This is a genomic window from Dysgonomonas sp. ZJ279 (assembly GCF_011039205.1).
GTDB lineage: Bacteria > Bacteroidota > Bacteroidia > Bacteroidales > Dysgonomonadaceae > Dysgonomonas.
Window position 1 is genome coordinate 57,672 of sequence record NZ_JAAKEL010000012.1, and the last position, 41,099, is coordinate 98,770.

At 34.2% G+C, this 41,099-nt stretch carries 37 protein-coding genes and 1 pseudogene (1 of these 38 only partly in view); 33 read left to right on the plus strand and 5 right to left on the minus strand.

Annotation, left to right across the window (positions count from 1 at the left end; translation table 11 throughout):
* The 32 genes and pseudogenes from G7Y57_RS12105 to G7Y57_RS12255 form a co-directional block, all read left to right on the plus strand.
* Positions 1–815: the 3' portion of a TssN family type VI secretion system protein gene (locus G7Y57_RS12105; RefSeq protein WP_165024375.1), read on the plus strand. The gene continues 97 nt to the left of window position 1, outside the view; 815 of the gene's 912 nt are visible here — the last part of the coding sequence; its start codon lies off the left edge, out of view; its stop codon occupies positions 813–815.
* Between the two features lie 52 nt (positions 816–867).
* Entirely contained in the window at positions 868–2,025 is a 1,158-nt protein-coding gene (locus G7Y57_RS12110; protein WP_165024376.1) for a hypothetical protein, read from the plus strand.
* Positions 2,026–2,030: 5 nt separating this feature from the next.
* On the plus strand, positions 2,031–2,963 hold the full coding sequence (locus G7Y57_RS12115) for a type VI secretion system baseplate subunit TssG (protein WP_165024378.1): 933 nt from the start codon (positions 2,031–2,033) through the stop codon (positions 2,961–2,963).
* Positions 2,964–2,989: 26 nt separating this feature from the next.
* Positions 2,990–4,858 (plus strand): type VI secretion system Vgr family protein, encoded by a 1,869-nt coding sequence (locus G7Y57_RS12120; protein ID WP_165024379.1) that lies wholly within the window; start codon positions 2,990–2,992, stop codon positions 4,856–4,858.
* 11 nt (positions 4,859–4,869) lie between these two features.
* On the plus strand, positions 4,870–5,562 hold the full coding sequence (locus G7Y57_RS12125) for a DUF4280 domain-containing protein (RefSeq protein ID WP_165024381.1): 693 nt from the start codon (positions 4,870–4,872) through the stop codon (positions 5,560–5,562).
* Between the two features lie 6 nt (positions 5,563–5,568).
* Positions 5,569–6,900 carry a hypothetical protein gene (locus tag G7Y57_RS12130; RefSeq protein ID WP_165024383.1) on the plus strand — a complete coding sequence of 444 codons (1,332 nt, stop codon included), beginning with the start codon at positions 5,569–5,571 and terminating at the stop codon, positions 6,898–6,900.
* Positions 6,901–6,911: 11 nt separating this feature from the next.
* Entirely contained in the window at positions 6,912–7,544 is a 633-nt protein-coding gene (locus G7Y57_RS12135; protein ID WP_165024384.1) for a hypothetical protein, read from the plus strand.
* Between the two features lie 122 nt (positions 7,545–7,666).
* Entirely contained in the window at positions 7,667–8,308 is a 642-nt protein-coding gene (locus G7Y57_RS12140) for a hypothetical protein (protein ID WP_165024385.1), read from the plus strand.
* 21 nt (positions 8,309–8,329) lie between these two features.
* Entirely contained in the window at positions 8,330–8,956 is a 627-nt protein-coding gene (locus G7Y57_RS12145) for a hypothetical protein (RefSeq protein WP_165024387.1), read from the plus strand.
* Positions 8,957–9,280: 324 nt separating this feature from the next.
* Positions 9,281–9,910 (plus strand): hypothetical protein, encoded by a 630-nt coding sequence (locus G7Y57_RS12150; RefSeq protein ID WP_165024388.1) that lies wholly within the window; start codon positions 9,281–9,283, stop codon positions 9,908–9,910.
* 114 nt (positions 9,911–10,024) lie between these two features.
* Positions 10,025–10,651 (plus strand): hypothetical protein, encoded by a 627-nt coding sequence (locus G7Y57_RS12155; RefSeq protein WP_165024390.1) that lies wholly within the window; start codon positions 10,025–10,027, stop codon positions 10,649–10,651.
* A 410-nt stretch (positions 10,652–11,061) separates the two neighbouring features.
* Positions 11,062–11,664, plus strand: a complete 603-nt coding sequence (locus G7Y57_RS12160) for a DUF4123 domain-containing protein (RefSeq protein ID WP_165024391.1) — start codon at positions 11,062–11,064, stop codon at positions 11,662–11,664.
* Between the two features lie 7 nt (positions 11,665–11,671).
* Positions 11,672–11,989 (plus strand): hypothetical protein, encoded by a 318-nt coding sequence (locus tag G7Y57_RS12165; RefSeq protein ID WP_165024393.1) that lies wholly within the window; start codon positions 11,672–11,674, stop codon positions 11,987–11,989.
* Positions 11,979–13,493, plus strand: coding sequence for a hypothetical protein (locus G7Y57_RS12170; protein WP_165024394.1), 1,515 nt, complete (start codon positions 11,979–11,981; stop codon positions 13,491–13,493). Before G7Y57_RS12165 ends, G7Y57_RS12170 begins: the two co-directional genes overlap by 11 nt.
* Positions 13,494–13,496: 3 nt before the next feature.
* The gene (locus G7Y57_RS12175) at positions 13,497–14,468 is read left to right on the plus strand and encodes a hypothetical protein (RefSeq protein WP_165024396.1); all 972 of its coding nucleotides are present in this window, start codon (positions 13,497–13,499) and stop codon (positions 14,466–14,468) included.
* Positions 14,469–14,477: 9 nt separating this feature from the next.
* On the plus strand, positions 14,478–15,038 hold the full coding sequence (locus G7Y57_RS12180; protein ID WP_165024397.1) for an ankyrin repeat domain-containing protein: 561 nt from the start codon (positions 14,478–14,480) through the stop codon (positions 15,036–15,038).
* Between the two features lie 6 nt (positions 15,039–15,044).
* Complete coding sequence (locus G7Y57_RS12185) at positions 15,045–15,212, plus strand: hypothetical protein (protein WP_165024399.1); 168 nt, start codon at positions 15,045–15,047, stop codon at positions 15,210–15,212.
* A 42-nt stretch (positions 15,213–15,254) separates the two neighbouring features.
* Entirely contained in the window at positions 15,255–16,547 is a 1,293-nt protein-coding gene (locus tag G7Y57_RS12190; protein WP_165024400.1) for an N-acetylmuramoyl-L-alanine amidase, read from the plus strand.
* On the plus strand, positions 16,544–17,425 hold the full coding sequence (locus G7Y57_RS12195; protein WP_165024402.1) for a hypothetical protein: 882 nt from the start codon (positions 16,544–16,546) through the stop codon (positions 17,423–17,425). Before G7Y57_RS12190 ends, G7Y57_RS12195 begins: the two co-directional genes overlap by 4 nt.
* Before the next feature lie 90 nt (positions 17,426–17,515).
* On the plus strand, positions 17,516–18,868 hold the full coding sequence (locus G7Y57_RS12200) for a hypothetical protein (RefSeq protein WP_165024403.1): 1,353 nt from the start codon (positions 17,516–17,518) through the stop codon (positions 18,866–18,868).
* Between the two features lie 3 nt (positions 18,869–18,871).
* Complete coding sequence (locus tag G7Y57_RS12205) at positions 18,872–19,738, plus strand: hypothetical protein (RefSeq protein WP_165024405.1); 867 nt, start codon at positions 18,872–18,874, stop codon at positions 19,736–19,738.
* 112 nt (positions 19,739–19,850) lie between these two features.
* Complete coding sequence (locus tag G7Y57_RS12210; protein ID WP_165024406.1) at positions 19,851–20,474, plus strand: hypothetical protein; 624 nt, start codon at positions 19,851–19,853, stop codon at positions 20,472–20,474.
* A 193-nt stretch (positions 20,475–20,667) separates the two neighbouring features.
* Positions 20,668–21,165 (plus strand): type VI secretion system TssO, encoded by a 498-nt coding sequence (gene tssO / locus G7Y57_RS12215; RefSeq protein WP_165024408.1) that lies wholly within the window; start codon positions 20,668–20,670, stop codon positions 21,163–21,165.
* A gap of 3 nt (positions 21,166–21,168) precedes the next feature.
* A complete protein-coding gene (locus tag G7Y57_RS12220; protein ID WP_165024410.1) occupies positions 21,169–21,675 on the plus strand; it encodes a type VI secretion system transmembrane protein TssO in 507 nt (168 codons plus the stop codon).
* Positions 21,676–21,677: 2 nt separating this feature from the next.
* Complete coding sequence (locus tag G7Y57_RS12225) at positions 21,678–22,559, plus strand: PKD domain-containing protein (protein WP_165024411.1); 882 nt, start codon at positions 21,678–21,680, stop codon at positions 22,557–22,559.
* A gap of 14 nt (positions 22,560–22,573) precedes the next feature.
* On the plus strand, positions 22,574–25,093 hold the full coding sequence (tssR, locus tag G7Y57_RS12230; protein ID WP_165024413.1) for a type VI secretion system protein TssR domain-containing protein: 2,520 nt from the start codon (positions 22,574–22,576) through the stop codon (positions 25,091–25,093).
* Positions 25,094–25,110: 17 nt separating this feature from the next.
* Positions 25,111–26,895, plus strand: a complete 1,785-nt coding sequence (locus G7Y57_RS12235) for a type VI secretion system baseplate subunit TssF (protein ID WP_165024414.1) — start codon at positions 25,111–25,113, stop codon at positions 26,893–26,895.
* A gap of 11 nt (positions 26,896–26,906) precedes the next feature.
* Positions 26,907–29,387 carry an ATP-dependent Clp protease ATP-binding subunit gene (locus G7Y57_RS12240; RefSeq protein WP_165024416.1) on the plus strand — a complete coding sequence of 827 codons (2,481 nt, stop codon included), beginning with the start codon at positions 26,907–26,909 and terminating at the stop codon, positions 29,385–29,387.
* Positions 29,388–29,575: 188 nt separating this feature from the next.
* Positions 29,576–30,469 carry a deoxyribonuclease IV gene (locus G7Y57_RS12245; RefSeq protein ID WP_255491429.1) on the plus strand — a complete coding sequence of 298 codons (894 nt, stop codon included), beginning with the start codon at positions 29,576–29,578 and terminating at the stop codon, positions 30,467–30,469.
* Positions 30,470–30,544: 75 nt separating this feature from the next.
* Positions 30,545–30,742, plus strand: a pseudogene (locus G7Y57_RS18020) (hypothetical protein); the annotation flags it as partial.
* 118 nt (positions 30,743–30,860) lie between these two features.
* A complete protein-coding gene (locus tag G7Y57_RS12250; RefSeq protein WP_165024417.1) occupies positions 30,861–33,215 on the plus strand; it encodes a GH92 family glycosyl hydrolase in 2,355 nt (784 codons plus the stop codon).
* A gap of 26 nt (positions 33,216–33,241) precedes the next feature.
* A complete protein-coding gene (locus G7Y57_RS12255) occupies positions 33,242–34,375 on the plus strand; it encodes a glycoside hydrolase family 130 protein (RefSeq protein ID WP_165024420.1) in 1,134 nt (377 codons plus the stop codon).
* A gap of 121 nt (positions 34,376–34,496) precedes the next feature.
* Here G7Y57_RS12255 and G7Y57_RS12260 read toward each other — a convergent pair whose 3' ends face one another.
* The 3 genes from G7Y57_RS12260 to G7Y57_RS12270 all read right to left on the minus strand — a co-directional run bounded on the left by G7Y57_RS12260 (position 34,497) and on the right by G7Y57_RS12270 (position 36,776).
* Complete coding sequence (locus G7Y57_RS12260) at positions 34,497–35,144, minus strand: NAD(P)-dependent oxidoreductase (protein WP_165024422.1); 648 nt, start codon at positions 35,142–35,144, stop codon at positions 34,497–34,499.
* Between the two features lie 93 nt (positions 35,145–35,237).
* Entirely contained in the window at positions 35,238–35,480 is a 243-nt protein-coding gene (locus tag G7Y57_RS12265; RefSeq protein WP_165024425.1) for a hypothetical protein, read from the minus strand.
* A 213-nt stretch (positions 35,481–35,693) separates the two neighbouring features.
* Positions 35,694–36,776, minus strand: coding sequence for an FISUMP domain-containing protein (locus G7Y57_RS12270; protein ID WP_165024427.1), 1,083 nt, complete (start codon positions 36,774–36,776; stop codon positions 35,694–35,696).
* A 380-nt stretch (positions 36,777–37,156) separates the two neighbouring features.
* On the opposite strand from G7Y57_RS12270, the gene G7Y57_RS12275 reads away from it, so the two are divergent.
* Complete coding sequence (locus G7Y57_RS12275) at positions 37,157–38,665, plus strand: catalase (RefSeq protein ID WP_165024430.1); 1,509 nt, start codon at positions 37,157–37,159, stop codon at positions 38,663–38,665.
* 157 nt (positions 38,666–38,822) lie between these two features.
* Here G7Y57_RS12275 and G7Y57_RS12280 read toward each other — a convergent pair whose 3' ends face one another.
* Positions 38,823–39,656, minus strand: a complete 834-nt coding sequence (locus tag G7Y57_RS12280; protein WP_165024432.1) for a sugar phosphate isomerase/epimerase family protein — start codon at positions 39,654–39,656, stop codon at positions 38,823–38,825.
* A 265-nt stretch (positions 39,657–39,921) separates the two neighbouring features.
* Entirely contained in the window at positions 39,922–40,782 is an 861-nt protein-coding gene (locus G7Y57_RS12285) for a DNA adenine methylase (protein ID WP_165024435.1), read from the minus strand.
* Positions 40,783–41,099 lie beyond the last annotated feature (317 nt).

Sequence of the window (41,099 nt, forward strand, 5' to 3'; positions counted from 1 at the left end):
ATAAGTTACTAAGCAACAAAAAGGTCATATTTTATTTCCTTTTGGCCTGTATTATACTCATAGCCCCGGCTTTACTGGGATTCATCGATTATTGGTTCATGCCTTATGCCTATATTGGATTAATGGCACTATACTTGATTCTGGGATATTATAATCTGGTCATTCTAGAAAAAGTAATAGACGATTTTAAAGAAAAGCCTTATTTTGTGGAGTTTCTGATAGTCTTTATCCTTTTGCTTGTTAGTGCTGCGTTTTTCTCGCTGGTATTTAATCTATGTAACGAACTACAATATGGATTATGGGCATGTACCTGTCTTCTACCCTTTATTTTTCCATCTTTATTCTTGAAAACATATCGAACTTTTATGGACATCCCGCTCGAAGTTTATCTTATATGGTCATACAATAAAGAATCGGGAGTAATTACAGAAGATGACTTTGACAGCAGTAAGGTTATTGTTGTAGAACTGGAAATATTTAAACAAGTTTCAGATACTGAGCCTTTAAATATCAAAGCCAAATCTTCCGAAATAACCCCTTTCGGCCCTTGGTTCAAAACCTTTATTGATGATTACAATAAAAAGTCACCCTTAAGCCCAATTACGTATACTGATAGACAAAGTACTTATGGATGGATATTCTACGTAAGCACATCAGTTCTTGGACGCAAAAGGTATATTGACCCTAACCTGTCATTTGCCAAGAATAAGATAAAAGAGGAAGATGTTATTATTGCCAAACGAGTTAAATATCAAAAAAACACCTCTGATGAAAAAACACATGAAAATACAGCATTCGATAGCGATTTTGGATAAAACAGAGATACAGATAATATAATGATAATAGTAACATATAATATAAAGTTTGATGAAAGAAAATAGATATAGGCTGGCGAACTGGCAGGCGAGCATGGGCATTAATTATACCCATCTCCAACAAATGGAGAACTATTTTATCGAACGTTTAGGCGATAATCTGGCTACCCGTTTAAACGGATTTAATTATGGTCTTTTACCATCACCTGATAGACGAAGTGAATCCAGTGAATTTGATATAAGTGAAAGGATAACAGGAAAAGTCGAGATAAAATTAAGAAGTTGTAATGCCATTACCATCGGAGGGTACAGAATATCTTACAATCCGGGACATTCGGATTATATAATGTATACACATTCGTTCGACAATGAACAAGAACAGGATAATTCGGGCTCGAGACATTGGGATATTATTCTCTCGATAGACCCTTTCGAACGTATTCCAGCAGGTTCTCCTAATGAAAAGGATAACCCGCCCCGACATCCTGATGTCACCGAACATTATCAGCTTTCTATTGCTATGCAGGGGCAGATCAGTTATGATCAATTAGGCATGTATCATTTAGTAATAGGGCGTATACGCCAACATGGGGGACGTTATGAAGTCGATACAAGTTTTATACCTGCATGTACTAGTATGAGTAGCCATCCCGATTTGCTAAGATATTATGAAAGCTTTGGTGTTTGTATGAATGATATAGAGAGAGCTTCTAAGATTATCATAGCAAAAATAAAGAACAGACCGCAAAATTCTCCGCTTGCATATCATATAAATACCATGTGTGAAAACATGATGCGTTACATCGCTTCTATCTACTTTTTGTACCGTAATACAGGACGCGATGCACTTCCGGTTGATATAGTAAATTATTTCTCTACATTAGCTCATACCTGTTTTATCAGCCTGAATTTTATCAGTAAAACAGAAAAAGAGGAACTATTGAAATATTTCTACGAATGGAGTGATGTTACGCCGGGATCTTTTGAAGAATTACTGGCAAATACACTTAGTATCATTTATGACCACAATAGTATACGACCAGTCATGATACAAGTAGAATCTTTCATGCGAATTATATCTGAATTATGGATTAAGCTGAGTACTCTTGAATATGTAGGACAGCACAAAGAAAATATTGTCGTATCAGAACGGATGTACCAACAAGAGACTAAGAAAAATACTTCGGGTGGCTGGACTATTTTAGACTGATCAGTATGAAAAAAGAGAAATTATCCAATATAAACAGCATTGAGTCAGATTTCAGGGCAGAGGCGATAGCTTCTGGACTGATAAGCAATACTATGGATGCGGATAAGGTTCTGATTATTCGACATAAAGGGGATAAAAGAGGCGTATCTAAAGATATTGAAAAAATAGGAAATTATTATTCCAGTTTCGATATGATGGAATACCTATCTATTTACACCAACAGAGAAAGTATTTACGATTCATTGCCTGAAGGACTATTCCATCAACCATCAAATAGCAAAAGCCAGAAGACAAAGGATGATATCATCCATGAAATAAGAAGCCATCGGAACGAAGAATTAATCTCCAGAAAATTTTTCCAACCTTTCGAAATGGCTATTGACAAGATATTGGTAGATGCGCAAGCCTATGAACAAAAATTCGATAAAGCTTATTTATATAGTAATCTGACTGATATATTAAAGCAACAATGGACAATAGTAAAACATTTATCGACCAGACAGGCATTACTTTTTATAAAAATAATACCCATATTATCAGAAGTCTCCCGAGACTTAGATTTAATAGCCAGAGTTATGGGTTTAATACTCGATTGTCCTGTAAGTATATGCGAAGGGAGAAAATCTAAACTCGAACTGACACCTGAAAGAAAAGTGAAATTGAAAGAATGGAGTTTGGGCATAAATTCGGTATTGGGAGATAGTGTTGAATATGAGAATCCCGATTTAGTAATTACTGTCGGACCAATAAACCTTGACAAGATGAAGCTGTTCGAATCGAAGAAAAAAAACGATTTAATACTGGAGGAACTCATAAACCTAACAATACCTTTTGACCGTAATGTGATAATCAAATATAAACTACACGAAAGTGAAACTAAATTTCGCCTATCGGGTAAAGACCACACTGCATATCTGGGTATTAATACAACTTTATAATTAAACAACTCATAAAATAAAAAGTTATGGCAACACAGAATTTAATAGACGAAAAACATATTACCAATGCTTTAGTTTATATCGAAGGAAAAGAACTCGAAATTGTATCGCTTAATCTTGACCAGTCATTCGGTCAGCACCATAAGTTTGTTGTGGTATTGGATTATGATGTAATGAAAAAGAGCTTCTTAGGTAGTCCTTTAGAGCAGATAGCCTTAATAGGCAAACAGCTCGACGTAGACTTGCAACAAGGTGATGACAGTGGAAATGCCTATGAATTCAGAGGTGTCATTGACAATGTTTATAATGAGGGACAGGAAGGAAAACACGGGTATCTGGTTATAGAAGGTTCAAGTACAACCATTCTGCTGGAAAGGGGTAAGCGTCTTGACATTTTTGCCAATATGACACTTCAGATGGTATTTGAAGAAGTCACTGACGGTATAAAAAATAATACTCTATCTAAGGTTAATAAGCCGGCGCACGATGCACCCATAAACTTTCTGATGCAATATTACGAAAGCGACTGGGAGTTTTTACAACGCATATCGGCCATATCCGGAGAAACGCTCTTTTATACAGGTATGGATCTGGTATTCGGCCAGTATAAAGATTGGGAAGCAATGGAAGTAATGTACGACAGGGAGATTACCAACATTCGATTTGGTTCTCGTTTATTACCTAACACGTTCACTAAATATCAGTATTTAGCTAGCAAGGACGACACCATCAAGCAAGAATCACCGGATACGATAGAAAATTCGAATGAATTCATAGATATGGCTGCACAAAGGGCGAAAGACTTGGTAACAGATCGTCCGGCACTCCTACCCTCCTGCATGGCTGTCGAAGACAAAGGCGTTTTAGATGAAATGGTTATGCGTAGCAAAACACAAAATGCTGCCCGAACAATTTATATCGAAGGTAAAGCTAAAACCTGTGCACCTCGTATCGGAAGGCTTCTTAAGATTCTGATGCCCGAAGCCATGTCTGAAAGCAGCGAACTGGGTACTTACCGAATAGTCAGAGTGAAACATACAATAGATCAAAATCATAGATATAGTTGCGAATTCGAGGCAATTCCTGCCAGCCTGAAGTTCTTCCCTGTGGCTGATGTAAAAATGCCAGTGGTAAATTCAGTTAGGGCAACTGTCATTAAGAACGACGACCCCGATAAACAAGGACGTGTTAAAGTAGAATTTCCTTTTGCGCAAGACAGAGTCAGCGATACATGGCTACGTGTTATGACGCCTGATGCCGGAGGCTTGGCCGGCTATGGTAATAAAAAGACAGGAATTGTTGAAAAAAACAGAGGAATGGTCTTTATTCCTGAAGAAGGAGATCAAGTAATGGTCGGCTTCGAGTTCGGCGATCCGAATCTTCCATATGTGATGGGTAGCATGTTTCACGGAAAAAATACTGAAGGCGGTGGAGATAATAATTTCCGCAAAAGTATTACGACACGCAGTGGTAGCAAGTTGGAATTTACAGACAGCGAAGATGAGAATAAATATACTCTTATTTTACAGCATAACGACCAAAACTCGTTCTCTCTATCTGTAGAAAAAGATAAGGGTACAATTAAAATACAATCGACACAGGACATATTCCTGTCTGCACCTGAACTGATACAATTGGAAGCAAAACAAATTATAATGAAAGGCGAAGTTATTCAGGCATTGGCGGACGACAAGATTGAAATGATAGCCCAAAGCATATTTCATGCAGAGAGTGGTGATAAAATAGAGATCATGGGAGCAAGTATTGCAGAAGAAAGCTCAGGAGAGTTCACTCAAAAAGGAGAAAGTATAGCTATGCAAGCCTCGTCTAAGATTGATATTGATGGTGGTGGTAAGATGAATGTGAAAGCGGGCAATATTAAAATGAATCAGTAAAACTACAGATTATGAGTGAATATGCAACAAAAGGAGCGATGCTAACCTGTACATGTGGTGCTGCACCCAGCCAACTACAGGTAACGAGTAATACATTGTATTCTGTACAGGGCAATATGGTAGCGACAGTATCAGATAAAGTGCCTAATACGAATATAATGCCATTTGGTGTATGTTCGGTTACGCAAAAGCCGTGTAAACCCTCTCCTATTATGTGGTCGGGTTTTATTACTTCGGTTGAAATTCCCGGGGGTAACCCATTACTTAAAACATCCATGCTTCAGTGTGCGTTGGGTGGTAGTATTAAGTTTCAGAATTCGGGACAGATGAAATCGGATAAGGTTGTACTTAATCCTGATTCGCCCCAAATACGCGCTTTAAAGAAAGCTGCGCAGGAAGCTGCTCCTTTTTGTGAAGAATGTGAGAAAAAGAAAGCTCAAAAAGAGCCGAAGATATTACGGATATATTGGATGGATGAGCAAGGCGAACCAAGAAAATTATCAGAATTAGAAGAGGGAAAAGAAGTTACTCTTTGTATAGATGTGGAAGAAGGTAGTGCAGGGAAAACTGTAAACTTACAGCTCAATGCAGAGGAAGGAAAATCCTTTAAAACTGGTAGTTCTCAATTAAAATACAATGGTTTACAAGTCGAAGATGATAATACTGCTTATATAGATAATTTCAAATTAGAATATAAAGACTAATTTATTATGGGAGAATTAAAAGCTATTGCAACAAATGAATATAGTACCTATGAGACTGAAATCTCAGTAGTTTCGCGTAGTATAAAAGATGCCTACTGGGAAGATTCCGAAGGCAAAAAAACAAACGGAGCTGATCTGGAAGAAACAGTTTATTTCATTATCAAAACGGAAGGTTTTAGTAATGGGAACAAAATCAAGCTGCAATTGATGGAATCTGATGCTCCAGCTTGGTCTGATACAGAATTTGCCGGAAAGGAGATTAAAATAGACGCTATTGTACAGAATAATCAAGCAAAGGTAGAGCTATATCTTGATGAGTCTTGGGCTCAAATGATAAAAGATGATAATGGGGAAACAATTGAGCTTTATTGGGAAGCAACTTTCGAACAAAAGGTAAGTTTCGGCTTTGTCGAGTTTTCCTATGATCAAAAAACTGATCTTTGCTATAGTATGACAGAATATCTTCGAGTAGGTTATTCGCAAAGAAAACTATATATCAGACCGTCTCAGATAGATGACAAATTTCCTGAGCTATACTCATCAATAGGAGAACAAATTGTACTTGTTGTCAGTATTGGAAAAAGTGATGTAATCGATAGTATTGAGAGCAGTACTAAAAACATGGCTCATCAATATTCCATAGCTAAGATTAGCCATGGGTATATGGTTGCCAAAAATGGAACGGTATTTGGACCTGAGACTACAAGAGGGGGATTGAGGCAGGTACACAAAGTTGAGTTTTATAATAGTGATGGACGATTTGTAAGTGCAGAGCAAGGATATGATTTCAGTTCCAGAAGAAAAAATGGACAAATGACTAGTACTAGGGGCGTCAATCAGTACGAATATCATTATAATAGTGAGATTGGATGCAAAGTTAAGATATTGGGTACATTAAGAAAAGTAGGAATGGTATGGGATGTTTTCGATATATTTAGATTTGCAACGAATCCATCAAATGATTCAGCTCTTCCCATCCCGGCTATTCCCGGAGCTAACCTGATTGGTATGATCGCCCACGACAAGTTCCAAGAGTTTGAGACAGATTATGAGACTAGTTTAGACAAACATCAACGAAAACTCTTAAGTGAAACAAAACCAAAGGGGATGGATGCTGTTAAAAGATTAATATGGGGGAATGAGGCTGGGTATGCAGTGTTGGATATATCATCGGAAATGGCTTCAGATATAATTCATGGTAAGTTTAAAACTTTTGAAGATATTGAAAATAAGTCTTATAATATAAAAAAAACAGATGTAGCGATTCTATTTCGAAGGATGAAACATCCAATCAGCGAAAAAGATATTGTGATTATTGAAACATTTTTCATGAAGTAATTTGATATAATATGAAATATATTTTACATACTATTTTATTAATCAGCTTTATAAGTTGTGCACAAAAGCCAATAAGAAACTCTTATTCTATAAAACAGATAAGCTCAGATTATCCTGTTATTATTAGAGCGGATATTTATGATAATCAAGTTTTTAGAATTCAATTTCCGTTGGTATTCGAATATACTAAAAGTCCCCTAGATAAAGGACGAATTACAAGTATAAATTATTATTATAGCAAAGACCATGGAAAATCGTATTTAGATGAAATATCTAGTAATTGGTTATCTAGAATATGGATTTATCAAATCATTGATGATAAATTAGTAGATAAAAGACTTGGAGCTAGTGAAGAGATATCTCAAACAGAAAAGTTTTTCCCAATAGAAATACTTGGATACACTTCACATTTAGTTGATACAACTAAAAAGACTCAAGATATTTTAAGACCTTATCTAGAACAGATAAAAGCTCGTGGTGTAACTCAGGGTAAGGATACTTTATCTATCGGCACATTTAATGAATTTAAAAAAATGCATCCAGAGTTAACGAAAATCCTCTTGGAAGGTGATAGTATTAGTTTTAATATATTTAACAATGAGAATCAAATGGATACGCTTATTGTTCTACCAATAAGGTATTGATATCGAAAATTTAGATCGTAAAGATAAAAAGAGTGTACATATGTTCTATAGAAGAAGAACAACACATCCTATAAGTGGATTTGATATAGTTGTAATAGAAACCTTTTTTATCAAATGAAAGTATGAGAACAAAAATAATAATATTAATTCTAGGCAGTTTACTCTTATCTTGCAGTTCGTCAAAACCTATTCAGGAAACCGTTAAGATAGAACAGGTAGAAACAGACCTACCGATCATTATCAGAGGCGATACGGCTAACAACAGAGTGTTTAATATCCAATTCCCATTTTCTTTTAAGGCAAACAACTATTCACATAAAACAGTGTATATTAATTATATACATTACTATTTTTGCAACGATTACGGAAAAACATATTTGGGTGAATATGGCGCAGGATGGTTGGCTAATTTCTTTGTCTATCAATACAAAAAAGATGGAAATTTGATTTTACAAAGTGCCCCTTTGAAAATGGGAATAAATAAATCTCAGCATCTAGAGTTTATTGTAGAACCAAGCTATGACATTGATACAACAACAAAAACTCAAGTAGCTCTGAGACCTTATATAGAACAGATGAAAGTGTTAAGAGTGAAAAAAATAGCAATAGGAACCTATAAGGAATTCAGAGAAAAACATCCGGAACTCGCTGAAACACTTTTAAAAGGAGACAGCGTTAGTTTTGTAATTTTCAAAGATTTGGATAAGAATAATGCATACGATGAAAGTAATAGTGTACTTATTTCTCAACCAATTAAATATTGAAACATTCTTTATAAAGTAGATATGAAAATAAAATTAATAATATTCTCTTTTTCACTTGGAATTCTGTTATCATGTAGTTCGCCAAGATCTGCTAAAAACTCAATTCAAATAGAACAAATTGAAACGAATATACCAGTTATCATTTTGGGAGATACTGTCAACAATAAAATTTTAAGATGTCGAATTCCATTAGCTTTTAAGGCAACTAATTCGTCATCTAGATCAAAGTATATACAATATATACATTATTATTATAATGAAAATTACGGGAAAATTTATTTGGATAAATATGCAGGAGGATGGAAAGGTTCATTCAGAGTGTCTCAATTTATCAATAATGAATTGAAAATATCAGATTCTGGTCGACTAATAGAAAAAGAAATAAATAATTTATTATCTCAAGAATTTATTATTGAACCATCGTACGATATTGATACCTGTAAAAAAGAGCAAATTACTTTAAATGCATATGTGCAAAGAATGAAAGATTTGGGAACAAATACTTTACAAATATATACATTCAAAGAGTTCAAAGAGAAGAATCCTTTATTAATAAGAACTCTTTTAGAAGGGGACAGTATTAGTTTTAATATATTTAACAATGAGAATAAATCAGATACACTTATTGTTCTGCCAATAAAATATTAATTGTAAAAGGAGTTCAGACAGTTTCATACAGATTATGAAACTAGTCTAAAAACATCAACTAAAACTCTTAAGTGAAACAAAGCCAAAGGGGATAGATGCTGTTAAAAGATTAATATGGGGTAATAAGGCAGGGTATGCTACATTAGATATATCACAAGAAATAGCTTCTGATATAATTCATGGTAAGTTTAAAAGTATAGAAGATATTGAAAAGGATGCTCGAAATACTTATGAACAAGATATTACAATATTTTATAGACGGACAAAACACCCTATTAGTAAAGTAAATATAGTAGTTATTGAAACCTTTTTTATAAATAGAGTATGAGAATAAAAATAAGTATTTTAGTTATAGTTAGTTTATTTCTTTCCTGTAATTCATCAAAATCTAAATTAGAAGGAGTGCAGATACAGCAAATAAATTCTGATTATCCTGTAATAGTTCGAGTCGATATGACAAATAATAAAATTTTCAGAATTGAATTTCCTTTCGAATTTGAATTTACTAATCTATCTAAGATAAAAAGAAGGATAAGTGCCGTTGATTATTTTTATAATAAAAATAATCAACGCAATACAGATGGCAGTTGGAATTCTAGCATTTGGGTATACCAAATCAACAATGAAAATTTAATCGACAGAGGAGTTGGTGGTAGTTCTAGCGATATACCTTCGATATGTGACCCTAATTCTCAAAGAATTCTCGTTTATCCTTCACATCTCATAGATACAACACAAACAACACAAGAAATATTAAGGTCATATCTTAAACAAATAAAGGCGCGTGGTATAACCCAGGAAAAAGATACATTATCCATCGGCACATTTAATGAATTTAAAAAAATGCATCCAGAGTTAACGAAAATCCTCTTGGAAGGTGACAGTATTAGTTTTAATATATCTAACAATGAAAATCAAATGGATACACTTATTGTTCTACCGATAAGGTATTGATATCGAAAACTTAGATAATAAAGATAAAAAGAGGGTACATATGTTATATAAAACAACACATCCTATAAATAGATTTGATATAGTTGTAATAAAAATCTTTTTTACAAATAGAGTATGAGAATAAAAATAATAATATTAGTTCTAGGCAGTTTACTCTTATCTTGTAGTTCGTCAAAACCTATTCAAGAAGTAATATCAATAAAGCAAATTGAAACTGATTACCCAGTAATAATTAGAGGAGATATAGATAAAAATGAGATCTTCAGTATTAATTTTCATTTCGCATTTAAATATAAGAATGAATCATCAATAAAGAGAAAAATAAGCATAATCGATTATTATTACTGTAAAGATCATGGGAAATCATATACTAATGCTTTTGGTGGCTGGGGAGGGATAAAAATGTATGAACATAAAAATGATAGCTTAATAAGGATTGATTCATATTATAAAAATAAGCCTATAAATTTTTCTGAGGATCAAGAATTTGTTGTGTATACGAGTCATGAAGTAGATACAGCGTTGATTTTTCAATCTGAATTACGACCTTATCTGGAACAAATCAAAGCGCGTGGCACAACTCACGGAAAAGATACTTTATCCATTGGCACATTTAATGAATTTAAGAAAAAACATCCCAAATTGACTAAGATTCTTCTAGGGGGTGACAGCATCGATTTCAGAATTCTGAATTCAGAGAATCAAATGGATACGCTTATTGTTCTACCGATAAGGTATTGATATCGAAAACTTAGATTAGTAAAGATAAAAAGAGGGTACATATGTTATATAGAACAACAACACATCCTATAAATAGATTTAATATAGTTGTAATAGAAACCTTTTTTATAAAGTAATTTTCTATAATATGAAATATATTTTACATCTATTTTATTAAGTACTTGCTAAGATATAATTATTACAATTCTACAAGTGTTTGAGCTAAAACAAGATATTTCCATAATGATATCATCGATAAATATTATATCACAGAAAAAGCAAAATTTATATCAACAAGAATATACAATAATGGAGCTATATATAAAACTGGATAATTAATTGAATTTGAATGAATCCCACGATAATATCTGTTTGAAAATATTTATTTTAAGATGTTGATAAACGAAAAACGAATTATAATATAGGTTAATATGAGTGATTGGATATTGCCCGAAGTAAAAAAAGAAATCGAAGCTATAAATAAGCAACGAACTCTAAAAGAACAAGAAATAACACAAGAACAATTTCTCAAGGAGAACTTGCAGCCAAACTATGTTCTCATAGATGCGGCCTTATGGAAAGAAGATATAGAAATCATATTTGATAAAGTTTCATACCGATCTTTATTCAGAGGTTCTGTTGGGGAAGAACTTTGGAGTGTAGCACCATATCTGGTTGATATTACTTCAAATGATGGGCTTGCTGAAAGAATAAAAGAAAAAGACCCAATTGAAAGGAGAGTTACATGGTTATCATCTTCAGCAAATATTGATGATTTACGAAAACATTTGCGTCGTTTTCTCAGAATGAAACAAGAAAATGGCTCTTTTATTTATTTTAGGTTCTACGATCCGTTTGTTCTGAATTATATTCTCCCTAACCTTGTGCAGGATCAGCTAACAGTTTTTTTTGTAAATATCGATTATATAATAACAGAAGACATAAGGATTGGAGAAAGAAGAATTTCTTATCTATCAGATGAAAATGAATTACAAACTAAATACGAAGCTGTAGATTATGTGGACAATAAGTAATAAGCAAATGAGCGCAATATCAGATTCTATGAGAAAAGAATTTGAGAAAAGAGCGTTATATATATTATTAAAGAGTAATGTAAAAGAACTGTCAGTGGAGCAAGGTCTTGAGGTGATCCATCAACAGACAGATAAAATAATCGAGTATGAAATCCAAAATGAAGATCTAGCAATTCAATTCTTGGAACTTAGTTTTCGATATCCAATTTTACAGGCTAATCCATTGGGTAGATCTATAGACAATATTTTGAGAGAGACAGAAGATGAATTTGAGAAAATAGAAGTACTCGCTAACCTTTTAAATCAAGAAAATTATGTCAGCTAATTTTAATCCCATATTAACTTGCGAACAAATCGCATTAGTAGACGCAGATATTGTTACGCCTACTCCTCCAGCAGAGCCTAGTATTATTAGTGCTGTATGGAAAAATACTGCAAAAGACAAAGAACTCTCATTTGCAGGTGTTGAAGTAATTGTCTGCATAGAGATCAAAACAACTGATTTTACCAATGGAGAAAAGGTAACCATCGAGATAAAAGAAGATAAAAAAGATGCGGAGGTTTTAAAATCGTTAGAAGTTGAAACAAACATAAATGAAGCTATTACAGATACTGAAGGAGATAATGCAATAACAATTGATAAAGATTGGATTAATAAGAAACTTGTGATAAACGTAACATCTGACAAGACTGAGCTTTTTAAGGGTAAAACTATCCAAATAGGTTGCTGTAGTGAATGTGTAGAGATAGATAATAATGGTGATTTTATAGAAGAATTACATGTAAGGCTTTGTGGGTTTGGTGGTATACAGCCACTGAGAGTGGCTGGAAACATTCTAGAGAAAGCTGTTAAACAGTTTCAAAAGGATTATATGAAAGTAGCAGAAACAGGTCTCATTTGCAAGCACCTTTTGATATCTTTAGATGAATTCATGGATAAATATTTAATTCCATTCGAACAATTGAAATGCACTTGTGATAGCAGTAGCTCTGAAATATTGAATCACATTACAGGAAATAATGAAACTGGTTCTTGCAGCGGTTTTGGAAATATCGATGACCAGAAAAATAATACAATTTTAACTAGAAAAGAAGAAGCACCAACAAAAGGTACAGAAAAGAACGATGCAGGCAAAGATGTAGAAGTTTTTAAAGATACTACACACACTATCGAAAATGGATATAGTACATATGTATTAGCTTACGATAAAAATGGGACATCGAAAACAAATAGAGAGTGGCTCAAAGTAGATAATAATAGAAAAATTACAACTAAAAAATATATAACAAAATTAAAATATTCCGTTTCTGCTGGATCTAAAAGCTGTTATGAATATCCTGGTATGCATAGGTCTCTTATGTGGGTTTACAAAGCAATTGCATTTTATTTAGAAAAAGAGTACGGAGACACTACTACTAAATACACAATTAATAAAATTAATTCCGCTTACAGGTGTCGGTATCAACAAACATTTCAGAATGCATCAACTGGTTTAACTTTTAATCATATGGGAACAGCCTTAGATATTCATTTTAATAAAAACGGAACTAGAACAACAGATCATCCTAAAGAAATGGACAAACTACGAGATGAGATCTGTGTGAAATATATAGGGGCACATTCTGGCTGGGCGGCAAATAAACTTGGACTAGAGTTAGCTAAACATGGTGCCAAATCATGGATCCACATTGATGTAAGAGAATTTAATAATATATATAAAGCAGATAAGTTCTTCAAAACGACGCTCGATGATATCAATGGAGACAAACTATGTGATGCAATAAAAACTATAGATAATGGTAAATTCAAAAAAATAATAGAATCATAAGTTATGAAAACAAGAATTATTCTTCTTTCAGTTTATATCTTTTATGCTGTACATTTTCAGGCACAAGAGCAAAAAAAATTTAATTATGAGTCTTTCAATGCATATTTCAGTGATGTGAAATATAATATATCAAAAGAAGATACGGTAAAATATAACCAAAGAATTATTCCTTGTAATATATTCACTGAATTTTTATTTCAAAATCAAGGCATAAGCAAAATATGGGGACATACTAAAATAATATATCCTAATGGATATGATCTTTTCATTTTGAGAGAGCTTACAGATTATTCTGGCACGGAAGAAGATTTCAATAAAAAAATAGATAGTGAAGTTTATTTAGTATTTAAAGATGGGAAATTAGTAAAAGACTATTATTCTCAGAGTATGGAAAACGTACTTAGTATAGGAATTACGAATGATGGAGGATTTCTATTAAATCAGTCCTATACTATAAATGAAGATAGTACCATTATAATTGACAGAACCCAGTCCGATTGTTGTAGTTCCACTGGATTTGAAGAGTTTATTAATACAAAAACAAAAATAAGTTATAAGCTAAATAATGCAGGTTCATTACAGATCAAAGATGTATTAGTTTTGGAGTTTACATCCAATCTTTTTGATGATAAATATTTAACAAACTATAAAGGAAATTATCCTACTGAAGAGAATAAATATAACCTAACTATTAATAATGATATTCAAGATGTACCATTCTTTAGTGATAGTATTAGCTTATGGTTTTATGTTGAATCTTTAAATGAAAAGTTATCGCCTAAATTTACTACCATAGAAAAAGGTATATGCCATTTGGATTCTATACTTATTGGCAGCCTACCTCCCAATATTAGTTATGAAGAAAAAATAAGTGATCCAGAATCAATAAATTGTCCTATAATAATAAGAACTCCGAATATAATCTATGAAGTTCTACCTGATGGAAAGTTTAATCCAATTAGATATGAGAAATAAAATATAAGTATGCTAAACATTATTATAAAAATAATAGCAGTTACATTTCTACTATTCCCCGCTACGGTATTAGCTCAATCAAATGATATGACAGATTTGTTCTTATTTATTAAAAACAATGATACTAAATTAGTTATGTCTTTAAATGATGTAAATGTAAATATTGTAGATAAAAACATGTATACTCCACTAATGTATGCGGTAAAAAATAAAAACTTAGAATTAGCTAAGTATATTATTTTTAAAGGAGCAGAAATAAATTGTCTGAAAAATGGGTATAATGCATTGATAATTGCTGCCGAAAACAAAGATTTAAAGATGCTGGAACTGCTATACACTAATGGAGCTGATCTTTGTTTGGTTGATTCCACTAATATCGTTTGGGGAGGACCTAGAACCGTGATGAATAGCTCAATTATTGATGGGTGCTATTGTGAGAATGTATTTAGTTTTTTATTAGAACGCGGAGCTAAAATAGAAGGAACTAATATTTTAAGTTATGCTATTTATATTAGAAATTTAAAACATGAGAAAAAGAAGGAATTGATAAAAGATTTGATAGCTAGATGAGCTGATGTGACAATATCGGGAGATTCTGATTATCCTTTACTTGATATAGCCATGATGCTTCAGGATCGCGAATTGTATGATATATTAAATGAAGCTGGAGCTACAGAGCAAATAATGGACAATTATCCAGAAGAAGAATTTATATTGTCTGATGAAGTTTGTGAATGCTTGTAGAAACAGAATAAGTCTGTAAAAAAATATAAAAATAATTTGTGAATGGATAAATATAAAACAGTATTTGTAGGTATAGAATATACTATTATAGCTACAGCATGGTCACAAACTATTGTAGCTGATGCCGAAAAGGAGAAAATAACATGGAGTATTGTTGTTGGAGGAAAAGAGACTCCAATAAAAAAGAAAGGGATTTCTTTTAAATACAAATTTGAAACCGAGCAACAGGGGCAAAGAGTAATATTTAAAGCATTCTACATGGGCCTAGAAGATCCGGCCCTTGTTTTAGTATATGTATCTAAAAGCCAGATTTCACCCTCGTGGTTAGATACTAAGAAAAATAGAATAGGAGAAATTCATTATGGAGCAGAAGTTCATTTTGAGCTATTATTCCAAAATTATTTTTTCAAGGAACCTATCCGATTTACAGCATCATTAGAAGATAAAGATGGGAAATTTATAGACGAAGTATTCTCCACAGGAGAGGTTGGAAGTAGAGTTGTAAATAATAAAGCTGGAGTAATTTTACAAATAAGAAAGGAATGGCGTGATCGTGGTCCTAAAGATTCTTTATTTGATCTTTATTTATCGATTAAGGCAGAAGGAATAAACTCTATGGATAAGAGTGGTGAGTTTTTTTATAGTGATGATATATATAAAGAAAAATTGTTGATCAAAGATTTTTTTGTGGACGACAATGGCTTTTTGATAAATCCAAGAGTAGAAATAGTTGAGCAGAAAAATATATATAGGTCTAGTTCTACAGAATTTAAAGATCCAACAATGGTGAATGCGGTTGTTCTGCACAGAACACACTGCAAAACAGGCGATTCAGCTCTTTCAACAGCAAAAAGCAATAAACAGGGAGGGCATTTTACTGTTGAAGGTGGTAATGGCGTTAAAACGACCCAACTTTCAGGGAAAGATGGTGCTATTTACCAATTTGGAACATTAAAAAAAGCCGTACAACATGCAGGAGCAATAAGAAAACGTTCAGCCGCCAATACACCTAAAAAACAATGGCCTGCCTCATCCGATGCATCTTTAGCTGCTGAAATTAAGAAAAAATACCCTGAGAGATTTCCTTATAACGCAGATTCTATTGGAATAGAGGTTGTTGGACTTTGCTTAAAATCATGGGATTCTGGATGGGAGGCCGAATGGGAAGAACTAACAACTGTGCAAATTGAGAATGTAGCATGGTTAACAAATGGATTATTAACACACTTTGATTTACACAAAGATTCTGATCTTTATGTACATGAGGAAATTCGTTCTAAAACATGGGATGAAGGAGGTGTTGTATTACGTTCAATAAAACCTTATTTAAAATGAAAAGAGCAGATTTATTATTTCTATTTGTTATTTTATTTCCATTGTGTGCTTGCTCATATAAGGCGAAAGAATGTAATAATATTAGTCAAAAAAACATTGTAATTAATGAGGATAATAAGCCTGTCTCAAAAAAAGATTCTATTACTATCCTGACATTAGAATATTTGAGCCATCTAGGCGATTCTGTTAACTATACTGTAAGCAATGATGAGGTTATCAAGTTCTTCGATACAGGAGAGAAAATTACTGATGAGGATGCTATCAATATAATAGAAAAACAGAGTTATAAATATTTTATTATAGGAGAATTATTATTAAATAACGACACAATCCCCTATACAATTTTACCTTCAGGAGTGGGGTTTTATGATATAGCTAAACTAACAGATAATAAAAGCATTAGCATGCTAGTTTATTTCAAAAATGAAAAAATTATAAACCAAGAAAACCATATTAAAATTAGATCAGATATAAATATAATATCATACAAAAAAAGAGAATTTGATTTTGCCCTTTGGGAGTTGTGGCGAAAAGAAGATTCAGATAGTATTTACTCATACGATAGTCAAGAATATAAAGCTTACAAACGCTGGAATGAAAAGTTATATACCGATGCTATATATAAAGCTTTCAACTTATGTAAAGAGGTTGCATCCTATGAAAAGATTGATTACTTACATAATGTTGGCCTTCATTGTGGATTAGATGGATACTTAATAAAAAATGAAAGAATATATTATTTTCGCATGGATTCGGGAGGCATATTTGAGTTATTTCTAACCAATCAATATGTTTTATATAGACGCAAAATATATGGATGCTTTATTTCCGAAGGATTGAACTATTTTGTAGATTATCTTCATAATTCTGAAGATTAAATTATATATAAATCTCATATAATAAATAAACTTACAAATAGTATATAGTTACCTAGATAATGAAGAAAATAACGCTAATATAATTTGTATATGGATAAATATAAAACAGTATTTGTAGGTATAGAATATACTATTATAGCTACAGCATGGTCACAAACTATTGTAGCTGATGCCGAAAAGGAGAAAATAACATGGAGTATTGTTGTTGGAGGAAAAGAGACTCCAATAAAAGAGAAAGGGATTTCTTTGAAATACAAATTTAAAGCCGAGCAACAGGGGCAAAGAATTATATTTAAAGCATTCTATATGGGGCTAAAAGATCCGGTTCTTGTTTTAGTATATGTATCTAAGAGTAGTATATCTCCATCTTGGCAGGATAGCAAGGAAAATTTAATAGAGGAGGCTTCTTTCGATCAAAAAGTTCAATTCAATTTATTGTACCAGAAATCCGATTGGAATAAAACTGCATTTATAACTATTAATTTGGAAGATGAAGCAGGAAAAGCAATTAAAGAAATATTCTCATCTAAGATTGGAGTTCGGATTACTAATAATACTGCAGGAATAATTATAGATACAAAAAAAGAGTGGAAAGATTTAGGTTCTAAGCTATACTTAGTGGCAAAGGTCAAAGACAGTTCACTTCTTGACCAAAATGCTTATTTTTTTAAAGATAATGATGTTTATAAAGAGCGGTTATTTTTAAATAAAGATTCTGGATATTATTATACAAAAGAAGGCGTATTTCTGGGTAAAGCAGGAATCGGTGAAGATGTATATGCTTGCGATGGAAAGGAAAATAATAAATATTCGAACCCTAAGCTTCTTTTAGATAATAATACTCCAATAACCCATAGTCTATTTGTTGAGATAGCTGGTTGGGTCTATAATGAAAATACAAGTAATAGTGATGCGCAAAAAGCATCGATGGGCATGTTGAAAAACTGGCTTACAGCCAAAAATGAATATGATGGCTTCAAAAATATTCACAATTATAGAGATGCCATGAATTTAGTATATGCGACAATAACAAATGGGCAAAATAATAGCGTATTTAAACATCAAAAGGCATTCATTACTTCCACAATGAAAGATCGAAATAACACAAAATCAATGAAAAGTTCAATAGCTGCTGTCATATATGTTTTAAGAGAAGATCCTGACTATAAAGATTATTCTAATGGTGCAGTACAAGAACATGGAAGAGACTTTTTTATACAATATCAAGATAAAGCAAAAACCAGAGAATGGCCAATGTACAAAACTCAGCAAGCCAAAGGGTACACATGGTCTAAAAATGGTTATTTTAATGGAGATTATACACCTGAAACAAAACCTCAACATTTAGGTTTTGTTTCAAAAGAATATACGTATATAATTACAGCTACATACAGTGGAAATATATATGCAAAATTTTCTGATAAATATAAAAAAACGAAATAATCTATGAAGTACCTATTTTCTCTTATACTCACCTTTATAAGTTTATATGCATATGCTATAACTTCAAAAGCAGATCAAAAATCAAACAATGATTTTTTTCAAAAAATGGAAATAAATAGTGATATATCTATTGACTCTCTTTTCTCTATTTTAACAAAAACAATAGGAGTAGATTATTTGGATGAGCAAGCTAAAGTTCTTCATTGTGATACAGTTTCGACGGAAGACGGGAGTTGTCAGATAATCCGCAAAATTGGTGGTGTTAAACAAACAACAGTTTATAATAATGTAAGACGTAAAGGAACTAATCTACTAAATTTAAACTCATCTAATTGTCTAGGGATAATTAATATAAATAATGGTTACTCCACAGAAAATAGTTATTACACATGTGTATGCGTAATTGACGAACCTCAAAAGAATAAGATTAAATATAATGAAAAACAGTTTTCCTACTATGTCATTGAGCCTGATCCTGTAAACTGCTTTACTCCATATGCATGTACAATTAGTACATATTTAATTTTTGCAGGGAATGATGTTATTCCATATGAATTGGAACTAGTATATAATATTTGCAATTTTAGAACTGGCGATATAGATAAAGATGGAAATTTAGATTTTTTAAAAATTAGTCCACTGTTATCAGAAGATGAACTAAAATTAGAAAAAAAAGATCGGATTGATTATCATAATTGTGATGATGATCGAGGTGTATACTATAAGATTACAGCAATTACGTACAAGAATAATAAATGGCAGAATTTATTAAATGAAGGCAAAGAAATATATATAATTATTAAGTTAGAAGAAGCTTTTAATGCCAGTAGCCAATTTAAGGTTCTAAATTACCATTGGTATAAAAGATAGCAAATGGTAATCTTTAACGAAAGACGCAGATGAAGTATATATTATCATAAAATTGCATGTTCAATTAGAACCATTGTATGGTTTTAAAATATTGTGTAAAATTGGTTAAATAATGATGTATAAAAAACATATTTTTTTAATAATATTTATTGTACTTTCTAATGGCTATTTGTATGCCCAAAAAGAATTTACTAATCTAAAGCCATGTATTGCTGATAATATAGATGAAGAAAATAATCATCTAAAAACAACAGTAATAAGCTCAACTAAAATAATTGAAGTCGAATTATCGGTTTGTTGTATTGAAAATGCCAAACGTCCTGAAATTTATGGAACCATTGAAATAAAACAAAAAATTAGTGGGGTATCCATCGTTGCATATTTTGATACAAACCTAGATGTCATTGATTTGTGTGAAAAGCAAATGTTAAGTGAAGATCACAACCAAAATATAATAAAAATAAACAATTCAAGATTGGCCTTAGATAACAATCTAAATGGAATTGATCTATCCCTATTTATCCCTGATAGATTATTTTTGATCACAAAAGACAAAGTTAATTATGTTATATTTGAAATGTATAACTTTAGTTATACGACAGTTGGAGGTGGATTTACTTATATAATGATTAAGATGAATGAATCAGATGAAATAGATAAATACAAAATATTTGAATATAAAAAAGAGCCGATGCAATTAGATTTTTTATCTAAAAAAATAGATGAGCTATTTTAATTTAAAAACTGATGAATGGCATCCATAGATTGTAATAATTAATCTATTCAAGAATTTGTTCCTATAATAATCGTGTTCACGATGGGGAAATTTATGCAAAATAATCTGATAAATATAACAGAAAGTAAATATTGAAACATGCTTATTTCTAAATAAACTAACAATTAAAACTAACAACTTATAACTATATTCTATGCGCGCTCAAAACAACAAAGAAATTTATAAAGGCTACCTACGATTCTCATTGTATTTAGTCACCTGTGTAATAACAGGAGTATTAATATACTTCTGTTACACCAAAACTTCCAATATAGAAGTGAATCGTATAGTCGAAAAAACAGAAGAGTATGACAAAATCTATGTCCAGCAAACTGAACTCATCGGTAGAATCGATTCCCTGTATCTGTATATGAATTTGTTTAACACGAACTTGAACGATGTCCAGTTACAACATACTGTCAGTAAACGTAAGCAGGATATCATTGCCTCTATGGAAGATATGAACGGTCGGGACATACGCCTTTTTCAGAAATTAATGAGCGAAGTCAATACCTTCCTGAGTATAAAAGACTCCATACGCATATCTAAAATCGAAGAAGAACTGGTCAGAACCGACTTACTCAAATGTGTAGAGGAAAACAAACAGACCTCACGTAGATTAACTATCGGAAACATAACCTTAAACCAATAAAGTATGGAACACAAAAATAAAAACACTAAAAACCAAAGGGAAAAAACCTTCGGATTTATATACGTTTCCCTAATATTCTTAACAACGACTTTTGCTTGTTGCTTTTGTCTGTTCTATTATTCGGATGCTAAGGCAAGTACCCGAAAAGAATTTGTTATTGCCAAGATGGATCGTGTTCGCCAGTTTCAACATATACAAAGTGATCAGATGGTTATAGTCGATTCCATTTATAATAAGATTAAGGATTTTAATCCCGGTATAAATGCCAGTTATGAAGAAAATGACATTAAGTATTACCTGAACGATTTCAAAAGTCTTTATGACGATAATAGTCACGACGCACGTTACAAGATATTCTACCAAGTATCAGGATTTTACAATCTTTGGTTTGCCGACAAAAAGGAACTATGGAGTAAACAGCAAAATATAGCTAGTTTCAGAAAGAATCTTGAAGAATGTGAAATAGGACTTCAAAAGAAAATGGACGAATTAAAAAACACAAAGAAATAACCATGCCAAAGCTTTTTAATCACCGGATTTATGTAGTCATCATAGCGATCGTCATTATCCTCGCAATATCCTTTTTAGTGCGCCACTATACATCAACCAGAGAAATACATGCATATGTAGGTCCTTTGGATATCGAAGTGGGAGTCCCTGTATCGTTTGCAGATAGTACAACAGGAGCAGACCACTGGCTTTGGGAATTTGGTAACGGAGATACCTCTCCCGAGCAAAGAGCGCAATACATATTCTCAGAAACCGGAAAATATCAAATCCGCCTAACGGTTAATGGCGAATTAGAAAAGAGATTCATTGTTAATGTGAGGCCTACAAAGAAAGACGATGATCTTCAATTGATTAAGATCATTGCACCACAATCGGCATTACAAGGCGAATTTATCATCTTCAGAGGAGAAGGCACATCCAAGGAATGGCGTTGGGAATTCGGCGAAACCGGTAAAGTAGATGCCCATGAAAAGACCGCTATTTACCAGTACAATGAGCCCGGAAGTTATGAAATAGCATTAAGAACCGAAGAAACGAAATACCCTATTATCCATACTATAGAGATAATTCCTCAATACATGGATAATGATTCGACCGATGTGGCTACCATAATAGGTAATGACATAAAAGAAAAACTCCAGGCTATAGTAGATCAAAAGCCATTTAATACCAACTATAACTATGTAATGAGCACTTATCTGTGCAACAATCCCAATACTCTGGTTATAATAAATAACAGTAAGAAAAATGATTTTTACTCTTATTGTCAGGGGCTGAAAATAATCGGTAGAAAAAGAACTATTATAGAAAAAGTACTTATTGATATAGAAGAATCGCAATCCTGTATAAATAAGTTGATAGTCATTCAAACAGATATTAATTAAGAATAGTCAGAGATATGTCCTATAAAAATACAAACAGGCCTTTAGTTGCAATTCTACTCGGAATCCTTCTTCTTACAGCCTCATGTGGTCCGGTACACCGGTTCACACGGGTGAAGAAAATCCCACGAGAGTATTCTCTCAATTATTGCGGAGACAATATTAAAGCACCGCGTACCGATTTGAACAAGGAGCCTTGGGTTGTCTTCTCGGACAGAGAAAAGAATCAAACCTTCAATAATGCGGGTGGGAATGTGAAGGCTAAAGATGTTGATTACCTTGACCCTTTTCTTGTGATAGGAAAGAAAGGTGATTATCTGCGCCTGATAAAATACACCCCCGACATTTTAAAGAACGGAAAACTAGACTATAAAAAAGCTGAATACTATGGTTGGATACATAAGTCTAAATTATTACTCAACCAACAATCAGTAACAGATATAGCAAGTGGTAAGAAAAACAAAATGCTGGCTATTTTTACTGATACAACCTCTATCAATGAGCCGGAAAAATTCTTTGCTACAGATTCCATTAAACTATACAAAGATTTGGGCATGAATTCTCAGGCTGGAGTGATCAGCCCTTATAGTATCATTTACCAGTTGAAGACATCAGAAGATGAACGGATGACACTTATTGCAAAGAAGCCTTACATAAAAGCCGATGCGGTAAAAAATGAAATATTAGGATGGGTAGATAACTCGCTGATAAAAGACATAGGTACAGGATTGCATGTAAACATGCTTACCCTGCCCGAAGAATCAAGACGTTTCTTTACCAGCAATAGAGAAGATGTTTCAATTACGGAGGATATGAAGGATGCAAACCACTTATTAACTCAACAATATTCAACCATCAGATTCAATCCTGTATCGTCTTATTCCCGTAAAGACTCTCTGGCAGCTTTTAAGACGCGAATGGTCTTACCTGTATTCGACTACAGCAATAATTCTATACTAAATGTAAATGGTGGTAATATTACCCATAAACAATTCAGGACAATAGCCAAAGGCCTGAAAAAGATCAATATTTGTTTTGTATTTGAAGGTAAAGAAAAAACAATCTCCAATTTCCCGCAGATTGTTAACGCCCTTCAGGGACTTCAACCCCTATTTGAAAAACCTGAAGATCTATTTTCATTTCAGTTTAGCAGTGTAATGACTTTTGACGATTCAAATAAAATGCTTCGTCCAGTCGAAATGGAATTAACCCCACGATATTCGGATATTATAAACTACCTGTCTGAAAAAGTAAAGAATAAGGAAAAATTGCGTTTTCCTATGCTTCCACGAAAATGGGCAGGATTACGTAAAGCAGTGGATATATTTGATGATCAAAAGGATGCTACCAACCTAATTGTATTGATCGGAGAAACCGGATATGCAAACGATGGGCTTGATGCCGGATTGTTGAATAAACTCCTTAAGAATAACTGTCGAATATTGGGTTTTCAGGTATATGCAGGAGAAGGTGATGAATACAATAACTTTGTACTGGACATAGAGAATATGATTAATTCGTATGCGGATGGAATGCTCAAAACAAAAAAGGATATACTAGTCTCTCCAAAGCAGATAAAACTAAGCAACCGCTATAAAGAGACAGGTGAAACGATGAACAGTTACAGACTCGATTTCCCAAATAACAGCATAACACAAGGAGCCTTGTTCTTCCCACGTAAATCAGAAGTATTACCCATGGAAGTACTCTCTAATAATATCGACACTATAATACAAGAAATTAAGCAGGATAATAACCAGATAATCGAATATATGGATAAAGCCTTCCGATCTGTAGGGAACAACCGTACAAGATTTGATAGCCTGTTTGTTCAGAATTATAGTATAGATACCACTCGCATGCCAGCAAAGAAACTAATTGCCAGTTTCAGTAATGAGAATCCGGGATGGTATATACCCTCACATATTGTAGTTTTAGATGATACTGTTAATAACCATGTAGATTATCGTCTCATGTTGTCAGAAAATGAGTTAAAAGAACTCAAAGAGTTTGTGGCAGCATTGTCAGAAAAAGAAGTGGATTACATCTATCAAGTAAAAGAAAGAGAAAAACAGAAACGCAAACCGTGTAATTGCCCCGAAGACGATTTATTTGCCGAGCTGGAAAAAGAAAACAGAAGATTACTTGAAAATGATCCTACAATAGGTAGAGAAGAGTTTTATATTAAGACGGTGTCACCCGGAGCATATGCCAATACAAATAATGTGCGTAAACACCTTTCGAAACTTTATCTCAAACCGATAAAGTCTTGTAAGCTTTGCAAAGAAAAAAACAGTAATATACAACTTATGACACTGGCCGAGGCACAGTACCGAATAACAGGTAGTCCAACGTCGAATGAGTTGCTGAATGCAATCAGAATAAAAGACATAAAAGATAAAAGGATTGTTACCGACAAAATGCTGGAAGAATTGATCATTTATTATAAGAAAATGAAAAAAGAGCTGGATAAAGCAGAACAATTCGAGTCGAACGGACAAGTATATTATTGGGTGGATCGTAAACTTCTACCTTAAACTGAGAATATATAAACATGAAAAGTAAAGAAGCAATACGCAAAGATATTATACACTATGCCAACCTGACATGGGACACACCTAATATCAACAATCTAAATCCATTAGTACACCTGATGATTGAGGAGATCAGTCATGAATTATATTTGCTTGATAACAAACTAGATGATATAGGCTATTGTGTACTTAATAAGCTTGTAAGTAATCTTTCCCCTTCGATGTATAATTATATTCGTCCGGCTCATGCTATCCTGAAAATTAATCCCGGTAGTCCGACTTATAAATTAGGACGAAAAATAAATTTTTTCCTGAAAGATTTGCCCGATAGAGTGAAAAAGAAAAATATTTCATCCATAACATTTACACCTGTTGTTGACACAAAACTTTTTGATATCAACATAACACATTTTTTTTGTGATAGAACTCTTTGGAGTGTTAATGATTTTGGAGAGAAGAATATAATAGCCTACACTCAGAAAAGAGCAAAATACAATACAGTATGGATTGGTTTGGAGGTTGGTCCGGGAATAAATAGTTTAAAAGATTTATCTTTTTATCTGGATTTCAAACATCTGCCCGATCACCACGAATATTATGATTTTTTGTCTGATATAGGATGGACAATAAATAATAAAATACTGAAAACCAAACAAGGATTATCGGTTAATCAGGATATACCTCCGAGTAAAATAGAAACTGAAATTTTAAACTTTTATAAAGATCACTTCCAGACAATAGATACTATACCTAATTTAAACGAAATTCAGAAAGAAATTCTGCCACAGGAATTAATGAAAATAATGGATAATGAAACCGTATCTTCTATTCATCCTTTATATTGGGTATCTGTATCTTTCCCGGCCAATTTTGTTCAGGATGATTTAATGAAAATGGACATCCATCTGAATGCCTTCCCTATTATCAATCGGCATCAGAATGAATTGACAATTCTTGAACAAGATCTGACCGACACTGCATCCCTTTCATCCGCAATAGGACAAGAATTTTTGGATATGGACACTGTTATAGACTCTAAGGAGAATCGCTATTTACGTGTAAATATAATAAGTGAAGAAGGGGAATATACAGCCGAAGCAATTAAACGCAAGACGATGGATGATCCTAGAATTGCCGATTATTTGGAAAGATTAGTCGACGTTATCCATGATGAACGCTCCGCATTTGTGGGCATAGATAATGAAAAAATAGCAAATGTTCTAAAATCCGTTTCTTCTATTCAAGGTAAAGATACCCACAAAGTCGAGTTGAACAGGCTCAATGAGTATGCAGAAGTAGCATTGCTAACTGTAAAACCAAATGATGATATAACTTCGATTGATGCTTCATATTGGACAACACATGCTGAATTGGTAAATGCAATACCCGACAAAACATATCTAATGGCTAGCAAAATACTGGAATTAAACAAATCGGATGGCATTTTACTGACTCCAACCAGTGGAGGCCGAAATTTTTACAATCCGGAAAGTTTGAAAGCTATTAGCCGTTTTTTCCTCACATCAAAAGACAGAATATTAACAAAGAACGATATATTGAACTTTTGCAATATAGAATTGGGTGAATATACTCAGCAAATCGACGTTGAACGAAAAGCAATGATCAGCCACAAACATAATGAAGGTATAATCATTGTTATGGAAATTCAAATAACGCCATTACAAAAACACCTCAACTATTTAAAGCAAAAAGGAGTAATAAAAGACCTTTTGGTCAGATTGCGAAAAAGGTCTCCTAGCAATTTTAATTATGTATTCAATATCATAGAATCAGCTAATAAGTAAAAAATAGATATATGGATTTTATAAACTTAAACGAATCAGTAAAAACGGCTATAAGAATAGCACAGTCTATAGCCCGTGAATATTATAATGCGAACTATTCGTCTGCCCATCTGTTAAAAGCACTGCTTCATAAAGAAATCGGTTTAAAACCCTTCATTCAAAGTATGGATAAAGATATCGAGTATTTTGAAGAATGGGCCGAAATGCGCATCGACGATTTCCCAAAAGCGGGAGTGGTAGCCGATATACAACCTGATGAGAAAATACCAATGGTTTTTGAAGAGGCCGACAATGTGCGTCTTAAACTGGGCCTATTGGAGATCAATCCTATCTGTGTTTTAGCTGCATTGACAAAGCCAAATGTCGGATTTACGATAGACCAACTAAAATCTTTTCCACTTCGTGAAAATGAAATTTTCGATTTATATGTAAGTGGAAAAGAAACAAGATCGGCCATCGGTATGCCAAATTCTTCATTTGTAACATCAGAAGAAAATGGAGCGATGCCAATGGTTAATCTCATGAAATACTGTGTGGATAAAACGGCACAGGCTCTGGATTTGAAAATACATAACATTGTAAGCCGTGATAAGGAAACACGGATGATGATGGAGATATTAGGTCGCCGAAGTAAGCCCAATGTAATGATTATCGGAGATTCGGGTGTGGGTAAAACTGCTTTAGTAGACGGACTGGCTCATGATATAGTAAACAAGAATGTCCCCTCTTATTTAGATGGTTCAACCATATATGAACTTGATACAGGGGCACTCATTGCCGGTGCTACTTACAAAGGAGAAATAGAAGACCGTTTGAAAAATATAATTAAAGAGATTCGTAATATTGACAATGCGATTCTTTTTATTGACGAGATACATGTCCTACTAGACCCAAAGCAGGGGAACTCTGGAGCTGCCAATATTTTAAAACCAGAGTTATCTAAGGGAGATCTAACCGTTATCGGGGCAACAACTATCGACGAATACCGTAAACTAATTGAACCCGATCACGCCTTTAGCCGACGATTTGAAGTATTACAGATAAATGAACCTGATATTGCTTCAGCTATATTAATGATACACTCTGTATTGTCGCGGTATATGGATTTCCATAAGCTTGAAGTGGCCAAAGAGGCTATAGAGGAATGTGTAAAGCTAGCTAAGCGATACGACAAAGATCGCCGTTTACCGGATTCGGCTATAGATCTGATGGATAGAACTATGTCTGCTACCAAAATGGTAAATGAAACTGCGCAAAAAGATGTTCACTCTTTTATAAGTGAATTGGCTATGATTGAAGGTGCATTTGAAAAAACAGCAGAAGAAAAACTGGCAGATTTACGCTTCTTGTACTTATCTATGCAAAACAAATTGAGTCCGGTCTTATTAGGTATCATTACTGATGAAACCGATGTAAAGGAAATTGAAGATAATGGTATACTCTTTAATTATATCGATAAGGCATTAGATATACTCAGTAATTTTGTAAAGGAAAAGATAAAAACAATTCAGGTGCATGAGGTAGCAGCTATCATATCAAGCAAAACCGGAATACCGATCGGCAAAGTACAGGCTCAGGAAAAAGAGCGTTTGCTCAACATGGAAGATTTATTACGCCGTAGGGTAGTTGGCCAAGATGGAGCTTTAAAATCTCTGGTAGATGCTATTTTAGAATCGCGTAGCGGATTGAATAAAGCAGGTCAACCTATCGGTTCGTTTTTCCTATTGGGACCAACAGGAACAGGAAAAACGGAGTTAGCAAAATCTTTGGCTGAAGTTCTCTTTAATGACGAAAAGGCAATGATTCGCTTCGATATGTCGGAGTTTAAAGAAGAACATTCGGCAGCATTATTATATGGTGCACCTCCGGGATATGTTGGCTATGAAGAGGGTGGTCTTTTGGTAAACAAAATTCGTCAACAACCTTATGCTGTGGTTTTATTCGATGAAATAGAGAAAGCACATCCGTCAGTATACGATATCTTCCTACAAATTATGGATGAAGGTAAGTTACATGACAGGCTGGGAAAAGAAGGCGATTTCTCCAATGCAATTGTCCTATTTACATCCAATGTCGGAAGCGAATGGCTTACGAAACAACTGGAACAAGGTATGAGTCCAACCACTACACAGTTAATGGAAGTGATGGGGCAGTATTTTCGTCCTGAATTTTTAGCACGCTTGTCGGAAATAGTACCATTCTCACCCATCAATGAAACGATGTTGTTAAAGATATTCAATATTCAACTCAAAGGACTTATCGAAGCTCTAAGCAAACAGGGCATCGAGCTGGAGATTGATGAAGATACTCGTAAAATGTTAGCAGAACGTGGCTTCACTCCTAAATATGGAGCAAGACAGGTGGGCGGAACAATACGGACTCATCTCAGACGTCCTATATCCCGCTTGATTGTTGGAAATAAACTGGCTCACGGACATAAATTAGTAGTAAGTAAAGACGATCAAAATGAACTGATCTGGGATATTAAATAATAATAAATGCCGTAACAATTTTAAGCTGATCTGAGAAAACAGCTTAAAATAAATAATATAAATCACAAAAGGATTATTGTTCTAAAATAGCAATAATCCTTTTGGTCTTTTAGAGTAATGAGTAATACAGGCGCAGGAATCAGAACTGGAATATTGTGAGATTCTTTTGTCGGAATCGGCTTAATTTGATGGGAATATCCATTATACATCCGTACATTTGTCAGATATTCATCAAAAGAAGTATTATGTTTAAAATCGGTTGTCATCTCTCTGTAGCTAAAGGTTTTTTATCAATGGGCAAAGATGCCCTTTCTATAAATGCCAATACATTCCAGTTTTTCACTCGTAATCCACGTGGAGGAAGTGCTAAAGTCATCGATGAAACGGATATTTCTGCATTTCTAGAATTAGCAAAACAAAATAATTTCGCCACTATTTTAGCACACGCTCCGTATACATTAAATGTTTGTGCTATGGATGAGGGTATCCGCAGATTTTCGCGTGAAATGATGGCTGATGACCTTTTAAGAATGGAATATTTACCGGGTAATCTCTACAATTTTCATCCGGGAAGTCATGTCAAACAAGGAGTAGAAGTAGGTACCAGTTATATTATAGAAGCCCTAAATAACATTTTAAAACCAGAACAAACTACTACCGTATTGCTCGAAACAATGGCAGGGAAAGGTAGTGAGATCGGGAGAACATTTGAGGAACTACAGGCTATTATAGAAAAGGTAGAATTGAAAAACAAAATAGGTGTATGCTTAGATACTTGTCACATATATGATGCCGGATACGATATTGTCAATAATCTTGATGGCGTACTAGAAGAGTTTGAAAAAGTTATTGGATTAGAAAAATTATATGCCATCCATCTAAATGATAGTAAAAACCCATTTAAAAGCCATAAAGATCGTCATGAGACGATTGGCAAAGGTTCTATTGGTTTACAAACATTTGACAATATTATCAATCACCCTCAATTAAAACATCTACCATTCTATCTGGAAACACCAAATGAGCTACCAGGACATGCTGAAGAAATTACTCTACTGAGGAGTCTATATAAATCAGTATGAATAACTTGCCAAATCCATACAAATAATAAATAATTTCATTTCTTAATTTTATCATTCAAGAACTATTAATATAATTTTCCCACAAAATTATCCGAAACTCAAATATATAAAGATGCTCCGTTTGATGTATGCAGAAATAAATTAGAAAATACTTTTTTCGACACTTGGGATAGCATAAAACATAATATTATTGTACATTGGGGCGATTTAATGCAGAAAGATAATAAATATGGGTTAGCCTTATTCTCCTATCATACAACATCATATTCGTATAAAGAAGGTTTGATATATCTTCCGACTCGCCTACTATCAATATCTTAACACCTCATTTTAGCATTAAAACATTAAGAATTAAAAGAAACTAATAATATATTTAGAAACATACTATTTTATGAATAAAGGAATTTGGAAAATTTGCTTCGCAAGCCTTTCACTAGCTATCGCCAGTTGCTCCTCGAAAAACTTTGTCGATGAATCTACACCTTCAGATTATGTAAACCCTTTTATCGGAGCTAGTACAAGTGTTGGTGACGCAGGCGTATATCATGGATTGGGCAAAACTTTCCCTGGTGCTGCTACCCCATTTGGTATGGTACAAGTAAGTCCAAACACAATTACAGGCGGAGATAACAGTCCCGGATATAGTTATGAACATAAAACCATTGAAGGATTCGCCTTTACCCAGATGAGTGGCGTAGGGTGGTATGGGGATTTGGGAAATTTTCTTGTAATGCCTACTACGGGTGAATTAAAGAAAATTGCCGGAAAAGAAGACGGTAGTATTGAAGGATATCGCTCACTATACAATAAACAAACGGAAATTGCTTCGGCAGGATACTACTCTGCCGAACTATCAGACTATAATATTAAAGTCGAAGCAACAGCTGCCCCTCATAGCGGAATGCTCAAATTCACTTTTCCCGAAAACGATCAATCACGTATTCAGATTGATTTAGCCAGGCGTGTAGGTGGCACATCTACATCTCAGTATATCAAAGTTGTAGATGATTATACCATTCAAGGCTGGATGAAATGTACACCCGACGGAGGTGGCTGGGGTAATGGTGATGGTCAGGCTAATTATACAGTATATTTCTATGCACAGTTTAGTAAACCATTGAAAGAATACGGTTTTTGGAGCGCTAATATACCGGATGACTGGCAACGAAAAAGAGACGATGTTATAAGCATACCTTATCTGACCAAAGTATCGGAATCTCCAATAATAAAAGGAGAGAAAGAACTGGAAGGCAAACATCTGGGATTCTTCAGCGAATTTTCGACTAAAAAAGACGAAAAAGTTACCTTGAAAGTCGGTATTTCATTTGTAGATATGGATGGGGCTGAAAAGAACTTAAAAGCAGAAATAGCAGAAAAAGATTTTGAAAAAATAAGACAAGAGGCTAAAGAACTCTGGAATAGAGAGCTAGGTAAAATAGAGGCAACAGGAGCATCGAAAGATAAAAAAACAATATTCTACACTGCTCTTTATCACACGATGATCGATCCACGCATATATGCTGATATTGACGGTCGTTATATAGGAGGAGACGGCAATATTCACATCAGTAAAGATTTCACCAAACGAACTATATTCAGTGGATGGGACGTTTTCAGAAGTCAATTCCCATTGCAAACAATAATAAACCCTGAGATTGTTAATGATGAAATAAACTCCCTTGTAACTCTTGCTGAACAAAGCAGCAAGAAATACTTTGAACGCTGGGAATTGATGAATGCATATTCAGGCTGTATGATAGGCAATCCTGCCATATCTGTTTTAGCCGATGCTTATGTAAAAGGTATTAGAAATTACGATATAGATAAAGCATATGAGTATGCGATAAATAGCTCCGATAAATTTGGAAATGGAAAACAAGGATTCACCGGACCTCCATTTAGTATATCCAATACTTTAGAACATGCTTATACAGATTGGTGTATTTCGCAAATTGCCAGAGAACTCGGTAAAACAGCCGACGAATTGAAATACATAGAAAAAGGGCAAGCATACAGAAATATATTTGATCCTTCGAAAGGATGGTTCCGACCACGGAATGCCGATGGTTCTTGGGAAGATTGGCCGGAAGATGCACGCATCAAAGAGTGGTATGGATGTATAGAGGCTAACTCTTATCAACAAGGATGGTTTGTACCACACGATATTCCGGGAATGATAGAACTAATGGGAGGAAAAGACAAAGCGAGAGAAGACCTTAGTAGTTTCTTTGATCAAACACCAAAAAACATGTTATGGAACAATTACTACAACCATGCAAATGAACCGGTTCATCTAATACCCTTCTTATTTAATCATTTAGATGCTCCATGGCTGACTCAAAAGTGGACCAGATATATCTGCGACAAAGCATACTCCAATTCTGTCGAAGGTATTGTCGGTAACGAAGATGTAGGGCAAATGTCAGCGTGGTATGTGCTGGCTGCAACAGGAATCCACCCTTCTTGTCCGGGAAATACACGCTATGAAATAACCAGCCCGATATTCGATAAGATAAAATTCAAACTTGATCTAAAATATTTTAAAGGAAAAGAGTTTACAATTATTACCCATGATAATCTTCCCGAAAATAGTTATATACAGAGAGCCACGTTGAATGGTATGGAATATAATAAATGTTATATCGATTTTTCGGATATAACAAACGGTGGTACTCTCGAATTATTTATGGGAAATTCTCCAAATAAAAATTGGGGAACAAAGGTTCCATCTCCATCGTTTCCTTAAAATCTATAAATTAATTTGATATAATAATGAAAAAGAGTCTTCTAAAAATCTCTATGCTTGTGTCAATAGTTTTATTGCTTACGGCATGCGATAGCAAAAAGCAAACAAATTCCGAATTCCCGGATTGGGCGTGGATCGGTTTTGAACGTCCAAATGGAGTCAATCCAATTATATCCCCTGATTCTACAACCCGTTTTTACTGCCCCATAACCCAAGATTCAGTAGATTGGGAATCGAATGATACATTCAATCCTGCAGCAACGATAAAGGATGGAAATGTAGTTGTACTATACCGTGCTGAAGACAAATCGGGTCAAGGTATCGGAGGACGCACTTCGAGAATCGGCTATGCATGGTCTTCTGATGGTTTAAATTTCCAGCGAAAATCAACCCCGACATTCTATCCTGATAATGATAGCCAAAAAGAATTGGAATGGCCGGGTGGTTGTGAAGATCCACGTGTAGCTGTAACCGAAGATGGTATGTATGTAATGCTATATACTCAGTGGAACAGAAAACAGGCTCGTCTTGCTGTTGCAACATCCACCGATTTGGAGAAATGGAATAAATATGGTCCTGCGTTTGCAAAAGCACATAACGGACGTTTCTTCGACGAATTTTCCAAATCAGCTTCTATTATTACCAAACTAGTAGATGGGAAACAGGTTATAGCTAAAATAAACGGAAAATACTGGATGTATTGGGGTGAGAAGTTTGTAAATGTAGCCACTTCTGACGATTTAATCAACTGGGAACCTATGCTTGATGAGAAAGGAGAGTTGAAAGTATTATTTGCTCCACGTAAAGGAAAATTCGATAGCGATCTTACCGAATGTGGTCCTCCTGCGATAATGACAGACAAAGGTATATTATTACTATATAACGGAAAAAATAAAAGTGGAATAGATGGAGACACACTTTACACTGCTAATTCATATTGTGCAGGTCAGGCTCTTTTCGACTTATCTGATCCGTCTAAATTTATAGAACGATTAGATAAACCATTCTTTATCCCCGAAAGTGATTTTGAAAAAAGCGGACAATATCCTGCCGGAACCGTATTTATTGAAGGATTGGTATATCACGGAAACAAATGGTATTTATATTACGGTTGCGCAGATTCTCGTGTAGCCGTAGCTGTATACGATCCTAACAAATAAGAATCATAATTAATAGAAAACGACCAATCAATATTACTGATCGGTCGTTTTCTATATTTGAGTTCGTCTTGACTCTTTAACCACGCAGTAAAAGAAATGTCGAGACGGCTGCTTTATCTGCTTAATATCCTACTGTAAATTGTTGGCGCGAATTATTTCTATTTTCAACTTCATCCACAACAACCATTGCCAAATCTTCAAGAGAGATAGAAGCAACCCCTTCTCTAATTATGGGTTCATCTCTCCCTATGCGAAATTTACCCGTGCGTCCGGTATTTATTTCCTTATTCAGATCAGTAGGTGGTGCCAAATATACCCAATCGAGATATGTTTCGCGTCTTAGCTTTTCAAAATGATCACGCGAAGCCTTGGCTCCTTGTCCCATCTCTGCGGGAAAATCGTCCGCTTCTACCAACTGCTTTCCTCCTTCATACAGAGTACCAGAATTTCCTACGACAAAAAAACGACGAATATTTGCTGCTCTTATTGCTTTTTGTATCGACTCATACCCATTCAGGTAGTCCTCATAAATGTTAGGATTGTCCCACCCTGCGTTAAATGCAGATATAACAATTGTATTGCCTTTCAACACGTCTGTCAGTATATCCGTATCTATTACATTAACACTTGCAACTGTCAATTTATCATCTACAATATCGATTTTATCAGTATTACGAGCGATAGCTGTTACCTCGTGTTTTCGGGTTAATAACTCTTTCAAAATGTGTGAGCCTACAAATCCTGTAGCTCCAATTAAAGCGACTTTCATAATTATTTAAATTATAGATTAATAAAAAAATCCCTTACTAAGAAGGGATATTATATAGAAGTAAACCATTAATTATGATTTTTCCCTAATATTCTATACAGGTTTGTAATTTGTATATTTAAGATAGTTTTTGATTCTATCCTGACGATCCTCTGCCGATAGGCCAGCAGGAACTTCCAAATAGGTTCTATCATCAATTTTGATATGTACGACCTCGTTAAGACCTTTCTTGTGGTTATCCAATAATTGCTTCACCGCTTCTACCTGCGTCATACGCTCAGTATTTTTCACCGTAGCTTTTCTTCCTCGAGAAGAAGTTTTGTTCTGTCCATCCATTTTTTGATTTCTTTTAAGAATAGTTTAAACACTCAATAATACGACCTATATAGGCGTAATTTTATGAAGATAGCTAAAAATACGCTGAAAAACAAATATTTAAGGATCGTTAGGGTTTGCATCCGATTAAAATACAGGTATTAAAGGAGCCATAAATTTCTTATGTCTCCTTTTCACTTGCATATATATCATCTCTATTTAACGAAGAGAAAATTAGTCTTTAACACATCGAACCGAGTAATAATTTGTCTCGATAGCACTCGCAGTAGTTTGCAGACTGGTATTTACATAAGTTAAGAAGAAGCTTTTTTTAGCTGTAGTTGTCCAAAAATAAGTTCCATAAGAAAAATTTGATGCATCATTCGATGGGTTTACATATCCTACTGGTGTAGCATTAAAACCTGAATTATATGCATGACCTATCGCAAATCCCTGCCAATTAAAACCGACATCTATAGTAGGGATATAGGCTAAATCATCAGACTTCAACATTTTACCTACAGCAGAATTCGTCTGAGCTAACAAAGTAGACAAAGCATTCCATTGAGCCTCTGTGCTGAGCGACCATCCTCTGGGACAAGCTTTGTTCGCCTGTTCCTGATTATATAATAATCCGAAACGAGTGGCATAGGTATCATAATTAAGATCGAGAGCCACCCCTCCTACTTTTACTGTTACGGGGGTGTCATCTAATATAGCTTTACATCTAGTGCGAACACCTACATTGTTTGGGCCAACACGAAAGCCCGGATTTAGGCGAACGCCATTTACACCATCGATCAGATCTCCTGTCGATGTAACAGTAGAACGAAGATTATCTACCATCCAAATTGCATCTCCGAATATTTTCGTTTTATAAGTATTCCCTTCATAATCGGTAAGTAAGCCTGTACCATCCTGATTGTCGACCCAAGTAGTCTTATCCTTTGGTAAGACAAAACCTAACTCCTGCCATTTATCCCCATTCCAAACATAAAGACCTGAAGGTAACATCGCACATATATCCAATTGGTCTGCAACATTATATACCATCAATCCGGTATATAATGTTGCATCTTCAGTAATACCTAAAGCGGTTAAATCTCTGAAATTCTTCAATTCAACTCTAGGAAGAATCATTCCACGATTAGAATTATTCCCTCCGGGTATACTGGCTTCATATTCTTTCAAGTCTAGTAAAGCCCCATCATTTGGGGGTATTGACGAACCTATTGTCACTTGAGCTTTCAATGTGAAGGTTGAGAATATTATTAGCAGTGAATATATGAATAATGCAATTGCATTTGATTTATACATAATATATTTTTCCGTTCAATTTCTAGGTATGCAAAAGTAATGAACCATTTAGAATATGGAGTAATAGCTGTAATACTTTTATGTAAAAAACACTTAATAATAGTTAGATAACAATACAAAACACACTCTTGTTCATTAATTAGTTAGCTTAAACCTTTAATGAATATTCAAACATAAGATTACAATAGATTTATATATTTCTCAAAATAAAAACTACAAACATCTTAAACTATTTCTCGTTTTTTATGTTCTAATTATATATGTTAAGCCTTACTTTATCTTTAGATATTTGTAAGAATAGGTATTCGATACAAGATAATTATATAATCATCGAATATTTTCTTTCGATACTTCATTTATTAACTTAATTATATAAAGCTATGGAAAATGAAAAGAAAAAGATCATGACTACTAACCAAGGTAGTCCTGTTGATAATGATCAAGCCTCTATTACTACCCAGAAACCAACTATGACATTACTCTCAGACACTCACACTATTGAAAAACTGGCCCATTTCGATAGAGAGCGCATCCCCGAAAGAGTGGTTCATGCTAAAGGCTCCGGGGCATTTGGATATTTTGAGGTAACTCATGACGTAACACAATATACGTGTGCTGATTTCTTATCCACTATCGGTAAAAAAACGGAGATGCTTGCCCGCTTCTCAACAGTAGGTGGCGAAAAAGGTTCTGCTGATACAGCACGCGACCCTCGTGGCTTTGCTCTAAAATTTTACACGAATGAAGGTAATTATGACATGGTAGGTAATAACACCCCTACATTCTTCATTCGCGACGGTATTAAATTTCCCGATTTTATACATACACAAAAAAGGAATCCTCTTACCAATCTGAAAGATGCAGATGCATTCTGGGATTTTCTATCGCTTACGCCAGAAAGTATTCATCAGGTAACTATTCTCTTTTCCGACAGGGGAACTCCCGATGGATATAGACACATGCACGGATTTTCTAGCCATACCTATATGTGGTATAACGCCAATGGTGAGCATGTATGGTTTAAATGGCACTTTAAAACAGATCAAGGGATTAAAAACCTTACAGATGCACAAGCTACCGAACTAGGAGGCACTGATCCCGATTATGCTACCCGCGATTTACATAATAGCATTGCTAAAGGAGATTATCCTTCGTGGTCGGCCTATGTGCAAATAATGACTCCCGAGCAAGCAGATAATTTTAGATTCGATGCTTTCGACATTACTAAAGTATGGCCACAAAAAGAATATCCACTTATTCCTGTGGGCAAGTTCGTATTAAATAGGAATCCTGATGACTTTTTTGCTCAGATAGAACAAGCTGCTTTTACGCCGGGCAATTTTGTTCCGGGTATAGCGTCGTCCCCTGATAAGATGCTTCAGATACGCTTATTTAGCTATCCGGACACACACAGGCACCGATTGGGTACAAATTTCCATCAGATACCTGTAAATGCACCTAAATGTCCTATGCACAATTATCAGCGTGATGGTTCGATGAATATGGGTATCGAGAATCCTGCGCCTAACTATTATCCAAATTCGTTTGACGGTGCACAGCCTGATGCGAAGTTTACTCCTCCATCGATTGACGTACAAGGAATGGCTGCCCGTCACGAATATATATTAGGAGATATAGACTTTATACAAGCAGGCGATTTATATGGTCGGGTATTGTCTGACTACGATAAGACTAATTTGATAAATAATATTGTAGGGCATATCAAGAATGCGCAACCACGTATTCAATACCGCCAAACAGCCTTATTCTACAAAGCTCATCCTGAATATGGAACACGCATTGCGAATGGGCTAGGAATCGATATAGAGAGGGTAAAACAACTAGCTAGCTTGTCGCAGGAAGAACGAATAAAAGCAACTGCAAACTAATATATTCGTATTTAGTAAAAGAACGCTTATAAATAGAAAGGAACATATACTTTATGTTCCTTTCTATATTTTTTTGAATCCGTAAATTATACAAACTGTATACGTCTATAGCCTCTTTATATTGGTTATATTAAGATAATCCGGTATATGCTTTTGCTTAATTACAGTTCTGATTATAGAACTCCAAACTTTTCACAATATCATCAAGTTGTGAGTCTCCAAAATTTTCATATTCAACCGATATAAGTCCATCAAAATTCTGCTTCTTTAATTCACCCAAAACTTCTTTTACCGGTAATATACCTGTTCCCCATGTTGTGTCTTCCAACTGCTCATTCAGGTCTTTTAAATGTACAACTTTTATCCGGCCGGCAAATCGCTCTAAGGTTTTCACCGGATCGTTTCCTGTACGTTTCCAATGCCCAATGTCGGCACAGACACCCATAATCGGATCACGACCTTTCAATGCTTCAAATAACACATTGGGGTCAGCATATAAAGATGGGGCAGGATGATTATGTATCGCTACTTCAATCTTATATTTCAATGCTAATTGCTCAACAAAATCGAGATGCTCCAACCTTGGTTCACATGTCACAGTGTGAATACCCATATCTTTAGAAAAAGCGAAAAAACGTTCCCATTCTTCCGTTGTTTCATAAAATGCAACACCAAAGCTGTAAAGAGTAATATCGCGTTTAGCAAACTCTTCTTTCAATTGCTTTTTTGTTGTTTCATCTATATCAAAATTCAGATAAGCTGTATCAACGAAATTTTCGCCCAGTGATTGGAAAAAATAGGCTTCTGCATAATGCAGCCCCAGTTGCTGTGTTTTATCCAATGCTTCCATCAATGGAAATTTATGGAATGAATAAGTCTGAATACCAAGCTTCCATTTAGGGGGTATTGACTCCGAATCTTTTTTCTGATGCTGGCATGCTACAATTGAAACTGCAAACAATAGTAGAATAATTATCTTAAAATATTTCATATTTTTTCAATATTGTTTTCCAAAATTCCAAATGTTTTTTTTTGAAATTCCAAACGTAAGTTACACATTCATACATTTGGAATTATAATATACATTTGGAATTATAGTTGCGAATGCAGATGTTTTTTCCTTCACTTTATATTATATATTTGCTGTAAATTAAGTATAATGTTTACTTTCTATGGCTATATAGAAGGAGTATGCTCTATTGCCTTTTGTATGGAGTACTAGTAAAAAGAAAGCCCCTTTTGGGGCTTCTCTCTCATCATTTCACAAACTTATACAGCATCATATCTTTATATCCAGCTGTTTTATTTAATGTTACATTCTGTATGTTTAATACAGAGTTTTCAAATGGATTGCCGATATTCCGATTATCAGCAAACCATTCACACAACTCAATTAATGAACTCTTATTCGAAGTAAAGAATACATAGTTAGAGCCTGTGAGAACGTTCAATACATCCAAATAATCCCGAAGCTTCCAATACTTGTCTGAGAGATAAGTTTTTGTGTCAGTTGATAGGTATGGAGGGTCAACTAAAAACAACACCCCCGGCACATCCTTGTATTGCTCATATAGTTGCTTGTAATCACATCGGACAATATCCAGACCACTCAGGTACTCTTCAGCATCAAAGTCATAGTCTGATGCTTTAACGTTGTGATATAAAGTCTCTTTTTTCAGTTCTGCAAGGTTAGTAACATATTTTGCTGAAAACAACAAAGATGAAGACAGGGTAACATAATCCACATAGCCGGCTTTATCTTCCAGTTCTACACGTTCAATTATTAAATCCCGGTAATTAGTTTCTATCTTTTTTTCTTTGGACTGATCGACTAAAATAACCCGGATATCAGCCAACAACTTATTAGTACGATCTATACTTCGTAGCCGTTGACTATAATTATCAAAATCATTATAAATAACTTTGCATTCAGGGAATATTTGTTTTGCCGTATGTGATAGCAAACCACTACCTCCAAACAGATCGACTATTATACTCACTTCCTTATTAGCTTTGAGTTCCTGTAATGCGATTCCAAAACCATTTACAAATCTCCTTTTTTGTCCTTGAAAAGGTAGCGGTGCTACTTTGTAGCTTTTTTGTTTCTTAAATTCCATTTAATTTCTATTTAATTAGTGTTTAAAACTTATCTTTGTATTCTCACCACGTACAAAAAAATGCGACAACACGTAACACAAAGGCATATTAAGCCCTCGGTTATGCGTGTTGTCGCATCTATTTTATTATAGTGTTAGTACGTGGTGAGATACTACTAACAACTGAGGGCTTTCTTTATCCCTCCATTTTTTATTTACAAGAACGTGGCGAAATTATCGCCTTTCTTTGGCTCATTATCAAATATCAAAGCCTCTATAACTCGCGCATTTGCGCGCTCGTCTATATCGGATGAAACAAGAATAATACTAGTTAACTC

What these genes read in the sequence shown, in the direction of transcription:
- G7Y57_RS12125 (WP_165024381.1), top strand. Translation starts at nt 4,870, where the DNA reads ATGAGTGAATATGCAACAAAAGGAGCGATGCTAACCTGTACATGTGGT.
- G7Y57_RS12115 (WP_165024378.1), top strand. Translation starts at nt 2,031, where the DNA reads ATGAAAAAAGAGAAATTATCCAATATAAACAGCATTGAGTCAGATTTC.
- G7Y57_RS12205 (WP_165024405.1), top strand. Translation starts at nt 18,872, where the DNA reads ATGAAGTACCTATTTTCTCTTATACTCACCTTTATAAGTTTATATGCA.
- G7Y57_RS12250 (WP_165024417.1), top strand. Translation starts at nt 30,861, where the DNA reads ATGAATAAAGGAATTTGGAAAATTTGCTTCGCAAGCCTTTCACTAGCT.
- G7Y57_RS12135 (WP_165024384.1), top strand. Translation starts at nt 6,912, where the DNA reads ATGAAATATATTTTACATACTATTTTATTAATCAGCTTTATAAGTTGT.
- tssO (WP_165024408.1), top strand. Translation starts at nt 20,668, where the DNA reads ATGCGCGCTCAAAACAACAAAGAAATTTATAAAGGCTACCTACGATTC.
- G7Y57_RS12145 (WP_165024387.1), top strand. Translation starts at nt 8,330, where the DNA reads ATGAAAATAAAATTAATAATATTCTCTTTTTCACTTGGAATTCTGTTA.
- G7Y57_RS12270 (WP_165024427.1), bottom strand. Translation starts at nt 36,776, where the DNA reads ATGTATAAATCAAATGCAATTGCATTATTCATATATTCACTGCTAATA.
- G7Y57_RS12160 (WP_165024391.1), top strand. Translation starts at nt 11,062, where the DNA reads ATGAGTGATTGGATATTGCCCGAAGTAAAAAAAGAAATCGAAGCTATA.
- G7Y57_RS12260 (WP_165024422.1), bottom strand. Translation starts at nt 35,144, where the DNA reads ATGAAAGTCGCTTTAATTGGAGCTACAGGATTTGTAGGCTCACACATT.
- G7Y57_RS12165 (WP_165024393.1), top strand. Translation starts at nt 11,672, where the DNA reads ATGAGCGCAATATCAGATTCTATGAGAAAAGAATTTGAGAAAAGAGCG.
- G7Y57_RS12130 (WP_165024383.1), top strand. Translation starts at nt 5,569, where the DNA reads ATGGGAGAATTAAAAGCTATTGCAACAAATGAATATAGTACCTATGAG.
- G7Y57_RS12225 (WP_165024411.1), top strand. Translation starts at nt 21,678, where the DNA reads ATGCCAAAGCTTTTTAATCACCGGATTTATGTAGTCATCATAGCGATC.
- G7Y57_RS12140 (WP_165024385.1), top strand. Translation starts at nt 7,667, where the DNA reads ATGAGAACAAAAATAATAATATTAATTCTAGGCAGTTTACTCTTATCT.
- G7Y57_RS12275 (WP_165024430.1), top strand. Translation starts at nt 37,157, where the DNA reads ATGGAAAATGAAAAGAAAAAGATCATGACTACTAACCAAGGTAGTCCT.
- G7Y57_RS12155 (WP_165024390.1), top strand. Translation starts at nt 10,025, where the DNA reads ATGAGAATAAAAATAATAATATTAGTTCTAGGCAGTTTACTCTTATCT.
- G7Y57_RS12150 (WP_165024388.1), top strand. Translation starts at nt 9,281, where the DNA reads ATGAGAATAAAAATAAGTATTTTAGTTATAGTTAGTTTATTTCTTTCC.
- G7Y57_RS12210 (WP_165024406.1), top strand. Translation starts at nt 19,851, where the DNA reads ATGATGTATAAAAAACATATTTTTTTAATAATATTTATTGTACTTTCT.
- G7Y57_RS12180 (WP_165024397.1), top strand. Translation starts at nt 14,478, where the DNA reads ATGCTAAACATTATTATAAAAATAATAGCAGTTACATTTCTACTATTC.
- G7Y57_RS12255 (WP_165024420.1), top strand. Translation starts at nt 33,242, where the DNA reads ATGAAAAAGAGTCTTCTAAAAATCTCTATGCTTGTGTCAATAGTTTTA.
- G7Y57_RS12235 (WP_165024414.1), top strand. Translation starts at nt 25,111, where the DNA reads ATGAAAAGTAAAGAAGCAATACGCAAAGATATTATACACTATGCCAAC.
- G7Y57_RS12110 (WP_165024376.1), top strand. Translation starts at nt 868, where the DNA reads ATGAAAGAAAATAGATATAGGCTGGCGAACTGGCAGGCGAGCATGGGC.
- G7Y57_RS12200 (WP_165024403.1), top strand. Translation starts at nt 17,516, where the DNA reads ATGGATAAATATAAAACAGTATTTGTAGGTATAGAATATACTATTATA.
- G7Y57_RS12280 (WP_165024432.1), bottom strand. Translation starts at nt 39,656, where the DNA reads ATGAAATATTTTAAGATAATTATTCTACTATTGTTTGCAGTTTCAATT.
- G7Y57_RS12195 (WP_165024402.1), top strand. Translation starts at nt 16,544, where the DNA reads ATGAAAAGAGCAGATTTATTATTTCTATTTGTTATTTTATTTCCATTG.
- G7Y57_RS12190 (WP_165024400.1), top strand. Translation starts at nt 15,255, where the DNA reads ATGGATAAATATAAAACAGTATTTGTAGGTATAGAATATACTATTATA.
- G7Y57_RS12240 (WP_165024416.1), top strand. Translation starts at nt 26,907, where the DNA reads ATGGATTTTATAAACTTAAACGAATCAGTAAAAACGGCTATAAGAATA.
- G7Y57_RS12175 (WP_165024396.1), top strand. Translation starts at nt 13,497, where the DNA reads ATGAAAACAAGAATTATTCTTCTTTCAGTTTATATCTTTTATGCTGTA.
- G7Y57_RS12170 (WP_165024394.1), top strand. Translation starts at nt 11,979, where the DNA reads ATGTCAGCTAATTTTAATCCCATATTAACTTGCGAACAAATCGCATTA.
- G7Y57_RS12285 (WP_165024435.1), bottom strand. Translation starts at nt 40,782, where the DNA reads ATGGAATTTAAGAAACAAAAAAGCTACAAAGTAGCACCGCTACCTTTT.
- G7Y57_RS12220 (WP_165024410.1), top strand. Translation starts at nt 21,169, where the DNA reads ATGGAACACAAAAATAAAAACACTAAAAACCAAAGGGAAAAAACCTTC.
- G7Y57_RS12120 (WP_165024379.1), top strand. Translation starts at nt 2,990, where the DNA reads ATGGCAACACAGAATTTAATAGACGAAAAACATATTACCAATGCTTTA.
- G7Y57_RS12265 (WP_165024425.1), bottom strand. Translation starts at nt 35,480, where the DNA reads ATGGATGGACAGAACAAAACTTCTTCTCGAGGAAGAAAAGCTACGGTG.
- tssR (WP_165024413.1), top strand. Translation starts at nt 22,574, where the DNA reads ATGTCCTATAAAAATACAAACAGGCCTTTAGTTGCAATTCTACTCGGA.
- G7Y57_RS12245 (WP_255491429.1), top strand. Translation starts at nt 29,576, where the DNA reads ATGGGAATATCCATTATACATCCGTACATTTGTCAGATATTCATCAAA.